This is a genomic window from Roseateles saccharophilus (assembly GCF_004342485.1).
Lineage (GTDB): Bacteria > Pseudomonadota > Gammaproteobacteria > Burkholderiales > Burkholderiaceae_C > Pelomonas > Pelomonas saccharophila.
The window spans coordinates 1-41558 of sequence record NZ_SMBU01000041.1 but is presented as its reverse complement, the minus strand read 5'-3'; the positions used below and the strand labels follow the sequence as shown (position 1 = coordinate 41558).

The window sequence follows — 41558 nt, the reverse complement described above, 5'->3', positions numbered from 1 at the left end:
GCGCCTGACCGACCGTGTTCAACGGGTCAATTCACCCCGGCCAGGTGGAGCAGTTTGAGTGGCCATAAGTGGGGCACTTTGGGTGGCCGCCGGGGTGATGCGCTGAGCCGGAGGGGGCCACTCGGCTCTCGCCTGGCATCAACCACCACGGGTCCGGTTGCGAATCTCGATCCCGGCCCCGGCCCGCAGCTGCCGCATCGACTCAGGGCTTACCCGGCGTCACTTCGGACAGCCCCGGTCTGATTAAGGACACTCACGGGTTCCATTCATTTCAACCCGTGCTGTGATGAACCGTTCAACCCTCCCCCGCGCCCTGGCCCTCAGCCTGGTCCTGGCCCTCGGCGGCCCAGCCGCCGTGCATGCCGACCAACTCCCCGCCGTCTGGGACCTGAGCCCCCTCTACGCCAGCGACACCGACTGGGAAACCGCCCGCAAATCCCTGCTGGCCGACCTGCCCAATCTCGCCGCGCTGAAGGGCACGCTGGGCAAGAGCGCCAAGAGCCTGCTGGCCGGGCTGGATGCGATCAGCGCGGCCAACCTGCGCTTCGACCGGCTGCGCGTCTACGCCAGCATGAAGCAGTCCACCGACAACCGCGACGCCAAGAACCAGGAGCGCAGCAGCCTGGCCGGGCAGCTCGGTGGCGAATTCGGCAGCGCCCTCGCGTGGGTGGAGCCCGAGCTTCAGTCGCTGGGCGAGGCCAAGGTGGCGGCTTATCTGAAGGCCGAGCCGGGGCTCAAAAAACATGCCGAGCACCTGCGCAACAGCCTGCGCCAGGCCAAGCACACGCTGAGCGCCGAGAGCGAAGCCGTCATCGCGGCGCTGGCGCCGGTACGCGGCGCCACGGGCGATGCGCGCACGCTGCTGTTCAACGCCGACACCCATTGGCCCGAGCTGACGGTGGACGGCAAGACGGAGCGGCTGGACGACACCAAATACGGCCTGCTGCGCCAGAACCCGGACCGCGCGGTGCGCAAGCAGGTGTTCGACGCCTTCTTCGGCGCCATCGGCCAGTACGAGAACACCTACGGCGTGACGCTGGGCAATGTGGTGCAGGACGACACCATCATGGCCAAGCTGCGCCACTACCCCAGCGCCGTGGCCATGAGCCTGGGCGGGGAAGAAGTGCCCGAGGCCGTGTACCGCACGCTGGTGGCCGAGGTGCACAAGGGCCTGCCCACGCTGCACCGCTACTTCAAGCTGCGCCAGAAGATGCTGGGCCTGCCGGACCTGCACTACTACGACATCTACCCGGCCCTGGTCACGCAGAAGAAGACCTACAGCCTGGACGATGCCGCCGCGCTGACGCTCGCCGCCACCAAGCCGCTGGGCGAGGACTACCAGGCCCTGCTGAAGACCACGTTCAAGGCCAACACCATGCATGCACTCCCCAGCCCGGGCAAGAGCGGCGGGGCCTACCAGGACGGCGCCTATGGCGCGCCGCCCTTCGTGTTCCTGAACCACCAGGGCGATTTCGAGTCGGTCAGCACCTTCGCGCACGAGTGGGGCCACGCGATGCACACGGCCATGGCCAACCGCGCCCAGCCCTATGAGACGGCGGGTTATTCAACGTTCATCGCCGAGATCGCCTCCACCGCCAACGAGGTGCTGCTCAGCAACTACATGCGCGGCCAGGCCGCCAGCAAGGAAGAGAAGCTCTACCAGCTCGGCTATGCGCTGGAGCGCCTGCGCGGCACCTTCTTCCGCCAGGCCATGTTCGGCGAGTTCGAGCTGAACACCCACGATGCCGCGGCCAAGGGCGAGGCGCTGAACGGCAAGCGCATGACGGAGATCTACTGCAAGCTGCTGAAGGACTACCACGGCGATGCGGCCGGGGTCATGCAGATCGACCCGCTGTACTGCCAGGAGTGGGCCTTCATCCCGCACTTCTACCGGCCGTTCTACGTGTACCAGTACGCCACGTCCATCACCGCGGCCCTGCACTTCGCCGAGGACATCCTGGCGGCCAAGCCCGGCGCGCGCGAGAACTACCTGAAGCTGCTGGCCGGCGGCGGTTCGGTGGCGCCCTACCAGGCGCTGAAGAACGCGGGCCTGGACATGGCGAGCCCGGCGCCCTACCAGGCCGTCATCAAGCGCATGGACGCCATCATGGACGAAATGGAGGCGCTGCTGGCCACGAAGGGCTGACCGTCGGGGCGGTGGCCCGTGGCTGCCGTCCTCAGCCGAACGCCGCCGCCAGCGCCTCCAGCCCCACCTTGGGGTCGTGCAGGCCCTGGTAGATCGGCGGGATGGGCTTGTCCACGCCGAACAGCCGGTACACCGCGTGCATCGCGCAGTGCACCGAATACTCCACCGTGTAGACGGTGTCGTCCGGCAGCTCCACATGCTGGCCCAGGAAGGCGAAGTTGGCCACGCCCGCGGGCAGCACCTGCGGCCGGTCGGCCGGCTTGCGGGGCGCGAACATGGCCGAGCCGTAGGGCAGCATCACGGGCGTCACGTCGGTGCTGGCCAGGGCCTCATCGCGGATGTCGGTGAAGCCGAGGTGCTGCAGCAGTTCGTCCAGGATCTCGTGGCCGCCGCACTGGGCCATGGGCTTGGCCACGAAGTTGCCCGGCGCGTCGATGAAGAGGCCGTAGCCCCAGGCCGTGTAGGTGTCGGCCGGCATGCCGGGGAAGTGCGGCTGGTGGGGCACGACGAGAGACATCAGCCAGTTGGAGTCCACCAGCGTCATCAGCGCGCCGGTGCCGGGCTGGTTGCCGCTGAATTCGATCAGGCGGTCCAGCAGCGTGCGGCCGTGCATCGTCAGCGTGAAGGACTCCCATTTGTTGTCGTCCACGTTGAAGAAGCTGTGCGGGCGGCCGAAGTCGTCGGCCTTGCGCGCCAACGTCTCCCACAGCGACCAGGCGCCGTCGCGGCGGTCGCGGATCAGCTCCGGTGCCTCGGTGTTGCTGCCGTAGGTGGCGTCGGCCGTGATTGAGCCCAGCGTGACGAAGCAGGCGTCGCCCGCGGCCAGCGCCAGGGTCTGCCGGCCGCGGGCGGTCTGCACATGCAGGTGGGTGGCGCGGCGTTGGGCGGGGTCGCGCTGGTCGAAGTCGATGTCGGTCACGCGGTGGCCGAAGCGCACGTCCACGCCCTGGGCCATCAGCCAGCGCTGCAGCGGCACCGCGATGGAGTCGTACTGGTTGTAGGGCGTGCGGCGCACGCCGGCCAGCGTGTGCATGCGCGGGAACTCCTGCGGGAAGCGCAGGAAGTAGCGGCGCAGCTCGATGGCGCTGTGCCAGTCCTGGAAGGCGAAGGTGGTGCGCCACATCTGCCAGAAGTTGCTCTGGAAGAAATGCGGCGAGAACAGTTCGTCGATGCGCCGTGCGCCCAGCAGGGCCTCGGGCGTGGCCAGCAGCCGCGTCAGCTCGGCGCGGTCACGGCCGTCCAGGCCGTAGTGGCGGGCGTCGAGGATGCGCGGGCCCTGGCCGATCAGGCGCGCATGCGCTTCGGTGCGCACCTGGTCGTTGAAGGCGGCGATCTCCTGCCGCACCGACAGCCCCGGCTGCTCCAGCGAGGGGATGCCGTCGAGCAGGTTCCACAGGCACTGGTAGACCTCCTCGCACAGCATGCGCCCGCCGCGGGTCACATAGCCGGCCTGCGTGGGCGAGGCGCTGCCGTCCAGGCAGCCGCCGGCGATGCCCAGCTCTTCGAGGATGTGGATGCGGGCGCCGGGCATGCCGGCATCGCGGATCAGGAAGGTGGCCGCGGCCATCGAGGCGATTCCGCCGCCGACGAGCCAGACGTCGGCGTTCTTGGGGTCGAGCATGGAGAGGGCGGCCTGTGCCGCGGGAGTCCGTCTTGCGGCGACTCTAGGCCGCGGCGGTGGCGCGGGCCCTGATCCCCGTCAAGCTCAGCGCGACACCATCATCCTGAGGCCCAGGCCGACGAAGACCGTGCCAGCCAGGCGGTCCAGCCAGGGGCCGACGGCGGGCCGGCGGTTCAGCCAGGCGCCCACGCTGCCCGAGAACCAGCCCAGCAACCCGAACAGCAGCGCCGCCTGCGCGGTGAAGATCAGGCCCAGCAGCCCCAGCTGCAGCGGCACGGCACCCTGCTGCGCGACGACGAACTGCGGCAGGAAGGCCAGGAAGAACAGCACCACCTTGGGGTTGATGGCATTGGCCACCAGCCCTTTCGCGAACAGCTGGCGCAGCGACGCGCCATCGCCCGCCGCGCCGCCCACCGCCACCCGGCCGGCATGCCGCCAGGCCTGCACGCCCATCCAGACGAGGTAGGCGCCGCCTATGCCCTTGAGCAGGCCGAAGGCCAGCGGCGAGGCGGCCACCAGCGCGCTCACGCCCACCACGGCCAGCAGCGTGTGGCTGAGGCAGCCCAAGGCGCAGCCGAGGCCGAAGGCCATGCCCGCGCGCCGCCCGCGCGACATGCCCATGCCGAGCACCATCAGGTTGTCCGGCCCCGGCGTGGCGGTCAGCACGAGGGCGGCGGCGAGGAAGGCGAGGGCTTGGGCGAGGCTGAGCATGGCGCGATGCTAGCCGGCGCCTGTACCTGTACGCTTGGCAGCCTTGACGCCTCAACGCCCCAGCCCCTTGCTCACGCTGCGCCACTACGGCCCCGCCCATGGCCGCCATGCCCATGACCACGCCCAGCTGCTGTGGACGCTGGATGGCGCGCTGGAGCTGGAGGTCGAGGGCCGCGGCCGGCGCGTGGCGGCGGGGCAGGGGCTGCTGATCCCGCCCGGCGAGCGGCACGACTTCGAGGCCCCGCAGGGCAGCCATTGCCTGGTGCTGGACTCGGCCGACCCGGCCTGGCTCGGCTGCCTGCTGCAACCCCTGCATGCGCAGGCGGTGGACCATCTGGCGCGCTTCCTGGCCGCATCGCTGAGCCAGGGCCTGGCCGTGTCGCCGGAACTGGGCGCCCAGCTGCTGCTGCAGGCCTGGGGGCGCAACGTGGCCCAGGCCGCCGCCCAGGGCCGCGCCATCGACTGGGCGGCGCTGCGCCGCTGGACGCAGACGCGCCTGGCCGCGCCGCTGAGCGTGGCCGACCTGGCCGCGCGGGCCGGCCTGGCCGAGAGCCAGTTCCGCGCCCGCTGCGTCGCCGCCACCGGGCTCACGCCGATGCAGTGGCTGCGCGTCCAGCGGCTGGACCGCGCGCGCGAGCTGCGCGCGGCGGGCCTGGCGGTGGGGGTGGTCGCGCAGCGCGTGGGCTATGAGTCGCCGTCGGCGCTGACCGCGGCGCTGCGGCGCGACAGCGTGCTTTCCGGCACGCGTTGACCCGGTTCCGGAAGGCTCGCGCAGCGGGGCTAGAGGTCAGAATCCGTCATCCCTGGTGATGACGATGCTCATGAGCGACGACGCCTTTATCTCACCCGCGCAACTGCTGATCGGGCTGCATGTGCACCTGGATCTGCCCTGGACGCAGCATCCGTTCACGTTTTCGAGCTTCAAGATCAAGAGCCTTGAGCAGATCATGACGCTGCAGTCCCTGGGCCTGGAGCGCATCCGCTATTCGCCGGCCAAGAGCGATGCGCAGCCGCTGGCGCTGCCGGCCGAGCCGCCGCCTCCGCCGCCGCATTCGCCGGGCGACGACGCCGCCTACGCGGCCAAGCGGGCCCGCATCGAGCGGCTGCTGGCCCAGCAGCAGCGGGCCGCGGCCTGCGAGCGCGAATTCCTGTCGGCGGCGCGGGCCCTCAAGGCAATGACGCAGAACGTGTTCGCCCGGCCCGAACAGGCGCGCGAGGAGGGGCTGGCCCTGATCAAGACGATGGCCGATTCGATGTTGACGGACGCAGACGTCGCCATCAACCTGATGAAGGACAAGATCGGCGGCGAGGAGACCTATCACCACGCGCTGAACGTCACGCTGCTGGCGATGATGCTGGCCAAGGAGCTGAAGGCACCGCCCGAGGCGATCCGCGTGATGGGCGTGGGCGCGCTCTTCCACGACATCGGCAAGCTGGAGCTGCCCGACTCGCTGGTGCGCAAGACGGAAGTGCTCAGCAAGCCGGAACGCGGCCTGTACCAGCAGCATTGCGTCTACGGCATGGACATCGCGCGCAAGCTGGGCCTTTCGAGCGAGGCGACGACCATCATTGCCCAGCACCATGAGCACATGGACGGCACCGGCTACCCCAAGGGCCTGCAGGGCCAGACCATTTCGATGCTGGCGCGCATGGTGGGCCTGGTGAACGCCTACGACAACCTCTGCAACCCCAACAACCCCGCCCAGGCACTCACGCCTCACGAGGCGCTGTCGGTGCTGTATGCGTAGCAGCGCTCGCGCTTCGACGCGACGGCGCTGTCCACCTTCGTGCGCTGCATGGGCGTCTATCCGCCCGGCACCCTGGTCGTGCTGTCGAACGACTCGATGGGCATCGTCACGTCGGTCAACAGCACCCGGCCGCTCAAGCCCACGGTGCTGGTCTACGACCCGAGCGTGCCCAAGGAGAGCGCCGTGCTGGTCGAGCTGGAGCTGGAGCCCGACGTCAGCATCGCCCGCACGCTGAAGCCCCAGCAGCTGCCCCAGCCGGTGTACGACTACCTCTCGCCGCGCAAACGCCAGACCTATTACTTCGACGCTCAGCAGAGCCGCTGATCCGCGACGACCGGCCGGCGTTGCGCGACGGCGCCGGCCCGAGACTGGCCGGCATGACCAATGCCGACCTGCTGGCCCTCGGGGCCATCCTGATGTGGGCCTCGCTCGCCGCGCTCGGCGTGTCGCTCGCGCATGTGCCGCCCTTCCTGCTGACCGGCCTGGGCCTGCTGGTGGGCAGCGCGCTGGCGCTGCCGCTGTCGCGCTTCAGGCTGCGCGCCTGGGCGCTGCCCTGGCGCACGCTGGCGCTGGGCGTCTACGGCCTGTTCGGCTTCCACCTGCTGCTGTTCATCGCGCTGCGCACGGCGCCCGCGCTGCAGACCAATCTCATCAACTACCTCTGGCCTCTGGGCATGGTGGTGCTGGCGCCGCTGCTGCTGCCCGGCCTGCGCTGGCGGGCGGGCCAGCTGGGCGCGGCGCTGCTGGGCTTCGCCGGCGCGGCGGTGGTCATCCTCGGGCGCTCCGGCGCCAGCCTGGCCGGCGGCTGGCATGCCGGCTACGGGCTGGCCCTGGGCTCGGCGCTGGTGTGGAGCAGCTACTCGCTGCTGACGCGCCGCGTGCCGGCCTTCCCGACCAGCGCGGTGGGCAGCTTCGCGGCGGTGTCGGGCCTGCTGGCGCTGGCCTGCCATGCGCTGTGGGAGCCTGCAGTGAGCCTGAGTGCGCGCGACCTGCTGCTGATCGCGGCGCTGGGCCTGGGGCCGCTGGGGGGCGCCTTCTTCCTGTGGGACGCGGCGCTGAAGGCGGGCGACCCGCGGCGCATCGGCCTGCTGGCCTTCCTGACGCCGCTGCTGTCGACCGCGGTGGTGCTGGTCGTCACCGGCCAGGCGCTGACGGCCTCGCTGGCCCTGGGCGCGGTGATGATCGTCGGCGCGGCGTTCTGGGGCAGCCGCGCGGCGGGTTGAGCGTCAGCTCGCGGCTACAGATGCTTCGCGAAGAAGCGCACGACGCGTGAGCGTGACAGGTAGGCCTGCTCGACATCGGGCGTGAAGTGCACCGTCGGCGGCACGCCGGTGCTGAAGTAGCTTCCCTGGTTGGCGAAGGGGTCTGCCACGGTCATCGGCACCATCAGCCGGTCCCAGCCATGCGTGGCGCCGGGGTAGGCGTTCACGCTGACGATGCCGCCGTTGCTGGCGTTGACCGACTGCGCCAGCGCCTCGCAGGGGGCGCTGCCGTTGTCGTAGTCGTCCTTGGTGCCGACCTCGATCAGCACCGGCGCGCCGGTGAGGTTGAGCCACTGCACGCCGTAGTGCGCGGGCGTGCTGTGCACCGCGGCGAGCAGCGCCGTGTTGTTCCAGGCGTAGCACACCGGGTAGTGCGCCACATGGGCCTTGAACGTGAGGCCGCCGCCAAACTGGCCTGCGTACAGGCGCTCGGCCGTGCCCATGCTAACGAGGCCGCCCCAGGAAAAACCGAGCACGCCGATGCGGCTGCCGTCGATGCCCGGCTGCTTCGCGAGGAAGGCGAGGGCCGAGAAGGCATCGGGATAGGTCAGGATGGGGGCGGCGGGCCGCTGGCCGGCGCCGCTGATGCCGCGCGCCTGCCACATGTCGATCTGCAGCGTGGCGATGCCGGCGGCATTGAGCGCGGCCTCGTAGAAGTCGCCGCGCGAGTCGACGCCCGACGAGCCGTGCAGGATCAGCACTGCCGGCAGCTTGCGCCGGCTGGCCTCGCCCCGCTCGCCGACATGCCGCGGCAGACTCAGCTTGCCCTCGATGGTCAGCATCGTGCCGGGCGCAGCGAGGTTGGGCGACTGGAACTGGATGAAGGAGATTTCCGGCGGCGCCGAGTGGCCTGAGCCCAGACCCAGGCCGCTCTCATCCGACGCACGCGCCGGCAACGCGGCCAAAGCCGCCACGGCGGCCAGCGCCGCCACCAGACCCTTTGCCTTCAAGCCTTGCCAAGCCATTTTTGCCTCCGTCTGAGTTGGAGGCGTCAACCTAACACCGTGGTGCTGGGGGTGCTCTCGGGATTTGCCTGTCGCCGATGCCGGTGTCAGCGACCGCCGGCTCAGTCGCGGAACGCGGGCGCCGCGCCATTGCCGGCCATCATGGCCTGGGTCAGGTCCTCGCTCATCAGCATCGCGGCGTTCCAGGTCGCGATGTAGTTGAGGCCGTCGGCCACCGAGTGGTCGCGGGCGTAGTTCAGCATCTCCTTGGTGCCGCGGATGGACAGCGGCGACTTGGCGGCGATGGCCGCGGCGATCTCGTGCACCCCGGCCTGCAGCGCCTCGCGGCCGTCGAACACGCGGTTCACGAGGCCGATCTCGCGCGCCTCGGCGGCCTCCACGCGGCGGCCCGTGTAGGCCAGCTCGCGCACCAGGCCCTGCGAGCCGACGATCTTGGGCAGGCGCTGCAGCGTGCCCACGTCGGCCACCATGCCGATGTCGATCTCCTTGATTGAGAAATAGGCGTCGGCGCTGCAGTAGCGCATGTCGGCCGCGCAGATCAGGTCGATGCCGCCGCCCACGCAGGCGCCGTGGATGGCCGCGAGCACCGGCTTGCGGCAGCGCTCCAGGCTGGTCAGCGTGTCCTGCATGTCGAGGATGACGCGGCGCAGGCCCTCGCGGGTGCGGCCGTCGCAGGGGTCCTGGATCTGCGGTGCCAGGCCCATCATCATCTGCAGGTCGATGCCGGCGGTGAAGTGCCGGCCTTCGCCCTCCAGCACGGCGACCCGGGCCTGGGCCTGGGAATCCAGCCAGTCGAAGGCGAGGCGGATGTCCTGCCACATCGTCGAGTTCATCGCATTGGCCTTGTCGGGCCGGTTCAGGCGGACGGTGGCGACATGGTCCTGGACGGAGAGGGTCAGGGTTTCGAGTTGCATGGGTTCAGCGGTTTGCGGTGTGCTGGCGCAGCCATTGCGCGAGCGTGGGTTCGTCGATGTCGCCGGCGGCGACGGAGAGCATGGTCAGCGTGGCGCTGGCATCGTCGGCCGTCAGCTCGCAGCCGTTCAGCACCAGGAAGAGTTCCATCGCGACATAGGCGGTGCGCTTGTTGCCGTCGATGAAGGGGTGGTTCTTGGCTAGGCCCACGGCGTAGGCGGCAGCGAGGTCGAAGACGTCGGGCTCGCCGTACAGGGCCAGGTTCTGCGGCCGGGCGAGAGCGGACTCGAACAGGCCTTCATCGCGGGTGCCGGGCGCGCCGCCGTGCTCGGCGAGCTGCTCCAGATGCACGGCCTGCAATACGTCGGCATTCAGCCAGCGCCACTGGCGCGGCGGCCCGCTCATTTGGCCAGCTCGTGCAGCACGGCACGGCGCTTCTTCATGATGTCGCGCGCCGCGTCCATCTGTTCTTCGAACTCGGGGCTGTAGGGCGTCAGCAGCACGCCGTTGACGGCTTCGGAGAGATAGAGCACATCACCCTTTTCCACCTTCAGCCGCGCCAGCACTTCCTTGGGCAGGATGACGCCCACCGAGTTGCCGATCTGGGTCAGTTTGAGTGCGCTCATGGATTGACTCCGTTATAACGTCTGTAATACTAACCGGCGCCCTCTGCGATCACAAGCCAGGAGCATCTCCGACATGAAACGTCGCAACTTCCTTAGCGCCGCGCCGGCGCTCTCGGCCGCCGCCACGGCCTCCGCAGCGATGACCGGCTCCGGCTTCCGCTGGGCCGAGCTGGGCGCCGCCGATGCGAGCCGGCGGATGGCCGCGGGCGAGCTCACATCGCTGGCGCTGACGCAGGCCTACCTCGCCCGCATCGCGGCGGTGGACCGCGCCGGCCCCAAGCTGAACAGCGTCATCGAGCTCAACCCCGATGCCGAAGCGCTCGCCGCCGCGCTGGACGCCGAGCGCGCCGCCGGCAAGCTGCGCGGCCCGCTGCACGGCCTGCCGGTGCTCATCAAGGACAACATCGCCACGCACGACCGCATGTCCAACACGGCCGGCTCCATCGCGCTGGCCGGCGTGCCAGTGCCGCGCGACGCGACGCTGGTGGCGCGGCTGCGCGAAGCGGGCGCCGTCATCCTCGGCAAGACCAATCTGTCGGAATGGGCCAATTTCCGCGGCAAGGCCTCGGTCAGCGGCTGGAGCTCGCGCGGTGGCCAGACGCTCAACCCCTATGCGCTGGACCGCACGCCCAGCGGCTCCTCCTCGGGCACCGGCGCGGCGCTGGCGGCCAACCTCGCGCTGCTGGGCGTGGGCACCGAGACGGACGGCTCCGTCACGTCGCCCGCTGCCGTGCAGGGCCTGGTGGGCATCAAGCCGACGCTGGGCCTGGTGTCGCGCTACGGCATCGTGCCCATCGCGTTCTCGCAGGACACCGCCGGCGCCATGTGCCGCAGCGTCGCCGATGTGGCCCTGCTGCTCTGGGCCCTGGCCGGTGTGGACCCGGCCGACCCGGCCACGCGCGCCCAGCAGGGCCGCTTCGACCGCGACGCGCTGCTGAAGCTGCCCGCCGGCGCGCTGAAGGGGCGGCGCCTGGGCGTGGCGACCAACCTCGTCGAAGGCCATGGCCGCGCCACCGTCGCGTTGTTCGATGCCGCGTTGCAGGCGCTCGAAGCCGCCGGCGCGACGCTGGTGCGCGCGCAGTTGCCGCAGCTGCCGGCCATGAGCGCGGGCGAGCTGGAAGTGATGACCAACGAGATGGCGCCGGCCATGGCCGACTACCTGCGCGACTTCGCGCCCGGCGGCCCCTTCAGGACCCTGGCCGACCTCGTCGCCTTCAACCAGGCCCACCCCGAGACGCTGGCGCTGTTCGGCCAGGAATGGTTCGAGGCCTCGGTCGCGTCCGTGCAGGCTGGCGGCCTGAAGGCGCCCAGATACCTGAAGGCCCTCGCCACCGGCCAGCGCGCCGCGCGCGCCCAGGGCATAGACGCGATGCTGAAGGCGCACAGGCTCGACGCCATCGTCGCGCCCACCTCCGGCCCGGCCTGGCTCACCGACGTCGTCAAGGGCGACCAGGACACCACGCCCGCCGCCACCACGCCCGCCGCCGTGGCCGGCTATCCGCATGTGACCGTGCCGATGGGCCAGGTCAGCGGCCTGCCCGTGGGCCTGAGCTTCTTCGGTACGGCCTGGACGGACGCCAAGCTGCTGGCCCTGGCGGCAGACTACGAGCAGCGCACGAAGCTGCGCCGGGAACCGCTGTTCAAGGCCAACGCCGGTTGATGTCGTGCACACTGGCGTCATGATCCACGCCACCAAACGCATCGCCGGCGGCGCCGGCCTCGCCGCCGTCCTCGTCAAGCGCGCCCCCACCCTCGAACTCGACTGGGACACGCGCAGCAAGAGCCGCTTCGCCGCCACCGACTCCACGGGCCGCGAGATCGGCGTCGTGCTGCCGCGCGGCACCGCACTGCGCGGCGGCGACGTGCTCGTCGCCGAGGACGGCACGCTGCTGCGCGTCGTCGCCGCAGCCCAGCCCGTGCTGCAGGTGCGCCACTGCGCCGAGCATGGTTCGCCCTTCGACCTGCTGCGCGCCGCCTACCACCTCGGCAACCGCCATGTGCCGCTGGAGCTGAGCCCCGAGCTGCTGCAGTTCGAGCCCGATGCCGTGCTGGCCGACATGCTGCGCCGCCAGCACCTCATCGTCACTGAGGCCCAGGCCGCCTTCGAGCCCGAGGGCGGGGCCTATGGCGAGGGGGGCGGCCACGGCCACCATCATCACGGCCACGATCATGGGCATGACCATGCCCACGAGCACCACGGGCATGCCGCTGAGCCGCCCGCACGTAAGCCGCTGGCCATTCCGGTCAAGGCGCACGACGAAGGCCATGTGCACGGCCCCGGCTGCGGCCATGACCACGGCCATGACCACAAGCACTGAGCCCGGACACGAGGCAGTCCCCTGCGGACCGCCTTGTGTCTGGCAAAGGACTGCGGGCATGCAGGCCCGCGGGGATGAGCCCGCGCTGCTGCACCTGCTCTGGCTGGCGTCGCCGGCCCTGCCGGTCGGCGGCTTCAGCTATTCCGAGGGCCTGGAGGCGGCGGTCGATGCCGGCGTCGTGTACGACGAGGCCAGCGCCGGCGCCTGGCTGCTGAACCAGCTCGAACTCGTGCAGGCCCGCGCCGAGCTGCCGGTGGCCGCGGCCGCCCATGCGGCGACGCTGGCACTCGATGGCGCGCGGCTTGCCGAACTCAACGCCTGGGTGCTGCAGACCCGCGAGACGGCCGAAAGCCTGCAGCAGGCTCAGCAGATGGGCCGCAGCCTGCTCGTCTGGATGCAGGGCCTGTTGCCGGATGCGCCTGTGCTGCCGCTGCTGCAAGGCCTCAGGCCCGCAGCCACCTGGCCGGTCGTCATGGGGGCCGCTGCCGCTTCGCGCGATGCGGCGCTGGAGCCGGCGCTGCAGGCCATCGCCTTCGGCTGGGCCGAGAACTTGATGCAGGCTGCCGTGCGTTGCGTGCCTCTCGGCCAGACCGCCGGCCAGCGTCTGCTGGCACGCCTCGTGCAAGGCATTCCACAGGCCGTGGTGGTCGCGATCGCCGCGCCGGAGCCGATGGCCTTCGCGCCGCTGCTCGGCGTCCACGGCGCCCGCCACGAAACCCAGTATTCACGCCTGTTCCGCTCATGACCACCGCACCGCTGCACGCCATTCCGAATCGCACCAAGAAACTGCCGCCGCTGCGCGTCGGCGTCGGCGGCCCGGTGGGCTCGGGCAAGACCACCCTCGTCGAGATGCTCTGCAAAAGCATGCGCGAGCGCTGGGACCTCGTCGTCGTCACCAACGACATCTACACCAAGGAAGACCAGCGCCTGCTGACCGTGGCCGGCGCGCTGGAACCCGAACGCATCATGGGCGTGGAGACGGGCGGCTGCCCCCACACCGCCATCCGCGAGGACTGCTCCATCAACCTCGAGGCCGTGGACCGCATGCTGGAGAAGTTCCCGGATGCCGACATCGTCTTCGTCGAGAGCGGCGGCGACAACCTTGCCGCCACCTTCAGCCCTGAGCTCAGTGACCTGACGATCTACGTCATCGACGTGGCCGCCGGCGAGAAGATCCCGCGCAAGGGCGGCCCCGGCATCACGAAGAGCGACCTCTTCGTCATCAACAAGACCGACCTGGCCCCGCATGTCGGCGCCGACCTCGGCGTGATGCGCAGCGACACCGCACGCATGCGGCCCGTGAAGCCCTGGGTCATGACCAACCTCAAGACCCGCGAAGGCCTGGCCGAAGTCGTCGCCTTCATCGAGAAGAAGGGCCTGCTTGTCTGAGGCCCGCTGGCCGGCACGGCTGACGCTGGCCGCGGCCCGCGACGGAGCCGGCGCGACCCGCGTCCATGCCCGCCACGACGGCCCGCTGCGGCTGCTGAAGACGCTCCACCCCGAAGGCGAGGGCGTCGCGCATGCCGTGCTCGTGCATCCGCCCGGCGGCCTTGTCGGCGGCGACCGGCTCGACATCGACATCGACGTGGCCGAAGGTGCCCATCTGCTGGTGACGACGCCCGCCGCGACGCGCTTCTACCGCTCCAACGCCAGCGAGGCCGCCCAGGTCGTCGTGGCCCGGGTGGGCGAGGGCGCCCGGCTGGAATGGCTGCCGCAGGAGACGCTGGCCTACCCCGGCTGCCTGGCACGCAACGAGGTGAGGCTGAGCCTCGCGCCGGGCGCCAGCCTGTTCGCGTGCGAGGTGCTGGGCCTGGGCCTGCCGGCGGCTGGCCAGGCGTTCGACAAGGGCCGGCTGCTGCAGCATCTGGAGGTCGGCGGCCAGTGGCTGGACCGCGGCTGGCTGGACGCGGCCGACCGGGCCCTGCTCGACGGCCCCTGCGGGCTGGCGGGCCACCGCGTGCTGGGTACGCTGGCCTATGCGCAGACGACGACGCTGGCCGGCGCCGAGGCGCTGCTGGCGGATGCGCGCGAGCGGCTCGCCGAGCTGCCGCTGTGCGGCCTGACCCATCTTGCCGGCGCACGCGGCTCGGTGCTGCTGGCCCGCGTCGTCGGCGACGAGGTCGAGGCCGTGACGCTGGCGCTGCGGCGCGTGCGCGCGCTGTGGCGCGAACGGCTGTGGGCTCTGCCGGGCGGCGACCCGCGCATCTGGGCGACCTGAGCGGCTCGGGCGAGGCCGGCCGCCAGGCTACAGCGCCCGCCAGGTCGGGATGCAATGCCGCGCCAGCGCCGTCACCCAGTCGGGCTGCTCCGGCACGAAGGCGATGCCGTAGAGCGGGCTGACGAGAAAGCCCGCGCGCTCGAAGGCGCCGCCATCCTGGGCCCGCACGAAGGCGGCCAGCGCAGCGAAGGGGATGGCGACGCTGCCCACCTGCAGCACCGGCGCACGCTTGGTGATCTCCTCCAGCCGGCCGCCGTCCTGGAAGCGCAGCACGCTGTGACCATAGTCGTACTCGTTGAGCGCCGCTTCGTTGCGCGCTTGGCGCTCGGGCGGGCCGAGCCGCGCGACGAGGTCTTCCACGCCCAGGCTGAACGCAAAGCCGTCGAAGGCCACGAACGGCGCCAGATGCACGGTCATGGCCCGCTTCAGCCGGCGCCGACGCGCCGACGCATGTCGGCGCAGGCCGCCGCGATCAGGGCCTGCAGGGCCGCGGCATCGACGGGCTCGCCAGGCCTGAGCTTGACGTGGCGCATGGCCTTGCCGCTGCCCTGCAGCAGGCCCGCGGGGTCGGCCAGCTCGGCGCCCTTGAAGAAGCCGACGTTGACATGCACGGTGAATGCGTTGACATAGCCGAAGGCCGCATCGCCCACGCAGGCGGTGGGGTGGCCGTCGTGCAGCAGCTCGCGCACATCGGCGCCACAGCTGCGCATGGCGTCGAACCACTGCCGCGCGAGGCCGCCCAGTTCGACCGGGCGGGCCGCCATCCAGGCCTCGACGGCGGCATCGCGCCGGGCCGCGGCAGGGAAATGAAAGATGCCGTCCATGGGCCTTCATTAGACTCCCGCCACACCATGAGCCAGCCTCCTCGCGCTCCGGCCCCGCAGCTGAACCGCCTCGTCTACCGCGAGCTCCGGCCCGGTCGCGACTACTGGGTGCTGGACGACGCGCTGCCCGATCCGATGGCCGTGCGCGAACGCGCGCTGGCCGCGCAGGACTGGGTGCTGGGCGCGCCGTACCGGCCCGAGAGCTGGCCGGGCATGCGCCTGCAGCCCGGGCTGACGGCCGGGGAGCTGGCGCCGCTGGAGCGCTGGATGCTGAAGCAGACCGGCTGCCGTAAGGTCTATGCGCCGCAGGTGGGCGCCACCGACCGCATCAACCACAACTGCGTGCAGGTGGTGGGCATGGGCGAGGGCCGCGTCAAGCCGCACACCGACTCGCGCGCGCTGTGCACCTACGCCGCCGTGCTCTATCTGTCGCCCGACATCCCGGCCCATGCCGGCACGTCCTTCTTCCGCGTGGTCCATCCGGACGGCCGGCTCGGCGGCAACTGCGTGCCGTCGCGCTTCGCGAACCTGGTGGAGGCCTTCGGCACGCGCTTCGTGCCCAACGGCCTGTTCGTTCCCGACGTCGCGGTCGATGCGCGCTTCAACCGCCTGCTGCTCTACCGCGCCGACCTGATCCACAGCGCCTCGGCCTATGTCGGCGAGGCGCTGGCCGAGCGCCGCATGACGGCGGTGTTCTTCTGGATGGCGCGTTGACAGGCCTTGGTCACTCGCTGCCGGGGATCTGCTGGCGCAGCACGACCTTGCTCGCGGCCTTCCTGCGCATCTTGATGTTCATCATCTCGACGCCCAGCGAGAAGGCCATCGCGAAGTAGATATAGCCCTTGGGCACATGGTGGCCGAAGCCCTCGGCCACCAGCACGACGCCGACGACGACGAGGAAGCTCAGCGCCAGCATCTTGATCGTCGGGTGGTCCGACACGAAGCGGCCGATGGGGCCGGCGAACAGCATCATCAGGCCCACCGAGCAGATCACGGCGCCGATCATCACGCGCACGTCGTCCACCATGCCGACGGCCGTGATGATGGAGTCCAGCGAGAACACCAGGTCGATCAGCATGATCTGCAGGATGACGGCGCCGAAGGCCGCGCGGGCCTTGCCGCCGCCATGGGCCTCGTCCTCGCCCTCGAGCGAGCCGTGGATCTCGCCGGTGCTCTTCCAGATCAGGAACAGGCCGCCGCTGATGAGGATGAGGTCTCGGCCCGAGATGCCCTTGTCGAGGACCGGCAGCGTGAACAGCGGCTCCACCATGCCGACGATCCAGGCCAGTACCAGCAGCAGGCCGATGCGCATGAACATCGCCGCGAACAGGCCCACTCGCCGCGCCAGCTCCTGGCGGGCCTTGGGCAGCTTGTCCACCAGGATGCTGATGAAGATGATGTTGTCGATGCCCAGCACCAGCTCCAGTGCGGTCAGCGTCGCGAGGGCGATCCAGGTCTGCGGGTTGGCGAGCAGTTCGAGCATGGAGAGGCGTCCGTGGTGGGCCGGGCATTGTCGCCAGCGTCCTGCTCGCCACGGACAGCCCCAGGTTGAGCCTCGCTTCCGTTTTTCGGTGGGTTTGCGGCGCGCGCTACTTCAGAACGAGCTCCTGCAGCTCCATGTTGCCGACCAGCTTGCGCATCGTGCCGCGCTGGCCGGAGGCGCTCGTCTGCTGGCGCGCGTCCGCGGCGAGCAGGGCCTCGACCTTTTTCTGGAAGGCCTCGCCCTGGGCCTTGGTGCGGTAGTCCTTCAGCTCGACGGCGAGGATGAGGTCGGGCTCGCCGTTGCGCTGCGCGTTCACCGACAGCACGTGGTAGGAGAGGATGATCCCTTCCTTCTTGCCCAGCTCCTGCACCTTCTTCCAGTTCGCGCCGAGGTAGTCCATGTAGTTCTCGAACTGCCCCGGCTCGATCTGGATGTTGGAGAAGAACCAGACCGAGCCCTGGGTGTAGCTCGATTCCTGGGCGAACGCCGGGAAGGACAGGGTCAGCGCTGCCGCGGCAGCGCACAAGCTCGCTTTGAAGTTCATCGTGATGCTCCTTGGAGGATTGAGGCCCGGCGGCGTCGGGCCGTGGGCTGCCGGCAGTGTCTGGAGGGCCCCTCGGCGCAGCGATGTCGATGTGACCGGCACGGCAAACCGGCCACCGAGTCCGGCCCAGCCGCGACGGGATGGACGAACGCCCCGAAATGCGCCGCGAACTAGGGGATGACGCTCGTCACCCCTGTCCCGCGGGTGACTGTGGCGCGCTCGCATGCGCCCCGATGGCGCGGGGGCATGAATTGGCCTACAACCCGGCCATGCTGCCCATCGCCGCCGCCGTCAGTGCCAAGCGCCCTCTGCAGGGCGCCGAGGTCGATGCGGCCCTGAGCAATTCGCGCCTGGTCTCCGTCTGCGAGACGACCAACCCCGACGAGGCCCAGGCCATCCTCTGCGGCGTCTACGGCCCGCACGCGCTGCGCGTCGGCCACGAGGGCAGCCTCGCGCTGAAGCTGCGCGGCGCCGAGTTCGCGCGCCTGCATCTGGGCGAGGTGCGCTACGGCACGCCCACGCGCATGGCCATGCCGCGTGCCCACGGGCACTGGGTGTTCTCCTATCTGCGCCAGGGCGAGGTCTGGCGCAGCGCCGACCAGGCCCGCTACGGCGCGGGCGACGCCGGCGTGATGGCGCCCGACGAGGTGCAGGGCCTGGAAATGTCCGGCGACATGGAACTGCTGAACCTGCGTGTGGCCGATGCCGACATGGCCGGTGCCTGCCGCGCGCTGCTCGGCTCGGACCTGGCCCACCCGCTGCGCTTTGCCGACCGTTGCGGTGCCGGCGGCGCGCCGGTGGCCGCGCTGCTGCGCGTGCTCGGCCATCTGGCTGCCACGCCCGCCTATCCGCATGTGGCCGCGCAGCGCCTGGAGGCCAGCCTGCGCGACGCGGCCCTCTTCGAGCTGCTGCTGGCCTGGCCCAACAGCTACACCCGCGGCTTCGACTCTCCGGCCGCGCTGCCGCCGTCGACGAAGCGGGCGCGCGACTACATCCATGCCCACGCGGCCGACGTGCCCTCGGTGGCCGATATCGCGGCGGCTGCCGGCGTCGGCGTGCGTGCGCTGGCGCGCGGCTTCGAGCGCCACTTCGGCGTGTCGCCGCAGCGCTATCTGCAGCAGTACCGGCTGGACCGCGTGCGCGAGGAACTGCGCGCCGCCGTCGGCTCCGGTACGACGGTGACCGCCATCGCCGCGCAATGGGGCTTCTGGCAGCTCGGCAGCTTCGCGGCGCGCTACCGCGAGCGTTTCGGCGAATCGCCCAGCCAGACGCTGAACCGGCGCGGAAGTTCCGAATCGGCACAGCGCGCTGCCGATACGCCATAGCCGGCCCGCGCACCGGTCGCGACCATGCCTGCACGCCGCCACCCAGACGCGGCGACCGGAGACAGAGCATGAGACTCAAGCCCATCGCGCGCGCCGCGGCCCTGGCCCTGCTGCCGGCGCTCGCCGCGGCGCAGACCGCTCCCGAAGCCACGCAGCAGATCGAGCGCGTCGTCATCACGGCCGAGCGCCGCGTGACCGTGCTGGACACGACGCCCGCCGCCATCACGGCGCTCAGCGGCGCGCGCCTGGCCGAGCGTGGCGACACGGGCCTGGCGGACCTGGCCCTGCTCAGCCCCAACACCAGCTTCACGAACGGCCAGGGCGCCAGCCAGGTCTTCATCCGCGGCATCGGCAACGTCTTCATCCTGGCCGGCGGCGACCCCGGCGTGGCGCTCTACAACGACGGCGCCTACGTCTCCGACCAGACCAGCTCCAACACGGCGTTGTTCGACACCCAGCGCGTCGAGATCCTGCGCGGCCCGCAGGGCGCGCTCTACGGCCGCAACGCGACCGGCGGCGCCGTCAACATCATCTCGGCGCTGCCGACGAGCAGCTTCCAGGCGCGCCTGGGCCTGCTGGTGGGCGGCGACAACCGGCGCGAGAGCGAGGGCTTCGTGTCCGGCCCGCTGAGCGACGGCCTGCAGGGCCGGCTGTCCTACCAGGTGCGCGAGTCCGATGGCTACACGCGCAACCCGCTGGCCGGCCAGGCCGCCGGGCCGGTGCTGCCCGGCGGGCCGGGCTCGGTGGGCCCGAAGCGCCTGGACGACCTGTCCAGCCGTGCACTGCGCGGCCAGTTGCAGGCCAGCCTGGGCGGCGCCGGCACGCTGCGCTTCGTTGCCGGCCACTACCGCGAGTCCGACGCCGGCATGAGCGTGCCCGTGCTGGCCGACCCGGCCGCCATCCCGGTGCTGCTCTACGACGTCACGCAGAGCAGCGACCCGCGCGTCGTCAAGAGCCAGGGCGCCAGCAATCGCGTCGACGTGGACACGGCGCTGGCGTTGCTGGAGCTCCCGGTCGGCACGAACACGCTGAGCGCGTCCCTGAGCTGGCGGCGCAGCAAGGCCGACCGGCTCTGGGACAGCGACGGCACCGAGGCCCTGGTCGCGACCTCGGGCTTCTCGACCGCCAGCACCGACAAGGGCCTGGACATCCATCTCGCCTCCGACGACGCCGGCCCGTGGCAGTGGATGGCCGGCGTCACCGCCATCGACTTCGACCAGCGCCAGGACATCGCCATCAGCGCCCAGGTGCCGCTGGGCTTCATCGTGCCGGGCCAGCCGCTGACCGTGCCTTTCCCGGGCGGTGTGGGCTTTCTGCTCGGCGGCACGGTGCATACGCGCTCGATGGCCGCCTACGTGGACCTGCGCCACGCGCTGAACCCGCAGTGGTCGCTGCTGGCCGGCCTGCGCGTCAACCACGACAGCAAGCGCGCCGACGAGTACCAGAACATCGCCGCCTTCGGCCTGGCCGGCACCGGCCACCCGAGCGACGGCTGGACGAGCATGCCGGGCAGCATCGGCGTCGAATACAAGCCCGCTGCCGGCACGCTGGCCTATGCGCGGCTGGCGCATGGCTTCAAGTCCGGCGCGGTCAACCTCGGCGCGCTGCAGCCCAACCTCGTCAAGCCCGAGAAGGTCGCGAGCTTCGAGCTCGGCTTCAAGTCCGAGTTCCTCGAGCGCCGCGGCGTGCTCAGCCTTGCGGCCTTCAGCAGCCGCTACAAGGACATGCAGGTGTCCCAGGTCGGCCAGGCGATGACCCTCCTGGCCAACGCCTCGGCCGCGCGCATCGATGGCGTCGAGATCGAGACGGCGCTGAAGCCGCTGCCCGCATTGACGCTGTCCGCCGGCGTCGGACTGATGGACCCGACGTACACGGCCTTCACCAACGTCGACCTGCGCAACGCGCCGACGACGCCGGTCAACGTGCGCGGCCGCCAGCTTGCGCAGGCGTCCAGGCAGCAGCTCACGGTCGGTGCCGAGTGGGCCGGCAGCGTGGCCGAGCTGCGGGCGACGCTGCGCGCCGACTACAGCTGGCGCGGCCGCTTCTACTTCACCGAGTTCAACACGCCGGACGCGATGCAGGGCGCCTACGGCCTGCTGAACCTGAGCGCCACGCTGCGCCCCGCGGCCGGGCACTGGAAGCTCTGGGCCAACGTGCGCAACGCCAATGACAAGGCCGCCTTCACGAGCATGAGCATCGCCTCGCCCGTGCTCGGCGCGGCGCGCCAGGTCACTTACACGCCGCCGCGGCAGTTCGCCGTCGGCCTGAGCTACGACTTTTGAACTGCTGGGTGAGGAGCACACCATGAAGCATCTGCAAGGCCATCACCAACCGCGCTGGGAAGGGCTGGCGCGCGCCTTCGACGCGCTGTTCGAACAGGGCGACGACCTCGGCGCGTCGCTGGCGCTGACGGTCGAGGGTGAGCTCGTCCTCGACCACTGGGGCGGCTGGTGCGACGAAGCCCGCACCCGGCCCTGGCAGCGCGACACGCTGACCCATGTCTGGTCGACGACCAAGACGATGACATCGCTGTGCGCGCTGACGCTGATCGACCGCGGCGAGCTGGACCCGAACGCGCCGGTCGCCTGCTACTGGCCCGAGTTCGCTGCCAACGGCAAGAGCGGCATCCTCGTGCGCGACGTGCTCGGCCACACCTCGGGCGTCAGCGGCTGGGAGCAGCCGATGACGATGGGCGACCTCTGCGACCGGGAGCGCAGCACGGCGCTGCTGGCCACGCAGTCGCCGTGGTGGGCGCCGGGCAGCGCCTCGGGCTATCACGCGCTGAACTACGGCCATCTCGTCGGTGAGCTGATCCGCCGCGTGACGGGGTCGAAGACCGGCGACTTCCTCGCGCAGGAGCTGGCCGGGCCGCTGGGCGCGGACTTCTACATCGGCCTGCCGCCGGCGCTGGATGCCCGGGTCGCCCGCGTCGTGCCTCCACCACCATCCTCGATCGACCTGGCGGTGCTGGACCTGGCCAGCCCCATGGTGCGCACGCTGGCCAACCCGGCGCCCGACGCCGCCTACAGCCACCGCGAGGACTGGTGCCGCGCCGACATCGGCGCCGCCAACGGCCATGGCAATGCGCGTTCCGTGGCCCAGCTGCAGTCCATCGTTGCCTGCGAGGGCACGCTGGGCGGGCGCCGCTGGTTGAAGCCGACGACGGTGGCCCGCATCTTCGACGTGCAGGCTCGCGGCGTCGACCTCGTGCTCGGCGTGCCGCTGTGCATGGGCCTGGGCTATGGCCTGCCCGAGCCGGCCACGCTGCCCTTCATCCCCGAGCAGCGCATCTGCTTCTGGGGCGGCTGGGGCGGCTCGCTGGTGCTGGTGGATGTGGAGCGGCGGCTGTGCCTCGCCTACATGATGAACCGCATGGCGCCCGGGGTTGTCGGCGGGCCGAACGCGGCGGCGCTGGTGCAGGCGCTCTACGCCAGCGCTGGCTGAAAAAAGAAAACCCGCCAGCGGCGGGTGGGTGACTGACGGCAGCGCGGGGGCTCAGACGATCCAGACCGGCGCCTGGGCGGCGGCCAGTGTCGTCGTGTCGCGGCGGCCTTCGATGACGACGCGCGGCAGTTGGGCGACGGTGCTGGCCTCGGCGCGCTTGCCGACGACGACCACGCGCTCCAGCTTCACGACCTGCGAGGCCGGGGCGGCCTTGTGGTTGGCCAGGCCGACGCCGATGGCGGCAGCGGCGGCGACGGAAGCGATGGCGACGATGAAGGTGGTGGCGGCGGTGTTCATGGCGGGCTCCGGTGGGTTGGCTGTGTCAGTGCTTGCAGTGTCTGCAGGCACGCCCAGTGCCGCGAGCCCCGCGCGACGAATCGCCGGCGCAGGCGGATGAAGCGCAGATTCCGGAGATGAGCTAGGGCCGCCCTGACCCGGCGTTAGCGTCTCGCGCTGGACGGCGTGCCGGCCCAGCCCGCCGCTGCCCAGGCGCGGCGCAATTGCAGCTCGGAGTTGAAGCCCGCTGCCTCGCTGGCGGCCGCCACGCTGGCGCCGGCCTGCAGGTTGTGCCTGGCCACCGCCAGGCGCACGCTGCGCAGCCAGGCCTGGGGGCTGGTGCCGGCGTGCTGGGCGAACAGCCGGCTCAGCGTGCGCGGTGTCGTGGCGGCGAGTTCGGCCATGCGCTCCAGCGGCCAGTCCTCGGCGGGCGCCCGGCTCAGCGCGTCCTGCACGCGATGCAGGCGCGCGTTCAGGTGCTGGCGGTGGGCCAGCAGCGGCGACAGCTCGGGGTCGGCCGGGCCGCGGCGCAGGGCCACGGCCATCTGCTCGGCGACGCGCGCGGCCACCAGCTCGCCGGCATGCAGCGCGATCAGGTGCAGGGCCAGGTCGATGCCGGCCGTCACGCCGGCGCTGGTGAAGACCTCGCCGTCCTGCACGAAGACGCGGTCCTGCAGCACGGTGGCCTTGGGCGCAAGGCGGGCGAGCTGATCCAGGTGCTGGTGGTGGGTGGTCACGCGGCGGCCGTCGAGCAGGCCGGCCCGGGCGGCCAGCAGGGCGCCCGAGCAGACGGTGACGAGGCGCAGGCCGGTGCGGCCGGGCGCGAGGCGGGCCAGCCAGGCGAGGAGTTCGCTGCGGGCCGCGGGCGTCCTCGCCTCGGCCGCCGACGTGCGGCCGACGAGCACGACCCAGCTGCCCTCGGGAAGCGCGGCCGGCAGCGGCTCCAGCGCCTGCAGCTGCACGCCGACCGAGCCGGTGGACTCGGCCCCTGCGGCGACGAAGCGCAGCGCGAAGGGCGCGACGCCCAGGCCCAGCGCGGCGATCTCCTGGCTGGCCAGGCGCAGCGCCTCGGCCGGGCCGGCCCAGTCGAGGACGAGGCTGTCGTCCTGCAGCACGAAGACGACCTGCTTGGCCTGTCTGGCTTCAGGCAAGCGCGGCTTCCTCGTCGGTCACGGCCCGCAGTGCGGCCTCGGTGTCCATCACGCGGGCAAAGCGGCCGGCCAGCACGGCGGCCGTGCGGGCGCGGAGCTGGGCGGGCGTCAGGGGCGAGCCGTCGGGGTGCTGCATCGTGAACGTGAGTGTCGCCTCGGGCACGTAGATGACGTCCCAGCCCAGGTCGGACGCATGGCGGGTCGTCGTCTCGCAGCACTGCTCGGTGCGGATGCCGCTGATGACGAGCTGGCGTATGCCCTGCCGCGTCAGCCACACGTCCAGGCCGCTGGCCACGAGGGCGCTGTGGCGGCTCTTGTGCACGGTCAACGCGGCGTCGAAGTCGCGCAGGCCGGCCAGCGGCCGCACCTGGCCGCTGGCCAGGCTGAAGGGGTCGGTGCCGCTCGCGTCGGGCACGACATGGAAGACGCGCACGATGGGCAGGCCCGCCGCCTCGAAGCCTTCGATGAGGCGGTTCTGGGCGGCCAGGTAGGCGGGCAGGCCGTCGGCCTCGAAATAGGGGCGCCCGGCGAAGGATTGCTGGACGTCGATGACGATGAGGGCGGTGGTCATGAGGGGTCTCGGTGGGGGCTGTTTCGAGGTTCTCAGTGTTCCGCCGGCTGCCATCCGTCGCCACGCGCCGGCAGACGGAGATGGATCAATTCAGGACAGGTTCAGGGCCTGCAGCAGCTCGTCCGGCGAGTAGGCCTGGCGGCGCTGGGGCCAGGCCTGTACCAGCGCCTTCATCCGGGCGTTCAGCGGCGCCGCGCGGTGCAGGCTCTCGGCCAGGCGTACGACCTCGCCGCAGAGGGCGTCGACCTCGGTCGTGCGGCCCTGGGCCAGGTCGTCGGCCATGCTGGAACGGGCCTTGGCGTCGATGCGCAGCATGCGCGCGGCGGCCAGGCGAAAGACCAAGGTCGGCATGCGCAGCAGGGCCAGCAGGCGGCGCGGCGGCAGCGCCGTGAGCTGGGCGACCGGGCGGTGGGCGGCGTCCAGCAGGTCCAGCGCTTCTTCCTGCAGCGCCGCCAGCACGCGCCGGTAGCCGCGCTGCAGTAGCTCGTCGCGCAGCGGCCGGCCGGACAGGGCGTTGACCGGGTTGTTCAGGTTCAGCAGCAGCTTGCCCCACTGCACCGGGGCGAGGTTGGCATGCAGGTCCAGCCGCATGCCGATGCGGGCCAGCGCGGTCTGCCAGGCGGCCAGGGCGGTGTCGTCGGCGCTGGCCTCGACCGCCAGCGCACCGCCGGTGCCGCGGTGGTAGTGGCCGGGCGCCAGCTCGGCGACATTGAAGGGCACCATGCCGGCATGCCAGTGCAGCTGTGGCGTGGTGGCGCGGGCGAGGTCGGCATTGCCGATGCCGTTCTGCAGGCTGACGACGGGCGTGCCCTGGGGCAGCGTCAGGCCCAGGGCCGTCGCCGCCTCGGCCGTGGCGCCGGACTTCACGCACAGCAGCACCAGGTCGGGCCTGAGGCCGGCAGGCGGCTCGTCGTGCAGGCGCAGCTCGAGGGCGGGGATGCTGCGGTCCAGGCCGTCCTGGTCGGTCAGGCGCAGCCCGTTCCTGCGCAAGCCGGCCAGCACGCGCGGGCGGCCGACGAAGTGCACCGGCACGCCGGCAAGCTGGGTCAGGCCACCGACATAGCAGCCGACCGAGCCGGCGCCCATCACCAGAACGCCGGTCATCGCGGCAGCACTCAGACGGGATGCGCCAGGTCGCGCAGATGCGTCGGGCCGACGCGCTGCTCGATTTCCTCAAGCAGCCGGCGCCCCCAGCCCAGCATGAACATCGCCTCGCCGACGACGAACATCGGGCCGACGAGCAGGCCGACGAGGTCGTCGACGAAGGCGGGCTTGCGGCCCTCGTAGTAGTGGCCGATGAACTGGAACACCCAGCCGACGACGAAGCTGCCGACGCCGATGCCGAGCCAGCTGGTCGTCGAGCCCTGGGCGGCGGTCATGGCCAGCGCGGTCAGCACGCCGTTGGCGATGGCGGTGGCGGCCCCGAGCACGAGGTTGCCGCGCGTGAGATACCAGAGCGCCGTGACGGCCCAGACGACGATGGCCGCGTTCATCGGCGCGGCGCCGACCGTGAACTCGACGCGCGCGAACAGCACGCTGACGGCGAAGACGATCAGCGGAATGCCGATGAAATGGGTCGCGATGTTGCGGCGGTCGCGGTGGTAGGCGGCGTATTGCGCCATCAGGTCGAGGGCGGGGCGGAACAGGCTGGCCATGATCGGGCTCCGTGCGGGGGGAGAGTGATGGCTATGCTAGACCAGCCCGGCGTTGCGGCGCGGGGCGTCCCTGTCCAAACCCCCGAATGAGCGTGCAGTTTGAGCGTCCCAACCCCATCGATGTCGCCCGGGCGACGCGGCCTGCTGGCGCTGGCCCTGGCCCTGCTGGCCGGCTGCGCGAACCCGCCGCCCGCGCCGCCGAGCGCCGCTGAACCTGCGGGCGGCAATGCGCTGCGGGTGCTGGTGTTTCGCGGCGGGTCGGCCGCGCGCCTCGGCCACAACCATGTGCTGCGCGCGGGCGACCTGCGCGTGGACTGGCCGGCGGCGGGGCCGGTGCTGAGCTTTCGGCTCGACGCGCTGGACATCGACCCGCCGGCGCTGCGGGCGGGCTTGGGGCCGGCGTTCGCAAGCGCCGTGGACGACGAGGCCCGCGCCGGCACGCGTGCCAACCTGCTGAAGGCGCTGGATGCGGCGGCCCACCCCGAGGTCGTCGCACGCACGCTGCAGCAACTGGGCGAGGGGCCGCGGCGCGCGGTGGAGGCCGAGATCGCGCTGCACGGCAGCGTGCGCCGGCAGTGGTTCGTCGTCGAGGTCGAGGGCCGGCGCGCACGCGGGGAGGTCGTCATCCGGCAGAGCGACTTCGGCATCCAGCCCTTCACGGTGCTGGGCGGGTTGCTGGCGGTGCAGGATGAATTGGTGGTGCAGTTCGAGGTGCGCCAGCCGTAGGGCGCCAAAGCAGTTGCCGCGACTTGGCGGTGCACGTTCATGCGACGGGCCCCCATTGCTTGCCAATCACGACCCAGCCGTGCCGTGGTCTCGATTTCCGGATTCGTACTCGCCCGTGAGTGGGCCGGGCTCGGAGAGAGCGCGGGAACTGGCTCGATCGCCATGCGAGGGCGCGTTAGGCGCTCACGCCGACCTTTGCCAGCCATAGAAGCGCAAGGATCGCAGCGAAGTAGGCCACGATTCCTGTCCATTCGAAGAACCTTTCTAGACGCACCTGATCCCTTCGACGAGGGAGCAGGCGCAATGCGCCCTTGCTGCCCAAGACGATCAAAGCCTCGCTGATGCGTTGATGCCGCACACGGATCTGGTGCGGGCCCATTTCATCGTCCGGAACCCAGGCCCACAAACCGTTGCGAAATTCGAGCTTGGTACGGTCTCCGTTTTCTTCAAAATACACCGTGTCGATGATGTCGTTCACTGCGCGCTCCAGCACGCGGTAAAGGCGGGCACCCGTCGAAGCGTCTACGACGACAGGATTCCCGACCCATCGCGTCCAATCGCAGAATCCGAACATGGCCCGGGATTCATCTGGGGAAAGCGTCATGCACGCGAAGGCCATTTCGGTCTCAATCCTGCAGTCGCCTCAGCATCAGCAGCTTGTCCAACCTCCGCCCGTCAGGCAGGCGTATCGCGTCCGGCAGGCGGCCGTAACGCTCGAAGCCCTGGCTCTCGTAGAGGCCGACGGCGGTCTGGTTGGTGGCCGTCACGCTGAGGGTGACCTGGGCCAGGCCCGGCGTGGCGTGCAGCCGCTCGAGCGTGTCGGCGAGCAGAGCGCGGCCGATGCCTCGGCCGCGGTGGCTGTCGCCCACCATCATGCCGACGAGGTGGGCGATGTGCTGCACTTTGCGGCGCGGCTCGCGCTCGCAGGTCAGCGCGCCGATGAGGCGGCCGCCGTCCAGCGCGACGAGGGTGAAAAGCGTCGTGTTGCTTGTGAGCCGGCTGCGGTAGCTGGCGAGGTCGCGCTGGCTCTCGGTCTCGGCGTCGGAAGTGAAGGCTTCGGGATGGGCGGCCAGCATCGAGTCGCGCAGCGCCTTGTAGGCGAGCAGGTCGGGCTCGAGCATGGGGCGGATGCTGAGTTCAGCCATGCAGGTCGTCGAGGTGGTTGAGGTTAGCAAAGGCGGCTTCGTCGTCGAAGTGTGCAACGCCGTGGGGCTGGCCGAGCATCCAGCGCAGCACGGCCCGACCGCCGGTGGCCAGATGGGCCCTGAGCGGTTCGCGCAGCCGGGCCTGCAGCAGCGCGTGGGTGGGGTGCTCGCGTGCGGCCCGGGCGAACGCGAGGCCGTGGGGGCGGGCGGCGGCGAGCAGGCGCTCGGCCAGGTCGGGCGGCAGGCGGGGGCAGTCGCAGGGGGCGGTCAGCAGCCAGGCGTCGGCCGGGATGGCCTCGAGCCCGGCCAGCATACCGGCCAGCGGCCCGGCGAATTCGAAGCCGGGCGGGTCGGCCAGCACCGCGTGGCCGAGGGCGGCATAGGCCTCCAGGTTGCGGTTGGCGCTCACCAGCACGCGACCGACCTGGGGCGCGAGGCCTGCGATGACGTGGACGGCCAGCGGGCGGCCCTGCAGCAGCTGCAGGCCCTTGTCCAGGCCGCCCATGCGCATGCCGCGGCCGCCGGCCAGAACGAGCCCGTGCAACGTGTTGCGGCTCACTTCGGCGGCTCGCCCATGGCGCCGGGGAAGGCGTCGCCGTCGATGCGCGGGCCCTTCATCACGGCCATCACCCAGCAGCCGATCAGCCAGGTGACGACCATGGTCAGCGCGAACAGCATGGTGCCGATGACGATGAAGTCGATCAGCATGCGGCTGTGCTCGGGGGCGGGCGCGAGGCCGGGCGTGTAGAAGCCCTTGGCGAAGTCGCCGGCCAGCCAGGGCAGGCCCAGGCTGGCCGCCACGGCCCAGGCCGCGCGGCGGCGCAGCTGCGGCGTGAACCAGCTCGGGCGCGCCATGCCTCAGCCGCCGATGTAGTGCATCTCGACGCGCCGCTCGCCCTCGGGCGTCGCGGCGCCCTGGCCGCGCAGCTGCGAGTAGCGATCGCTGCGTCCCTGCCAGACGCCGGCGATGGCGGACGCCAGTTGGCCGTCGTCCACCGGCTCGGCGCCGCGCAGCAGGCCGCGCAAGTCGTGGCCGCGATGGGCGAACAGGCAGGTGTAGAGCCGCCCCTCGGTGGACAGGCGCGCGCGGTTGCAGTCGCCGCAGAAGGCCTGGGTCACCGACGAGATGAAGCCGACCTCGCCGCCGCCGTCAGCATAGGCCCAGCGCTCGGCGGTCTCGCCCGGCGCGCTGTGCGACAGCGGCGCCAGCGGCCATTCGGCGGCGATGCGGCGCTGCACCTCGGCGCTCGGCAGCACCTGGTCCATGCGCCAGCCGTTGGTGGCGCCGACGTCCATGTATTCGATGAAGCGCAGCACGACGCCGCTGTGCCTGAAGTGGCGCGCCATGGCCAGGATCTCGCCGTCGTTGACGCCGCGCTGCACGACCATGTTGACCTTGATCGGCCCGAGGCCTGCGGCCTGCGCGGCGTGGATGCCGTCCAGCACGTCGGCGACCGGAAAGCCGACGTCGTTCATGCGCTGGAAGACGGCGTCGTCCAGCCCGTCCAGGCTGACCGTCAGGCGCTTCAGGCCGGCAGCTTTGAGCGCGCCGGCCTTGCGGGTCAGCAGCGAGCCGTTGGTGGTCAGCGTCAGGTCGAGCTCGCGGCCGTCGGGCGTGCGCAGCGCGGCCAGCATCCCGATCAGCGTCTCGAGGTGGCGGCGCAGCAACGGCTCGCCGCCGGTGATGCGCAGTTTTGCGACGCCCAACTGCGTGAAGACGCGGGCCAGCCGCGTGATCTCCTCAAAGCTGAGGAGGTCGGCATGGGGCAGGAATTCGTGGTGCTTGTCGAAGACCTGCTTGGGCATGCAGTAGCCGCAGCGGAAATTGCAGCGGTCGGTCACCGAGATGCGCAGGTCGTGCAGCGGCCGGCCTAGCGCATCGGCCAGCGGGAGTCCTGGCGGGCCGGACTGTGCGGCCGCGGGCGGCGACGCCACGCGCAGCGGGCGGGCGTCGTGCAGGGGGATCACGCGGGCGGGCATGGCGGCATTGTGTCAGCCGCCGAATGACCGGGGGGCTTGCAGTGGCTGCCCCGGCGCGCTTGAATCGGCCCGGATGGCTCCTCCGATCCTTCACCCCGACCTGCCGCACTTTATTGCCTTCGGCGAGGCCCTGACGGACCTGATCCGCACCGGGCCGGACAGTTGGCGCAGTGCCTGCGGCGGTTCGCCGTGGAGTGTGGCGGTGGCGATGTCGACGCTGGGCCAGCTGAGCGCCTTCGGAGGTGCGATCAGCCGCGATGTCTTCGGCAAGGAGATCTGGCGCGCCAGCCAGGAGGCCAACCTGGACATGCGCTTCATCCAGCAGCTGGCGCGGCCGCCGCTGCTGGCCGTCGTGCACGAGCTGGACCCGCTGCACTATTTCTTCATCGGCCAGGACAGCGCCGACCTGCATTTTCGCCCCGAGGGTCTGCCGCTGGGCTGGACGCGCTCGCTGCGCTGGGCGCACTTCGGCAGCCTGGGTCTGGTGCGCGAGCCGTTGGCCGGGCGGCTGCTGTCACTGGCCGAGGCTTTGAAGGCCGAAGGGCGGCTGATCAGCTACGCCCCCAGTTTCCGCGCGCCGCCGATGGACGCCAGCTACGACGACACGCTGGAGCAGATGTGCCGGCTGGCCGATGTCATCAAGGTGTCGGACGAGGATCTGCGCGGCCTGTTCCGGCTGCCCGACCACCGTTCGGGCCTGGCCCAGATCGCGGCCTGGAACCCCGGCGCCTGGCTGCTGCTCACGCGCGGCGAAGCCGGAGCGACGCTCTTCCACGGCGTCGAGGAGTGCAGCGCGCGGCCGCCGCGCGTCGACGTGGTCGACACGGTGGGTGCCGGCGATTCGGCGCTGGCCGGCCTGCTGGACAGCCTGATGCGCAATGCCGCGGCGTCGGCCGAGCAGCATCTGCGCTGGGCGCTGGCCGCAGGCGCGGCGGCCTGCACGGCGGCGGGCTTCGCGCCGCCGCGACCGAAACAGGTGGCGGCGCTGGCCGACGCCGTCGAAATCCTCGGCGACTAGGGTTTTCCCGTTCCCTACTTGATCCAGATCAAGGGGTCTCTTACGATTAACCGACCGGTCGGTAGAGGAATTTCATGTCCGAGCAATTGATCCAGATCGAGCAGCACGGCGCCGTGTGCCTGCTGCGCCTGAACCGCCCCGAGGCGCTGAATGCGCTCACCGCGGCCCTGCTGGGCCAGCTGCGCCAGGCGCTGGAGGCGGCGGCCGAGGATGGCGCGACGCGCGCGGTGCTGATCACCGGCGCGGGCCGCGCCTTCAGCGCCGGCCAGGACCTGGCCGACCCCCATGTGGCGCCCAGCCGCGAGCCTGGCGTGGCACCCAAGGACATCGGCCACATGCTGGACCACTACTACGTGCCGCTGGCGCTGCGCCTGCGCAGCATGCCGGTGCCGGTGGTGGCCGCCGTCAACGGCGTCGCGGCCGGCGCGGGCGCCAACATCGCGCTCGGCTGCGACCTGGTGGTGGCGGGCGAGGGCGCGAGCTTCATCCAGGCCTTCTCCAAGATCGGCCTGATCCCGGACTGCGGTGGCACCTGGCTGCTGCCGCGCCTGGTGGGCCGCGCCAAGGCGCTGGAGCTGGCGCTGCTGGGCGACAAGCTCAAGGCGGCGGACGCGGCGGCGTTGGGCATGATCAGCCGCGTGGTGCCCGATGCCGAACTGCAGGTCACCGCGATGGCGTTGGCACAGAAGCTCGCCGGCATGCCCACCCGCGCGCTGGCCGAGACGCGCCGTGCGCTGGACGATGCGCTGAAGCTGGAGTTCGAGCCGGCCCTCAAGCGCGAAGCCGCATTGCAGAGCCAGCTCGGCTTTGCCTACGACTTCCTGGAGGGCGTGGCCGCCTTCATGGACAAGCGTCCACCCGAATTCAAGGATCGGTGATGGAGCCTCAAGCCATTGCCGACAAGGTCCGCGACGCGATGTTCGCGGACGACGCCGCCAGCCAGATGCTCGGCATGCGCGTCGCCGAGATCGCGCCCGGCCGCGCGGTGCTGACGATGACGGTGCGGGCCGACATGCTGAACGGCTTCGCGATCTGCCACGGCGGCCTGATCGCGACGCTGGCGGACTCGGCCTTCGCCTTCGCCTGCAACAGCCGCAACGCGCTGACCGTGGCCTCGGGCTTCGGCATCGACATCCTGAAGAGCGCGAAGCTCGGCGACGTGCTGACCGCGACGGCCGAAGAGACCTCGCTGGCCGGCCGCACCGGGCTCTACGACATCACGGTGAAGAACCAGGGCGGCGAGCTGATCGCGATGTTCCGCGGCCGCTCCTACCGCCTCGGCGAACGAAAGGTATTCGAAGCATGACCGTCAGACAACCACAACCCGGCGACCTCGAGCCCATCGAGACCGCCAGCCGCGATGAACTGCAGGCCCTGCAGCTGGAGCGCCTGCGCTGGAGCCTGCAGCACGCCTATGACAACGTCGCGCACTACAAGGCCAAGTTCGATGCGGCCGGCGTGCACCCGTCGGACCTGAAGACGCTGGCCGACCTGGCGAAGTTCCCGTTCACGACCAAGCAGGACCTGCGCGCCAACTACCCCTTCGGCATGTTCGCGGTGCCGCGCGAGAAGATGGCGCGCATCCACGCGTCCTCCGGCACCACGGGCAAGCCCACCGTCGTCGGCTACACGCTGAAGGACATCGACAACTGGGCCAATCTTGTCGCGCGCTCCATCCGCGCCGGCGGCGGCCGGGCGGGCGACCTGGTACACATTGCCTATGGCTACGGCCTGTTCACCGGCGGCCTGGGCGCGCACTACGGCGCCGAGCGCCTGGGCTGCACCGTCATCCCGATGAGCGGCGGCCAGACCGAGAAGCAGGTGCAGCTGATCACCGACTTCAAGCCCGACATCATCATGGTCACGCCCAGCTATATGCAGGTGCTGATCGAGGAGTTCGCCCGCCAGGGGCTGGACGCGCGCGAGTCCTCGCTGAAGATCGGCATCTTCGGCGCCGAGCCCTGGACCGAGGCGATGCGCAAGGAGATCGAGCTAGGGGCCGGCATCGATGCGGTGGACATCTACGGCCTGTCGGAAGTGATGGGCCCGGGCGTGGCCAGCGAGTGCATCGAGAGCAAGGACGGCCCGGCCATCTGGGAAGACCATTTCTACCCCGAGATCATCGACCCCGAGACCGGCGAGGTGGTGCCCGACGGCAGCGAGGGCGAGCTGGTCTTCACGTCGCTCACCAAGGAGGCCATGCCCGTCATTCGCTACCGCACGCGCGACCTGACGCGCCTGCTGCCGCCCACGTCGCGCAGCATGCGCCGCATGGGCAAGATCGTCGGCCGCAGCGACGACATGCTCATCATCCGTGGCGTCAACCTGTTCCCGACCCAGGTCGAGGAGCTGGTGCTGCAGGAGCAGGGCCTGGGCGGCCAGTACCAGCTCGTCGTCACGCGTGACGGCCTGCTGGACGAGCTGATGGTCCGCTGCGAGCTGGCCGTGGATGCCGTCGACGATGGCATCGGCCGGCGGCTGGGCGAGCGCATCAAGAACCTGATCGGCGTGACCGCCACCATCCGGGTCGAACCGAACAACTCCATCGAGCGCACGCTGGTCGGCAAGGCCCGCCGCGTCGTCGATCAACGCAGGAAGTAAGGAGCCCAGCATGTATACCCAAGCCATGGATTTGATGGCCCGGGAAGCCAAGCCCAAGGTCGTCAAGAGCGCCGAGGAGCTGGCCCGCGAGGAAGCCTTCGAGGCGCGCATCGACGCCGGCGACTTCATCGAGGCCAAGGACTGGATGCCCGAGCACTACCGCAAGACGCTGGTGCGCCAGATCAGCCAGCATGCGCACAGCGAGATCGTCGGCATGCTGCCCGAGGGCAACTGGATCACGCGCGCGCCGACGCTCAAGCGCAAGGCCATCCTGCTCGCCAAGGTGCAGGACGAAGGCGGCCACGGCCTCTACCTCTACGCCGCCGCCGAGACCCTGGGCACCAGCCGTGACGAGATGACCGCGGCGCTGCTGTCCGGCAAGGCCAAGTACAGCTCCATCTTCAATTACCCCACGCTGAGCTGGGCCGACATCGGCGTCATCGGCTGGCTGGTGGACGGCGCGGCCATCATGAACCAGGTGCCGCTGTGCCGCTGCTCCTACGCGCCCTATGCGCGGGCCATGATCCGCGTCTGCCGCGAGGAGAGCTTCCACCAGCGCCAGGGCTACGAGAGCCTGCTGGTGATGATGCAAAAGGGCACGGCCGAGCAGAAGGCCATGGTGCAGGACGCGGTGAACCGCTGGTGGTGGCCGTCGCTGATGATGTTCGGCCCGGCCGACAAGGACTCGCCCAACTCCGAGCAGAGCATCCGCTGGGGCATCAAGCGCGTCACCAACGACCAGCTGCGCCAGAAGTTCGTCGATGCGACCGTGCCCCAGGCCGAGATCCTCGGCGTGACCCTGCCCGACGTGGAGCTGAAGTGGAATGCCGGCCGTGACAGCCACGACTTCGGCCCCATCGACTGGAGCGAGTTCTGGCGCGTGGTGGGCGGCGAAGGCCCCTGCAACCGCGAGCGTCTGGCCGCGCGCAACAAGGCCTGGGACGAAGGTGCCTGGGTGCGCGAAGCCGCGCTGGCCCATGCGAAGAAGCAGGCCACCAAGGCCGAAGCAGCTTGAAGGATCACGACATGAGCAACACGCAAAACGAATGGCCACTGTGGGAAGTCTTCGTCCGCAGCAAGGCGGGCCTGGACCACAAGCACTGCGGCAGCCTGCACGCCGCCGACCCGGCCATGGCCATCCAGATGGCGCGCGACGTCTACACGCGCCGCCAGGAGGGCACCAGCATCTGGGTCGTGCGCTCCGAGCAGATCGTCGCCAGCGATCCGGTCGAGAAGGGCAGCCTGTTCGAGCCGGCCGATGACAAGATCTACCGCCACCCCACCTTCTATGAGCTGCCCGAGCAGCTCAACCACATGTGATGGACGCCAAGCTCAACTACGTCCTGCAGCTCGCGGACACCTGCCTGATCCACGCCCAGCGCCTGGGCGAGTGGTGCGGCCACGCGCCGGTGCTGGAGGAAGACCTCGCCCTGTCCAATATGGCCCTGGACCTGCTGGGCCAGGCGCGTGCGCTGCTGACCCATGCGGGGCAGCTGGAAGGCGCCGGCCGGGATGAAGACCAGCTCGCCTTCCTGCGCGAGGAGCGCGACTACCGCAACCTCGTGCTGGTCGAGCTGCCCAATGCCGCGGCCAGCCCCAGCGACGGCAGCGGCGGCCGCGACTTCGCGCTGACCACGCTGCGCAATGCCGCGCTGTCCGTCTGGCTGGAGTTGCTCTACGAGCGCCTGCAGGCCAGCGCCGACGCCGAACTGGCCGGCATTGCTGCCAAGTCGCTGAAGGAAGTGCGCTACCACCGCCAGCACAGCAGCGATTGGGTCGTGCGCCTGGGCGACGGTACGGGCGAGTCCAAGGCCCGCATGCAGGCTGCGCTGAACCTGTTGTGGCCCTATCTCAACGAGCTGTTCGCGGCCGAAGGTGTCGACGGCGTCGGCCCCGCGTGGCGGGAGCTGGAGCCCGACTGGCGCGCCCGCTGGGCCACGCTGATGCAGGAGGCCGGCCTGAACCTGCCGCGCGACAGCGCGATGCAGCCCCAGGGCCACCTCGGCATCCACAGCGAGCATCTGGGCCATCTGCTGGCGACTATGCAATACCTGCAGCGCGCCTACCCCGGGGGCGCGTGGTGAACCTCGAAGCCGCCCGCGAGCGCCTCGCCGCCGTGCCCGACCCCGAGATCCCGGCGATCAGCCTGGTGGAGCTGGGCATCGTGCGCGAGCTGCGCGAGACCGATGCGGGCCTGGAGGTCGTGCTGACGCCGACCTACAGCGGCTGCCCGGCCACCGAGCTGATTGCCGACGACGTGCGCGCGGCGCTCAGCGAGTTCGGCGCGGTGACCGTCACGATGCAGCGCGTGCCGGCCTGGAGCACCGACTGGATCACGCCCGAGGGCCGCGACAAGCTGCAGCGCTACGGTATCGTGCCGCCGCAGTGCAGCGCCGAGCAGGCCATCCGTGTGGTGCCCAGGCTGCGCTGCCCGCGCTGCGATGGCACCAAGACCGAGCAGTTGTCGCGCTTCGGCTCCACGGCCTGCAAGTCCACCTGGCGCTGCATCGAATGCGGCGAACCCTTCGAATACTTCAAGCCGATCTAAAGCGATGGCACTCCACTTCCACCCCCTGCGCGTGAGCTCCGTCGAGCGCGACACCGACGACGCGATGGTCGTCGGCTTCGAGGCACCGGCCGAGGGCTTCGCCTTCGAGCCCGGCCAGTATCTGACACTGCGCGCCAGCGTCGGCGGACAGGAGCTGCGCCGCAGCTACTCCATTTGCTCTGATCGCGCCCTCAAGGTCGGCATCCGCCGCGTCGATGGCGGCGCCTTCTCGGGCTGGGTGCACGAGCAGCTGAAGGCCGGCGACGTCGTCGAGTCCTACCCGCCGCAGGGCCGCTTCGTCATGCCGGCGGCCCGGGCCGCAGCGCGGCATGTGCTCTTCATCGCCGGCGGCTCGGGCATCACGCCCATCCTCAGCTTGCTGACGGCGCTGCTGGAGCGCGAGCCGGGCGCGCGTGCGACGCTGATCTACGCCAACCGCCGCACCGCGTCGACGATGTTCAAGGAAGAACTCGAAGACCTGAAGAACCGCTTCATGACGCGGCTGTCCCTGCACCTGATCTTCAGCCGCGAGGCGGTGGACGCGCCGCTGTACGGCGGGCGCCTGGACGCCGGCAAGCTCAGCGCCTTCCTGGCCGGCCCGGTGCCGGCGGCGGGCGTGGACGAGGCCTTCGTCTGCGGCCCCTTCGAAATGAACGACCAGGCCGAGGCCGCGCTGCTGGGCGCGGGGGTGCCGGTGGAGCGCATCCACATCGAGCGTTTCGGCACGCCCGAGACCCTGGCCGGCAAGCCGGTGCCGCACGAGGTCAAGCCGGGCGATGCGCCCGAAGCTCGCGTGACCGTCATCCGCGACGGCATCTCGCGCGAGATCGAATTCCACACGAGCGACCCCAGCCTGCTCGACGCCGCCGCGCGCGAGGGCATGGACGTGCCCTTCTCCTGCAAGAGCGGCGTCTGCTCCACCTGCCGCTGCAAGCTCGTCGAGGGCGAGGTGCGCATGGACAAGAACTTCGCGCTCGACAAGGCCGAGGTCGCCGCCGGCTTCATCCTGAGCTGCCAGGCACATCCGTTGACGGAGCGTGTCGTGATTTCCTTTGATGAGCGTTGATGGCTCGTAAACGCGCCCCCGGCTTCGAAGCCCAACGCGAGGACATCCTCGCCGCCGCCGCCCGGCTGTTCGCCGACCAGGGCTTCAGCGCCACGTCGATGAACCAGGTCGCCGAGGCCTGTGGCGTGGCCAAGCCCACGCTCTATCACTACTTCCAGGACAAGCAGGAGCTGCTGGCCCAGATCTGCGACAGCCATGTGCATGCCCTGCTGGCGCTGGTGGGGGAGGTCAAGGCCCAGCAACTGCCGCCCGACGCCCAGCTGCGCGCCATGATCGAGCGCTTCACGCGCGCCTATGCCGACGCCCAGGCCCAGCACCGCGTGCTGACCAGCGAGATCAAGTTCCTCGCCGATGCCGAGCGCGAGCGCCTGCTGGACGTGGAGCGCCGCGTCGTCGGCGAATTCGCGGCGGCCCTGTGCCTCGTGCGGCCCGAACTGCGCGACGCGCGCCTGCACAAGCCGCTGACCATGCTGCTTTTTGGCATGATCAACTGGACCTTCACCTGGCTGCGTCCCGACGGCGAGTTGTCGCACGAGGCGCTCGCGGCCCTGGTCAGCGACCTGTTCTTCGGCGGCCTCGGCGCGGTCCATGCGTCACGGCCCGCCCTTGTCCAATAACCCCGAGGAGACACCCCCATGAAGCAATTCAAGCAACTCGCCCTGGCCCTGGCCGCCACGCTGAGCCTGGCCGCCGTGCCCGCCTTTGCCGACATCAACGTCGGCGTGACGCTGTCGGCCACCGGCCCGGCCGCCTCGCTCGGCATCCCGGAGAAGAACACCGTCGCGCTGATGCCCACGACACTCGCCGGCCAGAAGGTGAACTACATCGTGCTGGACGACGCCTCCGACACGACGACCGCCGTCGCCAACACGCGCAAGCTCATCACCGACAACAAGGTCGACGTCATCATCGGCTCCACCGTCACGCCCAACTCGCTGGCGATGATCGACGCGGTCTCGGAGTCCGGCACGCCGATGATCTCGATGGCGGCCTCGGCCCGCATCGTCGAGCCCGTCGACGCGAAGAAGAAGTGGGTCTTCAAGACGCCGCAGAACGACATCATGATGGCCCTGGCCATCGTCCAGCACATGGTGGACAACGGCGTGAAGACCGCGGCCTTCATCGGCTTCGCCGATGCCTATGGCGAGGGCTGGTGGGGCGAGTTCAACAAGATCGCCGCCACCAAGCACCTCAACATCGTCGCCAGCGAGCGCTACAACCGCACGGACACCTCCGTCACCGGCCAGGTGCTCAAGCTCGTCGCGGCCCGGCCCGATGCCATCCTGATCGCCGGCTCGGGCACGCCCGCGGCCCTGCCGCAGAAGGCGCTGAAGGAGCGCGGCTACGCCGGCCGCATCTACCAGACCCACGGCATCGCCAACAACGACTTCCTGCGCGTCGGCGGCAAGGATGTCGAAGGCACGCTGCTGCCGGCCGGCCCGGTTCTCGTCGCGGCCCAGTTGCCCGCCGACCATCCGGTGAAGAAGAGCGCGCTGGACTACATCGCCAAGTACGAGGCGGCCAACGGCAAGGGCAGCGTGTCCACCTTCGGCGGCCATGCCTGGGATGCCGGCCAACTGCTGGCCGCTGCCGCGCCGGAGGCGCTGAAGAAGGCTCAGCCGGGCACGCCGGCCTTCCGTGCGGCGCTGCGCGACGCGCTGGAGAACGTGAAGAACGTGGCCGGTGCGCACGGCGTGTTCAACATGTCCGCGGCCGACCACCTGGGCCTGGACCAGCGCGCCCGCGTGATGGTCAAGATCGAAAACGGGACCTGGAAACTCATCAAGTGAGCACACTCCAAAGCTATATCGCCGGCCGCTGGGTCGGCGCGCGCGCGGCCAAGCCGCTGGCCAGCGCGATCAACGGCCGCGTCGTCGCGTACACGCACGAGGAGGCCCTCGATTTCTCCGAGGCCATGAGCTATGCGCGTGGTACGGCGCTGCCCGGCCTGCTGCGCAGCCACTTCCAGGACCGCGCCCGCGTGCTGAAGGCGCTGGCCGCCTATCTGATGGAGCGCAAGGAAGCTCTGTACGCGATCAGCGCCCACACCGGCGCGACCCGGGCCGATTCGTGGATCGACATCGAGGGCGGCATCGGCACGCTGTTCGCCTATGCCTCCATCGGCGGCAAGGACCTGCCCAGCAGCAATGTGCTGCACGAGGGCCCGGCGATGCGTCTGGGCGCCAACAACCACTTCATCGGCAGCCATGTGCTGGTGCCCAAGCGTGGCGTGGCCCTGCACATCAACGCCTTCAACTTCCCGATGTGGGGCATGCTGGAGAAGTTCGCGCCCAGCTTCCTGGCCGGCATGGCCTGCCTCGTGAAGCCGGCCACGGCCACCAGCTATGTCGCCGAGGCCTGCGTGAAGCTGATCGTCGACTCGGGCCTGGTGCCGGCCGGCGCGCTGCAGCTCATCATCGGCGGCACGGGCGACCTGTTCGAACGCCTGGACGAGGCCGACGTCGTCACCTTCACCGGCAGCGCCGACACGGCGTTGATGTTGAAGGCCCACCCCAATCTGCTGAAGAAGAGCATCCCCTTCAACGCCGAGGCCGACAGCCTGAACTGCGCCATCCTCGCGCCCGATGTGACGCCCGAGGACCCGGAGTTCGACCTCTTCATCAAGGAAGTGGCCCGCGAGATGACGGCCAAGGCCGGCCAGAAGTGCACGGCCATCCGCCGCACGCTGGTGCCGCGCCATTTGGTCGATGCGGTCGGCACGGCGCTGAAGGCGCGGCTGTCCAAGATCGTCGTCGGCGACCCCGCCGTCGAGGGCGTGCGCATGGGCGCGCTGGCCAGCAAGGCCCAGCAGGCCGATGTGGGCGAGCGGGTCGCCCAGCTGGCCGCGCAATGCGATGTGCTGCTGTCCGCCAAGGACGGCTTCGCTCCCAGGGGCGAGGGCGTTGGCGACGGCGCCTTCTTCGCGCCCACGTTGCTGCTGGCGCGCGACCCGGCCGCCAGCGACGCCCACCACGTCGAAGCCTTCGGCCCGGTGACGACGCTGCTGCCCTATGGCGACTTCGAGGAGGCCCTGCACCTCGCGACGCTCGGCCGTGGCAGCCTCGTCGGTACCGTCTGCACGAAGACGCCGGCCCTGGCCGCCCAGGCCGTGCCGACCTTCGCCGCCTGGCATGGCCGCATGCTGGTGCTGGACCGCGAGGCGGCGCTGGAGAACACCGGCCATGGCTCGCCGCTCCCGAAGCTCAAGCACGGCGGCCCCGGCCGCGCGGGCGGCGGCGAGGAACTGGGCGGCCTGCGCGCGGTCAAGCACTATCTGCAGCGCTGCGCCGTGCAGGGCTCGCCGACGATGATCTCGGCCGTCACCGGCGAGTACCAGCGCGGCGGCGCGGTCACCGAAAGCGAGATCCATCCCTTCCGCCGCTACTTCGAGGATGTCGAGGTCGGCATGAGCCTGCTGACCCACCGCCGCACCGTCGGCGAGGCCGACATCGTCGCCTTCGGCGGCCTGTCGGGCGACTATTTCTACATGCACTTCGACGAGGTCGCGGCCAAGGAATCGCCGTTCGGCAAGCGCATCGCCCATGGCTACTTCGTGCTGTCGGCCGCGGCGGGCCTGTTCGTCAGCCCGGCGCCCGGCCCGGTGCTGGCCAACTACGGCCTGGAGAACCTGCGCTTCGTCACGCCGGTGGCCATCGGCGACACCATCCAGGCGCGCCTGACGGCCAAGCGCAAGATCGACCGCCCGCCGCGCGACGACCAGCCGGCCCAGGGCGTCATCGGCTGGGACGTGGCCGTGACCAACCAGCGCGGCGAGCTCTGCGCGAGCTACGAGATCCTGACCCTCGTCGCCAAGCGCGTTGCCGGCTGAAGTGAGCCGCGCCCGTCCGACAGGCCGCTGCAAGCCTGTCGGACGGCTCCGACAGCGGGTCTGTGCAGCCGCCGACATGGCGCCGACCCGGAGGCCCCCAGACTATCGACTTCAGAGTCGTTGAGGAGACCTCCATGTCATACCTGTTCCACCGTTCCGTCACCCGTTTCGGTCTGCCCGTCATCGCCGCGGCTGCACTGGCCGCTTGCGGAGGCGGCGGCGGTGGCGGCCAGCCCATGGCCAGCCCCACGTCTACCACCGGCACGCTGCGCGTCTCGATCACCGACGCGCCGGCCTGCGGCTTCGACCATGTCTACGTGACCGTCGAGAAGGTGCGTGTGAACGGCAGCGCCTCGGCCGGGGATACGGATTCGGGCTGGACGGACATCACGCTCGCCACGCCGCAGCGCATCGACCTGCTGGCCCTTTCCAACGGCGCGCTGACGACGCTGGGCCAGACCCAGCTGCCCGCCGGCACCTACCAGCAGCTGCGCCTCGTGCTGTCGGCCAACACGACGGCCAACCCGCTGGCCAACTCCGTGGTGCCCACCGGCGGCGTCGAGCAGGCCGTCGACACGCCGAGCGGGGCGCAGAGCGGCATCAAGCTCAATGCCGACATGACGGTCGCGGCCGACAAGGTGGCCGACTTCGCGATCGACTTCAATGCCTGCAAGTCCTTTGTGACCGCCGGCAACTCCGGCAAGGTCATCATGAAGCCGGTGCTGGCGCTGATCCCGATGCTCAGCGACGCCGGTGTTACGTCCCGCGTAGATTTCGGCTCGCGATCCCAAGCTATTCGAGGTTGAGTCAAGGCTGCTGTCTCGCGAAGAATTGGACGGGACTCG

The 41558-nt window shown here is 70.5% G+C and carries 48 protein-coding genes; 28 read left to right on the top strand and 20 right to left on the bottom strand.

What is annotated here, in order from left to right; all coding sequences use genetic code 11:
• Positions 1-286 precede the first annotated feature (286 nt).
• Positions 287-2146, top strand: coding sequence for an oligoendopeptidase F (gene pepF, locus EV671_RS22840; protein WP_132576163.1), 1860 nt, complete (start codon positions 287-289; stop codon positions 2144-2146).
• Between the two features lie 31 nt (positions 2147-2177).
• Here pepF and EV671_RS22835 read toward each other — a convergent pair whose 3' ends face one another.
• Both EV671_RS22835 and EV671_RS22830 read right to left on the bottom strand, forming a co-directional pair.
• Complete coding sequence (locus tag EV671_RS22835) at positions 2178-3767, bottom strand: oleate hydratase (RefSeq protein WP_132576161.1); 1590 nt, start codon at positions 3765-3767, stop codon at positions 2178-2180.
• An 84-nt stretch (positions 3768-3851) separates the two neighbouring features.
• Positions 3852-4478, bottom strand: coding sequence for a LysE family translocator (locus EV671_RS22830; protein WP_132576159.1), 627 nt, complete (start codon positions 4476-4478; stop codon positions 3852-3854).
• A 43-nt stretch (positions 4479-4521) separates the two neighbouring features.
• On the opposite strand from EV671_RS22830, the gene EV671_RS22825 reads away from it, so the two are divergent.
• From EV671_RS22825 to EV671_RS22810, 4 genes are read left to right on the top strand one after another with little or no spacing between them, the layout of a single operon-like run.
• Positions 4522-5229: an AraC family transcriptional regulator gene (locus EV671_RS22825; protein ID WP_132576157.1), complete on the top strand. Its 708-nt coding sequence runs from the start codon at positions 4522-4524 to the stop codon at positions 5227-5229.
• Positions 5230-5287: 58 nt separating this feature from the next.
• Positions 5288-6226: an HD-GYP domain-containing protein gene (locus EV671_RS22820; RefSeq protein WP_132576155.1), complete on the top strand. Its 939-nt coding sequence runs from the start codon at positions 5288-5290 to the stop codon at positions 6224-6226.
• 48 nt (positions 6227-6274) lie between these two features.
• On the top strand, positions 6275-6550 hold the full coding sequence (locus tag EV671_RS22815) for a hypothetical protein (RefSeq protein ID WP_132576153.1): 276 nt from the start codon (positions 6275-6277) through the stop codon (positions 6548-6550).
• A gap of 53 nt (positions 6551-6603) precedes the next feature.
• On the top strand, positions 6604-7449 hold the full coding sequence (locus EV671_RS22810; protein ID WP_132576151.1) for a DMT family transporter: 846 nt from the start codon (positions 6604-6606) through the stop codon (positions 7447-7449).
• Positions 7450-7463: 14 nt separating this feature from the next.
• On the opposite strand, the gene EV671_RS22805 is transcribed toward EV671_RS22810, so the two are convergent.
• The 4 genes from EV671_RS22805 to EV671_RS22790 form a co-directional block, all read right to left on the bottom strand.
• Entirely contained in the window at positions 7464-8453 is a 990-nt protein-coding gene (locus EV671_RS22805; RefSeq protein ID WP_132576149.1) for a dienelactone hydrolase family protein, read from the bottom strand.
• A 101-nt stretch (positions 8454-8554) separates the two neighbouring features.
• Positions 8555-9367 (bottom strand): crotonase/enoyl-CoA hydratase family protein, encoded by an 813-nt coding sequence (locus EV671_RS22800; protein ID WP_132576147.1) that lies wholly within the window; start codon positions 9365-9367, stop codon positions 8555-8557.
• A gap of 4 nt (positions 9368-9371) precedes the next feature.
• Complete coding sequence (locus EV671_RS22795) at positions 9372-9770, bottom strand: type II toxin-antitoxin system death-on-curing family toxin (RefSeq protein WP_132576145.1); 399 nt, start codon at positions 9768-9770, stop codon at positions 9372-9374.
• Positions 9767-9991, bottom strand: coding sequence for an AbrB/MazE/SpoVT family DNA-binding domain-containing protein (locus EV671_RS22790; RefSeq protein WP_132576143.1), 225 nt, complete (start codon positions 9989-9991; stop codon positions 9767-9769). The genes EV671_RS22795 and EV671_RS22790 overlap by 4 nt, the downstream gene beginning before the upstream one ends.
• Positions 9992-10064: 73 nt before the next feature.
• Between EV671_RS22790 and EV671_RS22785 the strand changes: the two genes are divergently transcribed.
• Genes EV671_RS22785 through EV671_RS22765 form a run of 5 tightly spaced genes read left to right on the top strand, consistent with a single transcriptional unit; the run spans position 10065 to position 14527 of the window.
• A complete protein-coding gene (locus EV671_RS22785; protein WP_132576141.1) occupies positions 10065-11651 on the top strand; it encodes an amidase in 1587 nt (528 codons plus the stop codon).
• Between the two features lie 19 nt (positions 11652-11670).
• Positions 11671-12309 carry an urease accessory protein UreE gene (gene ureE / locus EV671_RS22780; RefSeq protein WP_132576139.1) on the top strand — a complete coding sequence of 213 codons (639 nt, stop codon included), beginning with the start codon at positions 11671-11673 and terminating at the stop codon, positions 12307-12309.
• Positions 12310-12367: 58 nt separating this feature from the next.
• A complete protein-coding gene (locus EV671_RS22775; protein ID WP_132576137.1) occupies positions 12368-13054 on the top strand; it encodes an urease accessory protein UreF in 687 nt (228 codons plus the stop codon).
• Positions 13051-13698 (top strand): urease accessory protein UreG, encoded by a 648-nt coding sequence (gene ureG, locus EV671_RS22770; RefSeq protein WP_132576135.1) that lies wholly within the window; start codon positions 13051-13053, stop codon positions 13696-13698. Before EV671_RS22775 ends, ureG begins: the two co-directional genes overlap by 4 nt.
• Positions 13691-14527 carry an urease accessory protein UreD gene (locus EV671_RS22765; RefSeq protein ID WP_243655853.1) on the top strand — a complete coding sequence of 279 codons (837 nt, stop codon included), beginning with the start codon at positions 13691-13693 and terminating at the stop codon, positions 14525-14527. Before ureG ends, EV671_RS22765 begins: the two co-directional genes overlap by 8 nt.
• A gap of 27 nt (positions 14528-14554) precedes the next feature.
• On the opposite strand, the gene EV671_RS22760 is transcribed toward EV671_RS22765, so the two are convergent.
• Positions 14555-14944 (bottom strand): hypothetical protein, encoded by a 390-nt coding sequence (locus tag EV671_RS22760; protein ID WP_243655852.1) that lies wholly within the window; start codon positions 14942-14944, stop codon positions 14555-14557.
• A gap of 8 nt (positions 14945-14952) precedes the next feature.
• Positions 14953-15351 (bottom strand): DUF1801 domain-containing protein, encoded by a 399-nt coding sequence (locus EV671_RS22755; RefSeq protein WP_132576133.1) that lies wholly within the window; start codon positions 15349-15351, stop codon positions 14953-14955.
• Positions 15352-15378: 27 nt separating this feature from the next.
• On the opposite strand from EV671_RS22755, the gene EV671_RS22750 reads away from it, so the two are divergent.
• Positions 15379-16065, top strand: coding sequence for a DUF6445 family protein (locus EV671_RS22750; RefSeq protein WP_132576131.1), 687 nt, complete (start codon positions 15379-15381; stop codon positions 16063-16065).
• Between the two features lie 10 nt (positions 16066-16075).
• Here the strand turns inward: EV671_RS22750 and EV671_RS22745 are convergent, their stop codons facing one another.
• A complete protein-coding gene (locus tag EV671_RS22745) occupies positions 16076-16834 on the bottom strand; it encodes a TerC family protein (protein WP_132576129.1) in 759 nt (252 codons plus the stop codon).
• 106 nt (positions 16835-16940) lie between these two features.
• A complete protein-coding gene (locus tag EV671_RS22740) occupies positions 16941-17378 on the bottom strand; it encodes a hypothetical protein (RefSeq protein WP_132576127.1) in 438 nt (145 codons plus the stop codon).
• A 269-nt stretch (positions 17379-17647) separates the two neighbouring features.
• On the opposite strand from EV671_RS22740, the gene EV671_RS22735 reads away from it, so the two are divergent.
• The 3 genes from EV671_RS22735 (at position 17648) to EV671_RS22725 (ending at position 22147) form a co-directional block, all read left to right on the top strand.
• Positions 17648-18703 (top strand): AraC family transcriptional regulator, encoded by a 1056-nt coding sequence (locus tag EV671_RS22735; protein WP_165917690.1) that lies wholly within the window; start codon positions 17648-17650, stop codon positions 18701-18703.
• A gap of 68 nt (positions 18704-18771) precedes the next feature.
• Positions 18772-20985, top strand: coding sequence for a TonB-dependent receptor (locus tag EV671_RS22730; protein WP_165917689.1), 2214 nt, complete (start codon positions 18772-18774; stop codon positions 20983-20985).
• A gap of 22 nt (positions 20986-21007) precedes the next feature.
• Positions 21008-22147 (top strand): serine hydrolase domain-containing protein, encoded by a 1140-nt coding sequence (locus EV671_RS22725; protein WP_132576121.1) that lies wholly within the window; start codon positions 21008-21010, stop codon positions 22145-22147.
• 51 nt (positions 22148-22198) lie between these two features.
• Here the strand turns inward: EV671_RS22725 and EV671_RS22720 are convergent, their stop codons facing one another.
• From EV671_RS22720 to EV671_RS22700, 5 genes are all read right to left on the bottom strand, one after another.
• Positions 22199-22444 (bottom strand): hypothetical protein, encoded by a 246-nt coding sequence (locus EV671_RS22720; RefSeq protein WP_132576119.1) that lies wholly within the window; start codon positions 22442-22444, stop codon positions 22199-22201.
• A gap of 143 nt (positions 22445-22587) precedes the next feature.
• A complete protein-coding gene (locus EV671_RS22715) occupies positions 22588-23574 on the bottom strand; it encodes a GlxA family transcriptional regulator (protein ID WP_132576117.1) in 987 nt (328 codons plus the stop codon).
• Positions 23567-24145, bottom strand: coding sequence for a cysteine hydrolase family protein (locus EV671_RS22710; protein ID WP_132576115.1), 579 nt, complete (start codon positions 24143-24145; stop codon positions 23567-23569). Before EV671_RS22710 ends, EV671_RS22715 begins: the two co-directional genes overlap by 8 nt.
• 90 nt (positions 24146-24235) lie before the next feature.
• On the bottom strand, positions 24236-25249 hold the full coding sequence (locus EV671_RS22705) for a 2-dehydropantoate 2-reductase (protein ID WP_132576113.1): 1014 nt from the start codon (positions 25247-25249) through the stop codon (positions 24236-24238).
• Between the two features lie 11 nt (positions 25250-25260).
• A complete protein-coding gene (locus tag EV671_RS22700) occupies positions 25261-25800 on the bottom strand; it encodes an Mpo1 family 2-hydroxy fatty acid dioxygenase (RefSeq protein WP_132576111.1) in 540 nt (179 codons plus the stop codon).
• A gap of 99 nt (positions 25801-25899) precedes the next feature.
• Between EV671_RS22700 and EV671_RS22695 the strand changes: the two genes are divergently transcribed.
• Positions 25900-26526 (top strand): YceI family protein, encoded by a 627-nt coding sequence (locus tag EV671_RS22695; protein ID WP_132576109.1) that lies wholly within the window; start codon positions 25900-25902, stop codon positions 26524-26526.
• Between the two features lie 175 nt (positions 26527-26701).
• On the opposite strand, the gene EV671_RS22690 is transcribed toward EV671_RS22695, so the two are convergent.
• From EV671_RS22690 to moaA, 5 genes are all read right to left on the bottom strand, one after another.
• Positions 26702-27004 (bottom strand): hypothetical protein, encoded by a 303-nt coding sequence (locus tag EV671_RS22690; RefSeq protein ID WP_132576107.1) that lies wholly within the window; start codon positions 27002-27004, stop codon positions 26702-26704.
• 148 nt (positions 27005-27152) lie between these two features.
• Positions 27153-27671 carry a GNAT family N-acetyltransferase gene (locus EV671_RS22685; RefSeq protein ID WP_132576105.1) on the bottom strand — a complete coding sequence of 173 codons (519 nt, stop codon included), beginning with the start codon at positions 27669-27671 and terminating at the stop codon, positions 27153-27155.
• Positions 27664-28230, bottom strand: a complete 567-nt coding sequence (gene mobA, locus EV671_RS22680; RefSeq protein WP_243655851.1) for a molybdenum cofactor guanylyltransferase MobA — start codon at positions 28228-28230, stop codon at positions 27664-27666. Before mobA ends, EV671_RS22685 begins: the two co-directional genes overlap by 8 nt.
• Positions 28227-28526, bottom strand: a complete 300-nt coding sequence (locus tag EV671_RS22675; protein ID WP_132576103.1) for a hypothetical protein — start codon at positions 28524-28526, stop codon at positions 28227-28229. The genes mobA and EV671_RS22675 overlap by 4 nt, the downstream gene beginning before the upstream one ends.
• A 3-nt stretch (positions 28527-28529) precedes the next feature.
• Positions 28530-29651 carry a GTP 3',8-cyclase MoaA gene (gene moaA, locus EV671_RS22670; RefSeq protein ID WP_132576101.1) on the bottom strand — a complete coding sequence of 374 codons (1122 nt, stop codon included), beginning with the start codon at positions 29649-29651 and terminating at the stop codon, positions 28530-28532.
• A 73-nt stretch (positions 29652-29724) separates the two neighbouring features.
• Here moaA and EV671_RS22665 point away from each other — a divergent pair, with 73 nt between their 5' ends.
• The 13 genes from EV671_RS22665 to EV671_RS22605 all read left to right on the top strand — a co-directional run bounded on the left by EV671_RS22665 (position 29725) and on the right by EV671_RS22605 (position 41519).
• Positions 29725-30669, top strand: a complete 945-nt coding sequence (locus EV671_RS22665; RefSeq protein ID WP_132576099.1) for a carbohydrate kinase family protein — start codon at positions 29725-29727, stop codon at positions 30667-30669.
• Between the two features lie 74 nt (positions 30670-30743).
• Entirely contained in the window at positions 30744-31547 is an 804-nt protein-coding gene (locus EV671_RS22660) for an enoyl-CoA hydratase-related protein (protein ID WP_132576097.1), read from the top strand.
• Positions 31547-31975, top strand: coding sequence for a hydroxyphenylacetyl-CoA thioesterase PaaI (gene paaI / locus EV671_RS22655; protein ID WP_132576095.1), 429 nt, complete (start codon positions 31547-31549; stop codon positions 31973-31975). Before EV671_RS22660 ends, paaI begins: the two co-directional genes overlap by 1 nt.
• Entirely contained in the window at positions 31972-33270 is a 1299-nt protein-coding gene (paaK, locus tag EV671_RS22650; protein ID WP_132576093.1) for a phenylacetate--CoA ligase PaaK, read from the top strand. The genes paaI and paaK overlap by 4 nt, the downstream gene beginning before the upstream one ends.
• A 10-nt stretch (positions 33271-33280) precedes the next feature.
• Positions 33281-34285: a 1,2-phenylacetyl-CoA epoxidase subunit PaaA gene (paaA, locus tag EV671_RS22645; protein ID WP_132576091.1), complete on the top strand. Its 1005-nt coding sequence runs from the start codon at positions 33281-33283 to the stop codon at positions 34283-34285.
• An 11-nt stretch (positions 34286-34296) separates the two neighbouring features.
• Positions 34297-34590, top strand: a complete 294-nt coding sequence (paaB, locus tag EV671_RS22640) for a 1,2-phenylacetyl-CoA epoxidase subunit PaaB (RefSeq protein ID WP_132576089.1) — start codon at positions 34297-34299, stop codon at positions 34588-34590.
• The gene (gene paaC, locus EV671_RS22635; RefSeq protein WP_132576087.1) at positions 34590-35354 is read left to right on the top strand and encodes a 1,2-phenylacetyl-CoA epoxidase subunit PaaC; all 765 of its coding nucleotides are present in this window, start codon (positions 34590-34592) and stop codon (positions 35352-35354) included. The genes paaB and paaC overlap by 1 nt, the downstream gene beginning before the upstream one ends.
• The gene (paaD, locus tag EV671_RS22630) at positions 35318-35818 is read left to right on the top strand and encodes a 1,2-phenylacetyl-CoA epoxidase subunit PaaD (RefSeq protein WP_132576165.1); all 501 of its coding nucleotides are present in this window, start codon (positions 35318-35320) and stop codon (positions 35816-35818) included. The genes paaC and paaD overlap by 37 nt, the downstream gene beginning before the upstream one ends.
• Before the next feature lie 4 nt (positions 35819-35822).
• Entirely contained in the window at positions 35823-36884 is a 1062-nt protein-coding gene (gene paaE, locus EV671_RS22625) for a 1,2-phenylacetyl-CoA epoxidase subunit PaaE (RefSeq protein WP_132576085.1), read from the top strand.
• Positions 36884-37501 carry a TetR/AcrR family transcriptional regulator gene (locus EV671_RS22620; protein ID WP_132576083.1) on the top strand — a complete coding sequence of 206 codons (618 nt, stop codon included), beginning with the start codon at positions 36884-36886 and terminating at the stop codon, positions 37499-37501. The genes paaE and EV671_RS22620 overlap by 1 nt, the downstream gene beginning before the upstream one ends.
• Positions 37502-37519: 18 nt before the next feature.
• On the top strand, positions 37520-38674 hold the full coding sequence (locus EV671_RS22615) for an ABC transporter substrate-binding protein (protein WP_132576081.1): 1155 nt from the start codon (positions 37520-37522) through the stop codon (positions 38672-38674).
• Positions 38671-40713 carry a phenylacetic acid degradation bifunctional protein PaaZ gene (gene paaZ / locus EV671_RS22610; protein WP_132576079.1) on the top strand — a complete coding sequence of 681 codons (2043 nt, stop codon included), beginning with the start codon at positions 38671-38673 and terminating at the stop codon, positions 40711-40713. The genes EV671_RS22615 and paaZ overlap by 4 nt, the downstream gene beginning before the upstream one ends.
• Positions 40714-40847: 134 nt before the next feature.
• The gene (locus EV671_RS22605; protein ID WP_132576077.1) at positions 40848-41519 is read left to right on the top strand and encodes a DUF4382 domain-containing protein; all 672 of its coding nucleotides are present in this window, start codon (positions 40848-40850) and stop codon (positions 41517-41519) included.
• Positions 41520-41558 lie beyond the last annotated feature (39 nt).

Bases quoted from the DNA above. Each gene is read 5' to 3' on its own strand.
- pepF (WP_132576163.1), top strand. From the start codon at position 287: ATGAACCGTTCAACCCTCCCCCGCGCCCTGGCCCTCAGCCTGGTCCTG.
- EV671_RS22835 (WP_132576161.1), bottom strand. From the start codon at position 3,767: ATGCTCGACCCCAAGAACGCCGACGTCTGGCTCGTCGGCGGCGGAATC.
- EV671_RS22830 (WP_132576159.1), bottom strand. From the start codon at position 4,478: ATGCTCAGCCTCGCCCAAGCCCTCGCCTTCCTCGCCGCCGCCCTCGTG.
- EV671_RS22820 (WP_132576155.1), top strand. From the start codon at position 5,288: ATGACGATGCTCATGAGCGACGACGCCTTTATCTCACCCGCGCAACTG.
- EV671_RS22815 (WP_132576153.1), top strand. From the start codon at position 6,275: ATGGGCGTCTATCCGCCCGGCACCCTGGTCGTGCTGTCGAACGACTCG.
- EV671_RS22810 (WP_132576151.1), top strand. From the start codon at position 6,604: ATGACCAATGCCGACCTGCTGGCCCTCGGGGCCATCCTGATGTGGGCC.
- EV671_RS22805 (WP_132576149.1), bottom strand. From the start codon at position 8,453: ATGGCTTGGCAAGGCTTGAAGGCAAAGGGTCTGGTGGCGGCGCTGGCC.
- EV671_RS22800 (WP_132576147.1), bottom strand. From the start codon at position 9,367: ATGCAACTCGAAACCCTGACCCTCTCCGTCCAGGACCATGTCGCCACC.
- EV671_RS22795 (WP_132576145.1), bottom strand. From the start codon at position 9,770: ATGAGCGGGCCGCCGCGCCAGTGGCGCTGGCTGAATGCCGACGTATTG.
- EV671_RS22790 (WP_132576143.1), bottom strand. From the start codon at position 9,991: ATGAGCGCACTCAAACTGACCCAGATCGGCAACTCGGTGGGCGTCATC.
- EV671_RS22785 (WP_132576141.1), top strand. From the start codon at position 10,065: ATGAAACGTCGCAACTTCCTTAGCGCCGCGCCGGCGCTCTCGGCCGCC.
- ureE (WP_132576139.1), top strand. From the start codon at position 11,671: ATGATCCACGCCACCAAACGCATCGCCGGCGGCGCCGGCCTCGCCGCC.
- EV671_RS22775 (WP_132576137.1), top strand. From the start codon at position 12,368: ATGCAGGCCCGCGGGGATGAGCCCGCGCTGCTGCACCTGCTCTGGCTG.
- ureG (WP_132576135.1), top strand. From the start codon at position 13,051: ATGACCACCGCACCGCTGCACGCCATTCCGAATCGCACCAAGAAACTG.
- EV671_RS22760 (WP_243655852.1), bottom strand. From the start codon at position 14,944: ATGACCGTGCATCTGGCGCCGTTCGTGGCCTTCGACGGCTTTGCGTTC.
- EV671_RS22755 (WP_132576133.1), bottom strand. From the start codon at position 15,351: ATGGACGGCATCTTTCATTTCCCTGCCGCGGCCCGGCGCGATGCCGCC.
- EV671_RS22750 (WP_132576131.1), top strand. From the start codon at position 15,379: ATGAGCCAGCCTCCTCGCGCTCCGGCCCCGCAGCTGAACCGCCTCGTC.
- EV671_RS22745 (WP_132576129.1), bottom strand. From the start codon at position 16,834: ATGCTCGAACTGCTCGCCAACCCGCAGACCTGGATCGCCCTCGCGACG.
- EV671_RS22740 (WP_132576127.1), bottom strand. From the start codon at position 17,378: ATGAACTTCAAAGCGAGCTTGTGCGCTGCCGCGGCAGCGCTGACCCTG.
- EV671_RS22735 (WP_165917690.1), top strand. From the start codon at position 17,648: ATGCTGCCCATCGCCGCCGCCGTCAGTGCCAAGCGCCCTCTGCAGGGC.
- EV671_RS22730 (WP_165917689.1), top strand. From the start codon at position 18,772: ATGAGACTCAAGCCCATCGCGCGCGCCGCGGCCCTGGCCCTGCTGCCG.
- EV671_RS22725 (WP_132576121.1), top strand. From the start codon at position 21,008: ATGAAGCATCTGCAAGGCCATCACCAACCGCGCTGGGAAGGGCTGGCG.
- EV671_RS22720 (WP_132576119.1), bottom strand. From the start codon at position 22,444: ATGAACACCGCCGCCACCACCTTCATCGTCGCCATCGCTTCCGTCGCC.
- EV671_RS22710 (WP_132576115.1), bottom strand. From the start codon at position 24,145: ATGACCACCGCCCTCATCGTCATCGACGTCCAGCAATCCTTCGCCGGG.
- EV671_RS22705 (WP_132576113.1), bottom strand. From the start codon at position 25,249: ATGACCGGCGTTCTGGTGATGGGCGCCGGCTCGGTCGGCTGCTATGTC.
- EV671_RS22700 (WP_132576111.1), bottom strand. From the start codon at position 25,800: ATGGCCAGCCTGTTCCGCCCCGCCCTCGACCTGATGGCGCAATACGCC.
- EV671_RS22685 (WP_132576105.1), bottom strand. From the start codon at position 27,671: ATGGCTGAACTCAGCATCCGCCCCATGCTCGAGCCCGACCTGCTCGCC.
- EV671_RS22675 (WP_132576103.1), bottom strand. From the start codon at position 28,526: ATGGCGCGCCCGAGCTGGTTCACGCCGCAGCTGCGCCGCCGCGCGGCC.
- moaA (WP_132576101.1), bottom strand. From the start codon at position 29,651: ATGCCCGCCCGCGTGATCCCCCTGCACGACGCCCGCCCGCTGCGCGTG.
- EV671_RS22665 (WP_132576099.1), top strand. From the start codon at position 29,725: ATGGCTCCTCCGATCCTTCACCCCGACCTGCCGCACTTTATTGCCTTC.
- EV671_RS22660 (WP_132576097.1), top strand. From the start codon at position 30,744: ATGTCCGAGCAATTGATCCAGATCGAGCAGCACGGCGCCGTGTGCCTG.
- paaI (WP_132576095.1), top strand. From the start codon at position 31,547: ATGGAGCCTCAAGCCATTGCCGACAAGGTCCGCGACGCGATGTTCGCG.
- paaK (WP_132576093.1), top strand. From the start codon at position 31,972: ATGACCGTCAGACAACCACAACCCGGCGACCTCGAGCCCATCGAGACC.
- paaA (WP_132576091.1), top strand. From the start codon at position 33,281: ATGTATACCCAAGCCATGGATTTGATGGCCCGGGAAGCCAAGCCCAAG.
- paaB (WP_132576089.1), top strand. From the start codon at position 34,297: ATGAGCAACACGCAAAACGAATGGCCACTGTGGGAAGTCTTCGTCCGC.
- paaC (WP_132576087.1), top strand. From the start codon at position 34,590: ATGGACGCCAAGCTCAACTACGTCCTGCAGCTCGCGGACACCTGCCTG.
- paaE (WP_132576085.1), top strand. From the start codon at position 35,823: ATGGCACTCCACTTCCACCCCCTGCGCGTGAGCTCCGTCGAGCGCGAC.
- EV671_RS22620 (WP_132576083.1), top strand. From the start codon at position 36,884: ATGGCTCGTAAACGCGCCCCCGGCTTCGAAGCCCAACGCGAGGACATC.
- EV671_RS22615 (WP_132576081.1), top strand. From the start codon at position 37,520: ATGAAGCAATTCAAGCAACTCGCCCTGGCCCTGGCCGCCACGCTGAGC.
- EV671_RS22605 (WP_132576077.1), top strand. From the start codon at position 40,848: ATGTCATACCTGTTCCACCGTTCCGTCACCCGTTTCGGTCTGCCCGTC.